55 protein-coding genes and 1 tRNA gene (2 of these 56 cut by a window edge) are annotated in these 57,671 nt (G+C 45.1%); 18 read left to right on the forward strand and 38 right to left on the reverse strand.

Annotated features, from left to right (window positions below; all coding sequences use genetic code 11):
* The 4 genes from aspS to OC23_RS06105 form a co-directional block, all read left to right on the forward strand.
* On the forward strand, positions 1-1,508 hold the 3' portion of the coding sequence (gene aspS, locus OC23_RS06090) for an aspartate--tRNA ligase (protein ID WP_038343568.1). It extends 274 nt beyond the left edge of the window; 1,508 of the gene's 1,782 nt are visible here — the last part of the coding sequence; its start codon lies beyond the left edge, outside the window; it ends in the stop codon at positions 1,506-1,508.
* A gap of 125 nt (positions 1,509-1,633) precedes the next feature.
* Positions 1,634-1,855 (forward strand): hypothetical protein, encoded by a 222-nt coding sequence (locus tag OC23_RS06095; protein WP_038343570.1) that lies wholly within the window; start codon positions 1,634-1,636, stop codon positions 1,853-1,855.
* A gap of 5 nt (positions 1,856-1,860) precedes the next feature.
* Positions 1,861-2,727: a lysophospholipid acyltransferase family protein gene (locus OC23_RS06100; RefSeq protein ID WP_038343571.1), complete on the forward strand. Its 867-nt coding sequence runs from the start codon at positions 1,861-1,863 to the stop codon at positions 2,725-2,727.
* 49 nt (positions 2,728-2,776) lie between these two features.
* A complete protein-coding gene (locus OC23_RS06105; protein WP_038343572.1) occupies positions 2,777-3,559 on the forward strand; it encodes a glycosyltransferase family 32 protein in 783 nt (260 codons plus the stop codon).
* 48 nt (positions 3,560-3,607) lie between these two features.
* On the opposite strand, the gene OC23_RS06110 is transcribed toward OC23_RS06105, so the two are convergent.
* Both OC23_RS06110 and OC23_RS06115 read right to left on the reverse strand, forming a co-directional pair.
* Complete coding sequence (locus tag OC23_RS06110; RefSeq protein WP_038343573.1) at positions 3,608-4,327, reverse strand: putative nucleotide-diphospho-sugar transferase; 720 nt, start codon at positions 4,325-4,327, stop codon at positions 3,608-3,610.
* 118 nt (positions 4,328-4,445) lie between these two features.
* Positions 4,446-5,240 carry a glycosyltransferase family 25 protein gene (locus OC23_RS06115; RefSeq protein ID WP_038343574.1) on the reverse strand — a complete coding sequence of 265 codons (795 nt, stop codon included), beginning with the start codon at positions 5,238-5,240 and terminating at the stop codon, positions 4,446-4,448.
* Between the two features lie 310 nt (positions 5,241-5,550).
* Here OC23_RS06115 and OC23_RS06120 point away from each other — a divergent pair, with 310 nt between their 5' ends.
* The 3 genes from OC23_RS06120 (at position 5,551) to OC23_RS06130 (ending at position 9,504) form a co-directional block, all read left to right on the forward strand.
* Positions 5,551-6,456: a glycosyl transferase gene (locus tag OC23_RS06120; RefSeq protein ID WP_038343688.1), complete on the forward strand. Its 906-nt coding sequence runs from the start codon at positions 5,551-5,553 to the stop codon at positions 6,454-6,456.
* Between the two features lie 100 nt (positions 6,457-6,556).
* On the forward strand, positions 6,557-7,450 hold the full coding sequence (locus OC23_RS06125; RefSeq protein ID WP_038343576.1) for an LPS biosynthesis protein: 894 nt from the start codon (positions 6,557-6,559) through the stop codon (positions 7,448-7,450).
* A 107-nt stretch (positions 7,451-7,557) separates the two neighbouring features.
* Positions 7,558-9,504 (forward strand): acyltransferase family protein, encoded by a 1,947-nt coding sequence (locus OC23_RS06130; RefSeq protein WP_038343578.1) that lies wholly within the window; start codon positions 7,558-7,560, stop codon positions 9,502-9,504.
* On the opposite strand, the gene OC23_RS06135 is transcribed toward OC23_RS06130, so the two are convergent.
* The 3 genes from OC23_RS06135 to OC23_RS06145 form a co-directional block, all read right to left on the reverse strand.
* Complete coding sequence (locus OC23_RS06135) at positions 9,501-10,412, reverse strand: glycosyltransferase family 32 protein (RefSeq protein WP_038343579.1); 912 nt, start codon at positions 10,410-10,412, stop codon at positions 9,501-9,503. The two genes, OC23_RS06130 and OC23_RS06135, sit on opposite strands and share 4 nt — an antisense overlap.
* 70 nt (positions 10,413-10,482) lie before the next feature.
* Positions 10,483-11,241: a glycosyltransferase family 25 protein gene (locus OC23_RS06140; RefSeq protein ID WP_038343580.1), complete on the reverse strand. Its 759-nt coding sequence runs from the start codon at positions 11,239-11,241 to the stop codon at positions 10,483-10,485.
* 3 nt (positions 11,242-11,244) lie between these two features.
* Entirely contained in the window at positions 11,245-12,243 is a 999-nt protein-coding gene (locus OC23_RS06145) for a Stealth CR1 domain-containing protein (RefSeq protein WP_038343582.1), read from the reverse strand.
* A gap of 375 nt (positions 12,244-12,618) precedes the next feature.
* On the opposite strand from OC23_RS06145, the gene OC23_RS06150 reads away from it, so the two are divergent.
* Genes OC23_RS06150 through OC23_RS06160 form a run of 3 tightly spaced genes read left to right on the forward strand, consistent with a single transcriptional unit; the run spans position 12,619 to position 15,730 of the window.
* Positions 12,619-13,503: an ATP-grasp fold amidoligase family protein gene (locus OC23_RS06150; RefSeq protein WP_038343583.1), complete on the forward strand. Its 885-nt coding sequence runs from the start codon at positions 12,619-12,621 to the stop codon at positions 13,501-13,503.
* A gap of 35 nt (positions 13,504-13,538) precedes the next feature.
* Positions 13,539-14,708 (forward strand): nucleotide sugar dehydrogenase, encoded by a 1,170-nt coding sequence (locus OC23_RS06155; RefSeq protein ID WP_038343584.1) that lies wholly within the window; start codon positions 13,539-13,541, stop codon positions 14,706-14,708.
* Positions 14,705-15,730 (forward strand): NAD-dependent epimerase, encoded by a 1,026-nt coding sequence (locus OC23_RS06160; RefSeq protein ID WP_038343586.1) that lies wholly within the window; start codon positions 14,705-14,707, stop codon positions 15,728-15,730. Before OC23_RS06155 ends, OC23_RS06160 begins: the two co-directional genes overlap by 4 nt.
* Positions 15,731-15,813: 83 nt before the next feature.
* On the opposite strand, the gene OC23_RS06165 is transcribed toward OC23_RS06160, so the two are convergent.
* The 7 genes from OC23_RS06165 to OC23_RS06195 form a co-directional block, all read right to left on the reverse strand.
* On the reverse strand, positions 15,814-16,569 hold the full coding sequence (locus tag OC23_RS06165) for a hypothetical protein (protein ID WP_038343587.1): 756 nt from the start codon (positions 16,567-16,569) through the stop codon (positions 15,814-15,816).
* Between the two features lie 174 nt (positions 16,570-16,743).
* Positions 16,744-17,670, reverse strand: coding sequence for a branched-chain amino acid transaminase (locus OC23_RS06170; protein WP_038343588.1), 927 nt, complete (start codon positions 17,668-17,670; stop codon positions 16,744-16,746).
* Between the two features lie 30 nt (positions 17,671-17,700).
* On the reverse strand, positions 17,701-20,472 hold the full coding sequence (gene glnE / locus OC23_RS06175) for a bifunctional [glutamate--ammonia ligase]-adenylyl-L-tyrosine phosphorylase/[glutamate--ammonia-ligase] adenylyltransferase (protein WP_081407299.1): 2,772 nt from the start codon (positions 20,470-20,472) through the stop codon (positions 17,701-17,703).
* A gap of 48 nt (positions 20,473-20,520) precedes the next feature.
* Positions 20,521-21,792 carry a sensor histidine kinase gene (locus OC23_RS06180; RefSeq protein ID WP_038343589.1) on the reverse strand — a complete coding sequence of 424 codons (1,272 nt, stop codon included), beginning with the start codon at positions 21,790-21,792 and terminating at the stop codon, positions 20,521-20,523.
* Positions 21,793-22,007: 215 nt separating this feature from the next.
* Positions 22,008-22,721: a hypothetical protein gene (locus tag OC23_RS06185; protein WP_038343590.1), complete on the reverse strand. Its 714-nt coding sequence runs from the start codon at positions 22,719-22,721 to the stop codon at positions 22,008-22,010.
* Positions 22,722-22,911: 190 nt separating this feature from the next.
* Positions 22,912-23,925 (reverse strand): hypothetical protein, encoded by a 1,014-nt coding sequence (locus OC23_RS19340; RefSeq protein WP_052209146.1) that lies wholly within the window; start codon positions 23,923-23,925, stop codon positions 22,912-22,914.
* Between the two features lie 324 nt (positions 23,926-24,249).
* Positions 24,250-24,336, reverse strand: a tRNA-Leu gene (locus OC23_RS06195).
* Between the two features lie 180 nt (positions 24,337-24,516).
* Here OC23_RS06195 and queA point away from each other — a divergent pair.
* The 8 genes from queA (at position 24,517) to secF (ending at position 33,243) form a co-directional block, all read left to right on the forward strand.
* Positions 24,517-25,554: a tRNA preQ1(34) S-adenosylmethionine ribosyltransferase-isomerase QueA gene (gene queA, locus OC23_RS06200; protein WP_038343593.1), complete on the forward strand. Its 1,038-nt coding sequence runs from the start codon at positions 24,517-24,519 to the stop codon at positions 25,552-25,554.
* 62 nt (positions 25,555-25,616) lie between these two features.
* Positions 25,617-26,603 (forward strand): hypothetical protein, encoded by a 987-nt coding sequence (locus OC23_RS06205; protein ID WP_038343594.1) that lies wholly within the window; start codon positions 25,617-25,619, stop codon positions 26,601-26,603.
* A gap of 104 nt (positions 26,604-26,707) precedes the next feature.
* The gene (locus tag OC23_RS06210; protein ID WP_038343595.1) at positions 26,708-27,736 is read left to right on the forward strand and encodes a membrane protein; all 1,029 of its coding nucleotides are present in this window, start codon (positions 26,708-26,710) and stop codon (positions 27,734-27,736) included.
* Positions 27,737-27,765: 29 nt separating this feature from the next.
* Positions 27,766-28,335 carry a LemA family protein gene (locus tag OC23_RS06215; protein WP_009513072.1) on the forward strand — a complete coding sequence of 190 codons (570 nt, stop codon included), beginning with the start codon at positions 27,766-27,768 and terminating at the stop codon, positions 28,333-28,335.
* 406 nt (positions 28,336-28,741) lie between these two features.
* Positions 28,742-29,872, forward strand: coding sequence for a tRNA guanosine(34) transglycosylase Tgt (tgt, locus tag OC23_RS06220; RefSeq protein WP_038343597.1), 1,131 nt, complete (start codon positions 28,742-28,744; stop codon positions 29,870-29,872).
* Between the two features lie 109 nt (positions 29,873-29,981).
* Positions 29,982-30,311: a preprotein translocase subunit YajC gene (yajC, locus tag OC23_RS06225; RefSeq protein ID WP_004775585.1), complete on the forward strand. Its 330-nt coding sequence runs from the start codon at positions 29,982-29,984 to the stop codon at positions 30,309-30,311.
* Between the two features lie 51 nt (positions 30,312-30,362).
* On the forward strand, positions 30,363-32,264 hold the full coding sequence (gene secD, locus OC23_RS06230; protein WP_038343599.1) for a protein translocase subunit SecD: 1,902 nt from the start codon (positions 30,363-30,365) through the stop codon (positions 32,262-32,264).
* A gap of 10 nt (positions 32,265-32,274) precedes the next feature.
* Entirely contained in the window at positions 32,275-33,243 is a 969-nt protein-coding gene (gene secF, locus OC23_RS06235; protein ID WP_038343600.1) for a protein translocase subunit SecF, read from the forward strand.
* Between the two features lie 86 nt (positions 33,244-33,329).
* Here secF and OC23_RS06240 read toward each other — a convergent pair whose 3' ends face one another.
* The 26 genes from OC23_RS06240 to OC23_RS06365 form a co-directional block, all read right to left on the reverse strand.
* Positions 33,330-33,983, reverse strand: coding sequence for a 4'-phosphopantetheinyl transferase family protein (locus OC23_RS06240; RefSeq protein WP_038343604.1), 654 nt, complete (start codon positions 33,981-33,983; stop codon positions 33,330-33,332).
* A gap of 22 nt (positions 33,984-34,005) precedes the next feature.
* Entirely contained in the window at positions 34,006-34,440 is a 435-nt protein-coding gene (locus OC23_RS06245; protein ID WP_038343606.1) for a hypothetical protein, read from the reverse strand.
* 14 nt (positions 34,441-34,454) lie between these two features.
* Entirely contained in the window at positions 34,455-35,678 is a 1,224-nt protein-coding gene (locus OC23_RS06250) for a beta-ketoacyl-ACP synthase (protein ID WP_038343608.1), read from the reverse strand.
* Complete coding sequence (locus OC23_RS06255) at positions 35,678-36,403, reverse strand: 3-ketoacyl-ACP reductase FabG2 (protein ID WP_038343609.1); 726 nt, start codon at positions 36,401-36,403, stop codon at positions 35,678-35,680. Before OC23_RS06255 ends, OC23_RS06250 begins: the two co-directional genes overlap by 1 nt.
* 8 nt (positions 36,404-36,411) lie before the next feature.
* Complete coding sequence (locus OC23_RS06260; protein WP_038343610.1) at positions 36,412-36,849, reverse strand: 3-hydroxylacyl-ACP dehydratase; 438 nt, start codon at positions 36,847-36,849, stop codon at positions 36,412-36,414.
* Complete coding sequence (locus OC23_RS06265; RefSeq protein ID WP_052209147.1) at positions 36,850-38,052, reverse strand: beta-ketoacyl-[acyl-carrier-protein] synthase family protein; 1,203 nt, start codon at positions 38,050-38,052, stop codon at positions 36,850-36,852. It lies immediately after the preceding gene.
* Entirely contained in the window at positions 38,049-38,603 is a 555-nt protein-coding gene (locus tag OC23_RS06270) for a DUF3261 domain-containing protein (protein ID WP_038343611.1), read from the reverse strand. The genes OC23_RS06265 and OC23_RS06270 overlap by 4 nt, the downstream gene beginning before the upstream one ends.
* A 1-nt stretch (position 38,604) precedes the next feature.
* Positions 38,605-39,900, reverse strand: coding sequence for an NAD(P)/FAD-dependent oxidoreductase (locus OC23_RS06275; protein ID WP_038343612.1), 1,296 nt, complete (start codon positions 39,898-39,900; stop codon positions 38,605-38,607).
* A 25-nt stretch (positions 39,901-39,925) separates the two neighbouring features.
* Entirely contained in the window at positions 39,926-42,238 is a 2,313-nt protein-coding gene (locus OC23_RS06280) for an MMPL family transporter (protein ID WP_038343614.1), read from the reverse strand.
* Positions 42,213-42,884 (reverse strand): outer membrane lipoprotein carrier protein LolA, encoded by a 672-nt coding sequence (locus tag OC23_RS06285; protein WP_038343615.1) that lies wholly within the window; start codon positions 42,882-42,884, stop codon positions 42,213-42,215. Before OC23_RS06285 ends, OC23_RS06280 begins: the two co-directional genes overlap by 26 nt.
* A complete protein-coding gene (locus OC23_RS06290; RefSeq protein ID WP_038343616.1) occupies positions 42,877-43,305 on the reverse strand; it encodes an acyl-CoA thioesterase in 429 nt (142 codons plus the stop codon). Before OC23_RS06290 ends, OC23_RS06285 begins: the two co-directional genes overlap by 8 nt.
* Positions 43,306-43,314: 9 nt before the next feature.
* Positions 43,315-44,880, reverse strand: coding sequence for an HAL/PAL/TAL family ammonia-lyase (locus OC23_RS06295; protein WP_038343617.1), 1,566 nt, complete (start codon positions 44,878-44,880; stop codon positions 43,315-43,317).
* 1 nt (position 44,881) lies between these two features.
* Entirely contained in the window at positions 44,882-45,814 is a 933-nt protein-coding gene (locus tag OC23_RS06300; RefSeq protein ID WP_038343618.1) for an acyltransferase, read from the reverse strand.
* The gene (locus OC23_RS06305; protein WP_038343619.1) at positions 45,814-46,554 is read right to left on the reverse strand and encodes a glycosyltransferase family 2 protein; all 741 of its coding nucleotides are present in this window, start codon (positions 46,552-46,554) and stop codon (positions 45,814-45,816) included. The genes OC23_RS06300 and OC23_RS06305 overlap by 1 nt, the downstream gene beginning before the upstream one ends.
* 8 nt (positions 46,555-46,562) lie before the next feature.
* Positions 46,563-48,230: an AMP-binding protein gene (locus OC23_RS06310; protein WP_038343620.1), complete on the reverse strand. Its 1,668-nt coding sequence runs from the start codon at positions 48,228-48,230 to the stop codon at positions 46,563-46,565.
* A 6-nt stretch (positions 48,231-48,236) separates the two neighbouring features.
* Positions 48,237-48,788 carry a septation protein IspZ gene (locus OC23_RS06315; protein WP_038343621.1) on the reverse strand — a complete coding sequence of 184 codons (552 nt, stop codon included), beginning with the start codon at positions 48,786-48,788 and terminating at the stop codon, positions 48,237-48,239.
* Positions 48,785-49,033 (reverse strand): acyl carrier protein, encoded by a 249-nt coding sequence (locus OC23_RS06320; RefSeq protein ID WP_038343622.1) that lies wholly within the window; start codon positions 49,031-49,033, stop codon positions 48,785-48,787. The genes OC23_RS06315 and OC23_RS06320 overlap by 4 nt, the downstream gene beginning before the upstream one ends.
* A gap of 10 nt (positions 49,034-49,043) precedes the next feature.
* Positions 49,044-49,304, reverse strand: a complete 261-nt coding sequence (locus tag OC23_RS06325) for a phosphopantetheine-binding protein (RefSeq protein WP_038343623.1) — start codon at positions 49,302-49,304, stop codon at positions 49,044-49,046.
* Positions 49,288-50,109 carry a lysophospholipid acyltransferase family protein gene (locus OC23_RS06330; protein WP_152607804.1) on the reverse strand — a complete coding sequence of 274 codons (822 nt, stop codon included), beginning with the start codon at positions 50,107-50,109 and terminating at the stop codon, positions 49,288-49,290. Before OC23_RS06330 ends, OC23_RS06325 begins: the two co-directional genes overlap by 17 nt.
* Entirely contained in the window at positions 50,094-50,708 is a 615-nt protein-coding gene (locus tag OC23_RS06335) for a beta-ketoacyl synthase chain length factor (RefSeq protein WP_038343624.1), read from the reverse strand. Before OC23_RS06335 ends, OC23_RS06330 begins: the two co-directional genes overlap by 16 nt.
* 250 nt (positions 50,709-50,958) lie before the next feature.
* Positions 50,959-52,368, reverse strand: coding sequence for a ribosome biogenesis GTPase Der (gene der / locus OC23_RS06340; protein WP_038343625.1), 1,410 nt, complete (start codon positions 52,366-52,368; stop codon positions 50,959-50,961).
* A gap of 414 nt (positions 52,369-52,782) precedes the next feature.
* Complete coding sequence (gene bamB / locus OC23_RS06345) at positions 52,783-53,925, reverse strand: outer membrane protein assembly factor BamB (protein ID WP_038343626.1); 1,143 nt, start codon at positions 53,923-53,925, stop codon at positions 52,783-52,785.
* Positions 53,925-54,623: a YfgM family protein gene (locus tag OC23_RS06350; protein WP_038343627.1), complete on the reverse strand. Its 699-nt coding sequence runs from the start codon at positions 54,621-54,623 to the stop codon at positions 53,925-53,927. The genes bamB and OC23_RS06350 overlap by 1 nt, the downstream gene beginning before the upstream one ends.
* A gap of 29 nt (positions 54,624-54,652) precedes the next feature.
* The gene (gene hisS, locus OC23_RS06355) at positions 54,653-55,945 is read right to left on the reverse strand and encodes a histidine--tRNA ligase (protein WP_038343628.1); all 1,293 of its coding nucleotides are present in this window, start codon (positions 55,943-55,945) and stop codon (positions 54,653-54,655) included.
* Positions 55,942-57,057 (reverse strand): flavodoxin-dependent (E)-4-hydroxy-3-methylbut-2-enyl-diphosphate synthase, encoded by a 1,116-nt coding sequence (gene ispG / locus OC23_RS06360; RefSeq protein WP_038343629.1) that lies wholly within the window; start codon positions 57,055-57,057, stop codon positions 55,942-55,944. The genes hisS and ispG overlap by 4 nt, the downstream gene beginning before the upstream one ends.
* 22 nt (positions 57,058-57,079) lie before the next feature.
* On the reverse strand, positions 57,080-57,671 hold the 3' portion of the coding sequence (locus OC23_RS06365; RefSeq protein ID WP_038343631.1) for a helix-turn-helix domain-containing protein. The gene runs 203 nt beyond the window's last position; only the last 592 of its 795 coding nucleotides appear in the window; its start codon lies beyond the right edge, outside the window — the gene reads right to left on this strand; its stop codon occupies positions 57,080-57,082.

The raw sequence follows: 57,671 nt of genomic DNA on the forward strand, positions 1-57,671 counted from the left end.
AGATTGAAGTTTTAGGTAAAGAAATCGAAGTTCTTGCAGCTTCCGATACTCCGCCATTCCCTTTGAATGACGAAAACACCAATATTTCAGAAGAAATTCGCTTGAAATACCGTTTCCTGGACATCCGTCGTCCGGAAATGCTGGAGCGCTTACGTTTCCGCTCTAAAGTCACCAACCTGATCCGTAACTATTTTGAAGATCATGGTTTTCTTGACGTTGAAACCCCGATCCTGACACGTGCTACACCAGAAGGCGCACGTGACTATCTGGTACCAAGCCGTGTTTCAAATGGTAGCTTCTACGCGCTTCCACAATCACCACAGCTGTTCAAACAGTTGTTGATGGTCGGTGGTATCGACCGTTATTACCAGATTGCCAAATGTTTCCGCGACGAAGACTTACGTGCAGACCGCCAGCCTGAATTTACCCAGATCGACGTTGAAACATCGTTCATGAGTGACGATGACATCATGGATCTTATGGAAGGCCTGACGGTTAAGATGTTCGATGAATTATTGAATGTAAAATTCGATAAGTTTGAACGCATGACGTATGCAGATGCAATGCGTGACTATGCATCTGACAAACCGGATATGCGTATTCCATTGAAACTGGTTGACGTTGCAGACTTGATGCAAGACGTTGAATTCAAGGTTTTTGCTGGTCCTGCCAAAGATCCTAAAGGTCGTATCGTAGCTTTACGTGTTCCTGGTGCTGGTTCATTGCCACGTAGTGCAATTGATGAATACACCAAATTCGTCGGTATCTATGGTGCAAAAGGTCTGGCTTACATCAAGGTCAACGAACTGGAAAAAGGCATTGAAGGTCTTCAGTCACCAATCGTGAAATTCATCGAGCCAATCGTACTTGATCTATTGAAACGTGTAGGTGCCGAGAATGGCGACATCGTGTTCTTTGGTGCAGATAAAGCCAAGATTGTAAACGATGCAATGGGCGCACTTCGTGTCAAGATCGGTCATGATCTGAATCTTGCAACGTGTGAGTGGGCACCGCTTTGGGTGGTTGATTTCCCGATGTTCGAAGAAACAGATGACGGCAAATGGACCTCTGTTCATCACCCATTCACACTGCCAAAATCAAGTGTTGAAGAAGTGAAGAACAATCCGGGTGAAGCACTTTCTGTTGCCTACGACATGGTATTGAACGGTACTGAAATCGGTGGCGGTTCACTGCGTATCTATACGCTGGAAATGCAAAAAGCCATTTTTGAAGCGTTAGGCATTGGCGAAGAAGAAGCCGAAGAGAAATTCAGCTTCTTATTGAATGCATTACGTTATGGTGCGCCTCCGCACGGTGGTTTGGCATTCGGTCTTGACCGCTTGATCATGCTCATGACAGGGGCCTCTTCGATTCGTGATGTAATTGCATTCCCGAAAACCAAGACTGCTGAATGTCCGTTAACTCAGGCGCCAGCACCGGTTGAAGCCAACCAGTTACGTGACTTGGGTATCCGTTTACGTGAAAAACCAAAAGCTGAAGAAAAATAAACCCTGAGTTTATGCTTCAACAAAAACCCTGCGCGCTGCAGGGTTTTTTTATAATACCGAGTTTTACTTTGAGATCATGTCCGCTAATGGCATAATAGACTGCTTTTTATTGAGAGGTCAGTCTTATGGCAATGCGTCCTGATGTACGTCGACACACGATTGTAATTATTGTGTTTTCGCTTGCTCAATGGTTCTTTATGCGTTACATCCTGGCAAATGAACTTTTCAATATGACCACCAACCAGCGTATTTTATATTTCTGTGTCAGCAGTCTGGTAGGTGCCTTACTGATTTTTGTTGCATTAATCTACATGGTGCTGAAAGGCAATTCGGATAAACAAGACTAAGTATCATGTCGTTTTACCCTACTCTGCTCCGTATTTTACCTTTGGCCGTTTTGCGAGGCATCGCAAAAGTGGCAGCCTACTTTATCAATCAGAAGCCTGAGAAAAGTATGCTGTGGAAAACCAGAGTCAACATTAAACTGGCTTATCCGGATTTAAGCCAGCCGCAGCAGGAGCAACTGGCACGGGAAAGTGTAACCAGGCAGTGCCTCAGCTATATTGAATCAGGTAAATGCTGGGCCATGCCGCCAGAGTGGAGCATTCGCCAGATTCATACCGTGCATCAGCTGGAAGTCCTGACCGAGGCACTCAGCGATCCGCGTGGCGCACTGATCATCACGCCACATCTGGGGACCTGGGAGATGATGAATGCCTGGGTACACCAATATGGTATCCCGACCATCATGTACAAGCCCATGAAAGATTCAGGCTTTGATCACTTTGCCTTACATGCACGTCAACGCCTCAATGCTACGCTGGTTCCAACCGATGCCTCCGGCGTAAAGGCTTTATTTAAAAATCTGAAGCAAGGTGGTTTCAGTGTGATTTTACCCGATCATGTGCCAGACCCGTCTGGCGGTGTCGTGGTGCCTTTTTTCGGGATTCCCTGCCTCACCAGTACGCTGGCCAGTAAAATGGCTCAAAAAACCCAATGTCGTTTAGTTGGGCTAAGCTGTTTCCGCCGTGCAGATGGTGAAGGTTTTGACGTATATTGCGATGACCTGAATGATCCGGCTCTTTATGACCGGGACATCGAGGTTGCAACCACGGCACTCAATCAGGCAGTTGAGCAGATGATTAACCGCTTTCCTGCTGAATATATGTGGGGCTATAAACGGTTTAGAGGAAATCTTGAAAAAGATTTTTATCAATAAAATGAGTGAGCGGCTCAATTCACTCGCCATCGCAAAAACTGAATAGCTTATGATTCCAAAGATTATCCATTACTGCTGGTTTGGAGGAAAACCTCTCCCTCCTCATCTGCATCAATATATTGATAGCTGGCACAGACATTGCCCTGACTGGGAATTCAAACTCTGGAATGAAGAAAGCTTTGATATTGAAAGCCATATTTTTCCAAAGACAGCCTATCAACACAAAAAATATGCTTTTGTTTCAGACTATGTACGGGCGTGGGCTTTAAACGAATTTGGTGGCGTCTATCTTGATACGGACGTAGAGTTAAAGTATCCGCTTGATGAGTTTTTGCAATATGAAGCATTTAGTGGTTTTGAAGCAGCCAACCTCCCCTTTACTGCAGTTTGGGGAGCTATTCCTCAACATAGTTTGACCCGGAGTGTTCTCAACTATTATGACAACAAAACCTATTCCGGACACGAACCGCCCAACACGGCCTTTATCTCGGATATAATTTCCAAACAGTTCAGGATTGATAAAACCCGAGATACCAATCAGACCGGTTCAGATGGGCAACATAGCTTGCATATTTTTGCTTCTCACTATTTTTGTCTGGATTTACCTGCGAACTATGCAACCCATCATTTTATCGGTTCCTGGCTAGAAGATCAGCGTGGCAAAAAACCTTATAAACAGCAACTGCACCACAAATACCATTATCGCCAGCTCGACGATGATTTTTTACTAGAGAAAAGACAACTCAAAAACCTGGCAAGCAAGCTTAGCTTGTCTCAACTCTTTATGATCATTCGCTATTTTATTCGTTCAAGGGTTAAAGCCAGGAAATAAAAAAAGCCCTAAACATATTTAGGGCGCTTGAGTAGTGATTGCGAAGAATTAGATCAGGTCATCAATCGTCAACCGAATATCAATGCCTAATCGCTCGGCACGACTATTCACGACATTATGCCGGCTCACAATCTTACGTGTGCTTTTTAGCAAGAATGGAATACGCATCAGCCATTGATGGATGGCATTTCGACGCTGATATTTATCAATCCAGCGCTTATCACGGCTTGCCTGTAACTGTTCAATGATCGGTTCAACACGATCACCATAAGTCCGTCTTGAAGTATCGAAGATAAACGTATAGTTTGGCGGCAGTTTATTCAGGGTAATCCGTTTTTGTTCGACCCACTCATCCACCAGCTCTTGCAACACCACCTGATCCCAACGGTCGGGCTGTTGTAATTGCCGGCGTTCCCATTCGTCCATTAACAAGCGGGCATTGGGTGTATCATTAATAAATACCGTACTGCTAATCAGACGGTTATCATTAATATAGTGAACTGCAATGTCCTCTTGAAGTGATTCAAAAAACGGACGGATATCTTTTAGAATAATGGCATCTGCATCAACAAATAAAATTGGTCCTTGCAGCTCTCTTCTCATACGTGCAATAAAAGTTGGCTTGAACGCGATGATTTTTTGCCAATCATCTTTTGAGAATTCACTAAAATGAACGTTGATGTCAAACTTTTCGGCCGAGCGTTGTAGAATTTGGGCATGCTTTCTATATAGCTTATCATCAGTATGAAAGCCAAAAATTGTTAGCATAAAAGGCCTATGCACCATGAGAAAATAAATCGAAGTTTATCTTAGTTTTTCAGTCCGCTTTAGTCAATAACAAAAGTATTTACCAAAAAAATAAAACATTAAAATTCAACAACTAACATCATTTAAAATTAATCTTAATGATAAATTCAGCCCGCATTAAGCGTCTAAACTGGGTCGTGATACGCATGAGCTCTTTCATCATTTTATCTTTGAACATCAATTTCTTGCTGATACGGCGTGTAGAGCCTTTTCTGAGTTTACGCTCATTTGACAACGAGCTGGGTAAACTTGTCTTCTCTCTCATCAGGATAAAATCCTGAACACACACTGCCGGAGACATCTGGTAAATTTTATATGCGCCATTTTCCAGATAATCTTTAAACATGATATGGTCGATCGGAATCAGCTTTTGATAACCCTGAATAAATGCCAGCAAGTCTTTGGCACCCTGTTTGGAAAGAATATAACCTCCAGTCCCCATATGCTTGGATTTAAGCGTAAACAGTCTTCTGTTCAGATTTTTGAGTAGTTTCAACTTCATTGAAGCGACTACCTCCGGATAGAACACCTCCACTTTGATAATGTGTCCATCCTCAGGAATCCAGCTATGATGAGAAAGGATCTTTCCGGCATCTTCTCCCAGGTGAATATCATCTTCAAAGATACCGATAAAATCCAGATCTAAATCGATAGCCCGTTTCCACAGCATGACATGACTCAGCAAACAGGCTATTTCTCCCGGTCTTAAATCGGTATGGCGAAGATCTATGGATAACGCTTCAGCAATCTGATGAATTTTATCGGGCGTTACCGCATCAAAAAAATCAAAGTTTATCCCAAACTTACCAAATTCTGATGAAATGTGTTCACGGCGCTCATTTGCTGAGACGAGGCTAATAACATAATTCTGCATAACGCTAACTGAATCGACCACATGATAAGAAAAAATACAATGGCAGAATACTGTTTTTTTATCCTACTGTATATATCGGATATGGCCCTACGGTAACGACAGATGCTTTAATAAACTAAATAAACCACTGATATTCATAAAATTAACTTAACAATCTACACACAAGAATCAGATAAAAACTTTACACACACTGGAAAAGTTAAAAGCGCTATAATAATTGGATGTGTTGAATCTTATTCTGCAGTCGCTCAAAGATAATTTAGATTTTCTTGCTGCATCGACTCTTAAAATTGATGAAAAGTGTGTAGATATGAAAAGCGAAGTCATTAAAATTTTTGTGGGTTGTGATCCAAACAACTGTGATCTGGAACAAATGATGGTACTGGATTATAGCGTTCGCAAGCATACTCAACACCCGGTTGAAATTGTGTGGATGCAACTCAGCCATAATCCGGACAGTCCATGGTATACCAACCAGGAAACTCACGAAGGCTGGCACACAGAAAAATGGGCGACTCCTTTTTCAGGCTTCCGCTGGGCGATTCCCGAGTCGTGTAACTTTCAGGGCCGCGCAATCTACATGGATGCCGATGTAGTAGTGCTATGTGATATTGCCGAACTGTGGGCACACCCTAAATCAGAAGAGGCAATCGTTATTGCAAAAGGTGGCAAAAATTCAGCACGCCTATGTACCTGTGTCTGGGATTGCGAAAAAGCCCGGCAATATCTCCCATCTTTAAAAGAGATTCAGGCAGACCCGGACAGCCATAAAAAGCTCATGCAGCTTTTAAAGGATAAACCGGAACTCGTGCAGCCTTATCAGGATTCATACAATAATATTGATGGGGAAGGTCTGGGAATCGAGCAAATTAAAATTTTGCATTATTCAGATATGGGCACCCAGTTCAGCCATAAATATTCATTGCCTCGCCTTGCAGCATCAGGTCAAAAACACTGGTTTGATGGAAAAATCATGCCTCATCCTCGCGAAGATTTAACCCAGCTTTTTGATCAGTATTATCAGGAAGCCCTCGCGGCAGGTTATCGTCCGGAAAACTATACCGTAGCACCTTTTGGCGCATTTTCTAAAGCAACTCAAGTGCATTATCATGGCAACAAGGTGACCCGTCCGCAAGATGAGAAGAGCTGGTTGACACGTTCTTTAGACAGCCTCAAATCCAAATTCAAGAAAAAAAGCTTTTCTCTAGATGACTAAACCAATGGGGGGAATGTCGCCCGATGCTGTTCCCCGCTTATATCCGGTTTCAATCTTTATGGCATTAATTCCAACCATTGAGTGATAGACGAGTTTTTAAATGCTTCCTTCCTTTCCAGATTCCTTGTTACGAAACATTTATAAATTCATCTATAAAATCTTTTACCCTAAAGCCTACAAACACAACCGCCGCTTCTGGCCACTTTATCGCGCCCAACGCGATCAACAGGCCCGTCTGGAAAAAATCTATTATAAAGAGCAGCTCATCTCGGACAACTTGCTCAGTATCCCGACCCCCAACCAAAAATGCATGCTGATTGCGACCGGCCCATCAATACAGCAATTACCAAAAGACATTTTTCAAAGAAGCGATATTGATTATATTGGCGTAAATGGCGCAATCGCTCTGGAAGGCCTGCATTTCAATACCTATATTATTATTGATCATAATTTTGTTGAATGCCGGTTTGATCTGGTACAAAAAGTTTTAAAATCAGACTGTACTTTTTACACCACGCCCCGCTGTCTGGACATGATTTTAAGACGCGTTAAATTTCAGGATATCTGCTGTAAATTCAAAACAATAGAAACCATTACCCGAGATATAGTGGAGGTTTTTCTCGATAGAGCAACACCGGTCGATAAAAATAATCCAAACTTTTATGTCCGCAATGACTTTGGTTTTTCCAGAGATGTGTTTAGCGGAACATTTGATTACTTTACTGTAGCCTATGTTGCATTACAGGTGATCTACTCACTGCATTATCAGGAAATCTACATTGCCGGTTTGGATATGAGTGATTTTTCCAAACCTCGGTTCTATGAAACGGCTGATAATAAGCAGCCGACGCTACTGGATACCCATATGGCAACCGTTCTGGAGGCCTTCGATCTGGCGGCGGCTTTGTTTCAAGAAGACCAGATCAAGGTTTTTAACTTATCGCCAAACAGTGCCATCCAGTCTTTCAATAAAGTGTCTGCAGAAACGATTTAAAGATATTGAAGACAATGTGAAGAAACGGCTTAATAAAATATACAATACAGTTAATCCCTATTTAATTAAACGCTCATACAATACCAATTTTTCATAGATATTATTGCATGAGCGTCACCAACTTTCGGTCTGACATTAATGGATTAAGAGCTTACGCTGTAATTTTTGTCGTACTTTTTCACTTCCAGATCACCGGTTTTGCAGCTGGTTTTTTAGGCGTCGACATTTTTTTCGTCATTTCCGGCTACCTGATGACGAAAATTATTCTTGAAAATCTGCAAAAACAACGCTTTTCATTAAGTGATTTTTATCTCGCCAGAATAACCCGTATCTTTCCAGCCCTGCTATTTCTGGTGCTGGTCTTGACCATAATTGGCTGGTTTATCTTTATTCCCGAAGACTATAAACGTTTTGCCAAAGATGCACGTTATAGCTTGATGTTTCTTTCCAATAATCTCTACTATGCGCAAGCTGGGGATTATTTCGCGATAGATGCCCATGAAAAAGCCCTGTTACATACCTGGTCTCTTTCTGTAGAGTGGCAGTTCTACCTGTTATTCCCTGTTTTGCTTGTGCTTTATTACAAGCTCAATAAGGGACTAAAGCATGTCGGAATATTTTTAGGAATTCTATGTGTTGCATCACTGGGCTACTGTATCTATCTCACCCCGAAAGATACGATGTATGCCTTTTTTAAGTTATTGACCCGTGCCTGGGAACTGATTGCAGGCGGACTGGTTTATTACTACTTTAAGGATGTGCAACTTTCGTCGACTTTAAAAAAGCTAAGTGAGCGAGCAGGTTTCCTGCTCATACTCGGCAGCTTGGCATTACTTAACCAGAATACCCCCTGGCCCGGGAGTGCTGCCTTGCTGCCTGTCGCCGGGACCATGCTCATTTTGATTGCAAACCGCCAGGATTCATGGTTTACCCGCTTAACCGTTATTCAAAATATCGGGAGTGCTTCTTATTCTATTTATTTATGGCACTGGCCCGTTGCCTTCCTGCTCAATTACTTTTTTATTCCTCATCAGTTTTTCAATCTAGGCCTCGCGCTCATTCTTTCATTTATATTGGGATGGCTGAGTTATAAATATATTGAAAGCAGTCGCCGTTTTGTCCAGCAATGGGATAAGAAAAAGCTGTATGTTTTATTTTTTGCAATCATTGCAGTGGCATACTTTTCTTATAAATATATCAGTCAGGACGGGGTTCAAACCCGCGCAAGCCACACTTATCTGGCTAGTGCCGAGCCTATACAGATGCCAAGCACATCAAATGGCTGGTGTTTCTATGACCTTAAAACCCATCCAGATCTTGCTGTTGGTACACAGGGGCTCTCCTGTTATGTCGGCTCCAAAGCCCCAGAAGCCCAAAAAGCCTTATTGTTTGGTGATTCATTTGCAGGACATAACAGCCCGTTTTGGGACACCATCGGGAAAAAGCTGGACTTAAAGGTGCAAACGGTTTCGACAAACTGGTGTTACCCAAGCTTAAATGACAAGTTTACAGGTGATCGATTATCAGCCTCCTACCAGCAATGTTTATTTAACCGTAATTTCTTAGCGCATCATATGGATCAGTATGATGTGCTGATATTTGCCGGACGCTGGTCGGATATTGTAGGCCAGAGCCAGCAACAAGGATTTGCCGAGCTGCTAGCAATAGCAGAACAACATCATAAAAAAGTCATCGTGATGTCCGAGCCGTACGCCTTTAATAAAAATATCAGTTTATTATTTAAGCGGGCACTTTGGCTTGACCGGGATTTTAATCTCAATAACTATCTGGACAATATAAAAGCCAGACAGCAAGTACAAGCCACGGCCATCATTAACGATATCGTGTATAAGCATAAAAATACGCTGCTATTAACCCGTAGCGATCTATTTACACCGGATCATATGGCTAACCGCAATACACCGTACTCTCTGGATGGCCGGCATTTGTCCATCATCGGTTCCTTAGAGTCTGCACGTTATTTTGAGCATCAACCCAAATATCAGCATCTAAGGCAGTTTGTTGCCCAGCCGGCTTTAGTCAAAAGTCCTTAAATATCAAGCAATGAGCCATTAAAGTACATGTTTTTAGTATGATAATGGCTCAATATTCCCCGCTCCTTGCCAGCAAGCTTGATCAACCGTGGCATTTGCGCAGGTGGATAATGAATTGCCATATCGATCAGCACTTTCTCTTTTACCCATTGATTTTTCACTTGAAAAAACAAGGCGTTTTTATCGCAGTTAATCAGGCACATACTAGGCAAATGCTGGCGCATGACTTTCTGGCAGGCCACATATGCCACCAGATATTCCAGACGGCCAATATGCTGGAACAAGTCCTGATAATGAGGTTCGGTTTGTTTTAATTGTTGCAGATAGGCTTTGGGAGTCAGTTCAATTGCCTTAGCCAGTTCATCAAACCAGTACTTGAAAAACGGATTTTTTTCCGTGCTTGCCAGTAACCAGTTTTCCAGTACAGGATAGGCTTTAAGCGTGGTATTTTTGGCACGATAATAGGCAAAACTGTCGGTATGGGTCTTTGTGACCAGTTCCTGTATCCAGTCCAAATGCTCATAGACAATAATACTGGCGTCCAGCCAGATACCGCCATATTGATAGATCAGCTGAAAACGGATGAGATCGGCTTTTTGCTGGGGTGTCGCCTGCGGAAATCGGGAAAAATCAATATCGCAGAAGTTCTTGACCGTATCAGGCGTAAGAAAATGAACCTCATAATCAGGATTTATCTTTTTCACCTGCTCTACACACTTTTCTACAAATCCGGCCACCGGGCCTTCCCAGTACATCCAGATTTTCTTGGGAATAACCGCATCAGGAGTGACCGGATTGAGTACAATCAAATCTGCTTCATTGTCGATGGCTGGATTTCCCCCTCTCTTCTTGTTCGAATACATCGTATAGAACTTCAAGAGATAGAATATTTTTTTAAATATTTTCATACAGGTTACTCAGCCATATCTTCAAACTACCTCAGCTTTTTACTCAGGTGATTTGCCCAGACAATATGAATTAAAAATAAAGATGCTTGAATGCATAAAAACGATCACGCCACATACGTTTCTGTTTTTTCAAGCCATGAGAGGCATCCCGTTTTTCCAGATCCTTACGCTGGATGCCCTGCGTTGCAACAGTCCCCAGAATATCGCTATCCAGACCGGCAGGTTTTACAAAAGGCTGCCAGACCCCAAGTCCTTTACCGTTTTTACTGAGCCAGCCCTGAAAGAAAATATCGACAGGTACATGAATGTTTTTTCCAAGCTTCACGAACTCTTCAGCACCTTTTCTCGACCAGACCAGACCAACGCCACGGATGGGGAAATAATAGGCATGCCATAAGTGATAGCCTTCCAGCTGGATAATATCCTTGGCAAGCTTTTTCTTTTTCGCTGCGAGATTCACCACATACCAGTCCAGCGCCGGATGTTGCTGCAAGTAGTTTAACAGAGCTTCCATTTTCTTTTTAAAATCAGGCAGAACCTGAATATCATCTTCCAGTACGACCAGATAATCGGCATCGGTTTCCAGAAATTTCTCTGCACAACCATAATGACTCAGATAACACCCCAGCTCCGAATTCAGCAGGCTCCGCCCTAAAATCTGCTTGGCTGCCGCATCATCATACTGTTTAAACTCGGATAAATCCTTGCCACGGCCATCAAAGGCTGCAAAGCGAATAAACGGCCAGTTCTGCTGCTGCAACTGTGCCGTTGCACTGGCCAGACGTTGATCGCTGCCATCCAGATTAATCAGATAGGTTACAACTTTCATTTTTTATCCTTTGGCCGTTTCAGCCAGTAAAACCTGCGGTATATAGCCAGCCAATTTCTGGTTCAATGCCAGATAAATCTGGTGGGCCGCGTCTTCGCTCAACTGATCCAGACTTTGCATACAGCCATATTTAATCTGCGCATTGCCCAGACTGTGCAAGAAGCTGTCCAGACTGCTTTCATTTTTCAGATAGGCAATTTCAAGATCGGGTTTTAACAGCGCTTCATCCTGCTGGATTTTCAAATGGTTCATCAGCGAGATCGGATTGACCTGCTCTACACTACGAAACTTGTACTGGATCTGCTTTTGCAAAAAAGCAGGATGGGCAAGTAAATAATCACGCAAGATCCTGCGATCCACCACATGCGGATAGTGATGAATTTCAAAAAAGCGTTTGAATCCAAGCCTATCTGCCCCAAGCATCTGTGCAATCATGTGCTTCGGCTGAACCGGCTTGGCAAAATACTGGTTTAACAATTTGCGGTACCAGAGCTTGGCCCTGAGCATGAAACTACTTTGCCAATGCCCGTATATCACCATTTTGTGATCAGACAGGATATCGTCTCTTTGGGCGGGGGCATTAAAAAAGAAATCATCATTCAAGTAGAAAAAATAATCTGACAGCCCATCAATATTCCAGAGCATGGTTTCAATTGAACGGGTATTGAAAGTCGGTAGGTATTGTTCATAACCTGAGAAAATTTCCCGATGATCAACAATCCTGATCTTGTCGGCCTCACAGATACCATCCGTGACAAAGTCCTCAATCCATTGCGGCTTCTGCCCATCGGTCACAATATAAATATGACGACAGAAAGGAACATATTTTAAAATGGATGCAACGTTATAGTAAATTTCATGGTTGCTTGCAAAACGTGTATCACTCACGGCATCAGAAGCCTGTGTTTTGCCCTGATACTGTAGACGTTTCTGCTTCAATTTCGGGTCATTGCCATCAACCCAGGCAATCACCACATCAACCGGTTGCATCATTTCACTCATCAATTCACTCTTAAACCATTAAAAAGCACGAAAATACGGCTAAAGATGTTTAATCTAATGGCCTATGATAACATTACTGCTTTGAGTACAGGCAGTCTCTTTTCGTAATGCTTGCAGTATTGCTGAGTCCATCATTTCATATAAATCAAACTATTATCTTTATCCAGGGTTTTATCCCCTTGATGGTTTGATTCAGCGTGCACATTTCTGTTTGTTACCGATTGCGTTAACATTCGCTTAAATCTCACAAACCTTAACAAAATCAAACCTTTTGGAATCAGTTAGTAAAAAAATATATTACTTTTTTATTAGACGATTTTCAGCGGTTTTACTATAATTGTCGACTAATTTACTCGGATTACACCTTTTTTAAAAATGATTAACTATGACTATTTTGAATACCAAGCAAAAGTAATCAGAACCAGATTTGTCTCGGATAAAAAATATCTCACCAAACGTTTTATGTGTAAGTTGGGCTATGCCCCTGACTTTTCAGCTCCAAAAAGTTTCAATGAAAAAGTAACAGCGCGCATGATTTATGAGCGGAGTCCGTTTTTTACCAAGTTAGCGGATAAATGCGCCGTCAGAGATTTAATTTCAGCAAAAGTGGGAAGTGAATATCTGGTTCCTCTGGTGGGAGTGTATGCCTGTGCAGATGAAATCGATTTTGAGCAATTACCCAACCAGTTTGTGTTGAAATGCACCCATGACAGCGGCAGTGCCAAGATTTGCCGTGATAAAAGCAAACTTGATGTCGCCACGGTCAAGGCCAAAATCAAGAATCACATGAAAAAGAACATGTATTTCAGGAAACGCGAGTGGCATTATAAGGACATCTGCCCCAAGATCCTGATTGAACAATATGTTGACTTATATGTTGATCCGGCGACCCGGGCCACCATCACCACCTGTCGGGTTCATTGTTTTGAAGGCCGTCCGGAATATCTGGAAATCGATGTACAGGACGCTCACGGCAACGACTATTCAAACATGTATGACACCGAATGGAACTTGCAGCCATTTCGCGTCGATCTCAAGGAAAACTCGCCAAATGCCTTGGCCAAGCCCGCACAATTGAAAAATATTGTTGAATTATCGGAAAAACTCTGTTTCACGTATGGTTATAGTCGGGTAGATTTCTTATTATCTCAGGATCACGTTTACTTTAGTGAAATTACACTTACACCAAATGCAGGACGAATGGTCATTACACCAGTAGAATGGGATTTAAAACTCGGTTCACTCTGGCTATCCTATTAATCGTCCGTCATGTATTTCGAATCTGTTAGGTACTTATGAAAATAGCGATTGCTGGAACTGGATATGTGGGATTGTCAAATGCAATGTTATTTGCACAACACCATGAAACCATTGCACTTGATATCCTGGAGAGCAAGGTAGATCTGTTAAACAATAAGATATCACCGATTCAAGATCATGATATTTCAGTTTTTTTAAAAGAAAAAAACCTGAATTTCAGCGCAACGACAGATAAGCATCTTGCTTATCAGGATGCTGATTTTATTATCATTGCAACCCCGACCGATTACGACCCTCAAAGCAATTACTTCAATACCCAGAGTGTTGAGAGTGTGATTCAGGATGTGCTCGCGATTAATCCTGCCGCGACCATGATTGTCAAATCAACGGTGCCTGTCGGTTTTACCGAACAAGTCAAAAACAAATACCAGACTGAAAACATTATCTTTTCGCCTGAATTTTTACGTGAAGGCAAAGCCCTGCATGACAATCTCTACCCGTCCCGGATCATCGTGGGAGAACAGTCTGAACGTGCCCGGCAATTTGCAGACTTACTGGTCGAAGGTGCGATCAAGCAGGATATTCCAGTCCTGTTGACCCATTCTACCGAGGCTGAAGCCATCAAGCTGTTTGCCAACACCTATCTGGCCATGCGGGTGGCATTCTTCAATGAACTGGATACCTATGCACAAAGTTTCGGTCTGGATACCAAACAAGTGATTGACGGGGTCTGTCTCGATCCGCGTATTGGCAGTCATTATAACAATCCGTCATTTGGCTACGGCGGCTATTGCCTGCCCAAAGACACCAAACAGTTATTGGCCAACTATAACAATGTGCCAAGCAACCTGATCAAGGCGATTGTTGATGCCAACCGTACCCGCAAAGATTTTATTGCCGATTCGATTATCGCAAGAAACCCGGGTACGGTCGGTATCTATCGTCTGGTGATGAAAAGCGGATCGGACAATTACCGTGCCTCTGCCATTCAAGGGGTGATGAAACGCCTGAAGGCCAAAGGCATTGAAATCATCATTTATGAACCCACCTTTCATGAGGTCAGTTTCTTTAAGTCCAAGGTTACCCAGGATCTGAATGAATTTAAACAGTCCAGTGATGTGATTATTGCCAATCGCCTCTCCAGCGATTTGTTAGATGTACAAGATAAAGTTTATACCCGAGATATTTTTGGAGGCGATGAATGAAAGTTCTAGTCACAGGTGCTGCTGGTTTCATCGGCTTTAGTGTAGCCCAGAAACTGCTTGAACGCGGCGATGAAGTGGTTGGTTTTGATAATTTTAATGATTATTATGACCCTGCACTCAAGGAAGCACGCGTCAAACAGTTACAACTAGTGGCAGAACGATCGGATACTGGCAGCTTTACCCTGATTCGTGACAATCTCGCCAATAAGGCGGTGGTAGATCAATGCTTCCAAACGCATCAGTTTGATCGTGTCATTCATTTGGCCGCACAGGCAGGCGTGCGTTATTCACTGGAAAATCCGCATAGCTATGTCGAAAGCAACCTGATTGCCTTTACCAATATTTTAGAAGCATGTCGCCATGCGCAAACACCACATCTGACCTATGCCAGCACCAGTAGTGTCTATGGCGCCAATACCACCATGCCTTTTAGCGAACAGCATGGCGTGGATCACCCGCTACAATTCTATGCGGCCACCAAACGTGCCAATGAGCTGATGGCGCATAGCTATAGCCATTTATTCAAGCTGCCCACCACAGGACTACGTTTCTTCACTGTATATGGTCCATGGACCCGTCCGGATATGGCACTGTTCAAGTTCACCAAAAACATCTTTGAAGGCAAACCGATTCCGGTGTTTAATCACGGTAACCATACCCGTGACTTTACCTATATTGATGATATTGTCGAAGGCATTATCCGTACCAGTGACAAGATTGCGACACCGGATGAGACCTGGGATAGTCATCACCCGAACCCGTCGACCAGTAATGCCCCGTTTAGAATCTTTAACATTGGCAATAACCGTACGGTCAAGCTGATTGAATATATTCAGGCGATTGAGAAGGCAGCAGGCAAAGAAGCCATTTTAGACCTTCTTCCCCTCCAGCCTGGTGATGTGCCTGATACCTTTGCAGATAGCACGGCACTGGAACACTATGTGGACTACAAGCCCGCCACTTCAGTGGTCGATGGGGTGAAAAACTTTGTGGACTGGTACCGCCAGTACCACAATATCTAAACCGCGAACAACAAAAAATCAGGCAGATCGCCTGATTTTTTTATGGTTGACGTCCCGGGCCTTAAAAATGAAGCCGCTGGGGCTTACTGCCAGGACTCCTTAATCCAGTCCGATGGCAACACATAACGGTACCACTTACCGCCCCCGCCGCTGATCGCATCCGGTGGATTGATCTCGCCATGAAAAATAATGATTTTTGCACCTTTCGGTTTAACAGGTGGCTGGAAGTAAGCAAAAGGGACTTTTCTCAAGCAATGGTATTTATAGCTCTTGCACCAGTCTTTATCCCAATAGCTGAGCTTGCCTTCTTTATGCACAAACCAGGACAAATATTCCTGTTCATTACGGAACTTGTGGCGAATTTCATCAAAATGCTCGCGGAAGTACGGCAAGATCTCAGGAAAGGCCCCCAGTTTGAAACGGTAGACTGAGCTGTTACCGGTGATACGCCATGGTCGTTTCCAGTCATGAATCACCAGAAACTCGCCTTCAGCCTGGAAGAAGCAGTCAATATTATCCACAATCACCACATCCAGATCGAGGAACAAGGCGTTGCCCTTCAAGCCATACAGGTCCGGTTCAAAAGTCGACAGTTTGTTCCAGCCACGTTCCGGACTGCCTGCGGGTAAATCCAGCGATGGAATCGGAAAACATTGAATGGCAGGATCAATGCCTTCGGTACGATCCGTCAGGCAGACCATTTTAAATGGCAAGGTCAGATGACGTTTGACCATGTTATAAAGACGGTTAACGTACTCGGCACCATATTTGGTTCCCCATTTCATACACAAAATGACATTGTCTTCTGGAGTTGCCGAATCTTGTTGAATATCTACCATCTGCTAACCTTAAATGCTTGAGATATGCGCGCTGGCTTTATCTTAAAAATCAAAAGCGTCGAAGCATATGCACTGAATATAATGCCATCTTAGCATAGAGCTGATTATTTTTTTTAGTATTAATTCGTCAATAAAAAAGCGAAGCCGAAGCTTCGCCTTTGTACGGGTTTGCCGTTATTTGATATAGGTTAACCAGTGCGCATATTTTTCGTTACGGCCTTGAACTGCATCAAAGAAAGTCTTCTGGATTTCAGTCGTAATCGGGCCACGTGAACCACATCCGATTTCACGGTCATCGTATTCACGGATTGGGGTGACTTCTGCCGCGGTACCGGTAAAGAATGCTTCATCTGCAATGTAGAACTCATCACGGGTAATCCGGCGCTCAACCACTTCATAACCCAGGTCTTTGGCAATGGTAATCACGGTTTGACGGGTAATCCCCTCCAGTGCACCACCGGCCAGGTCAGGGGTATGCAGCACGCCATCCTTGATCAGGAAGACGTTTTCGCCCGCCCCTTGGCAAACAAAACCTTGCGGGTCAAGCAACATGGCTTCGTCATAACCTGAACGCGCCACTTCCTGATGCGCCAGAATTGATACCGTATAGTTACCACATGCCTTTGCCTTACACATGGTCACGTTTGGATGATGATGCGTAAATGAAGAAGTTTTTACACGAATACCGCGTGCCATTGCTTCTTCACCTAAATATGCACCCCAGCCCCATGCCGCCACTGCCGCATGAATGGTGTTGTCTGTCGCTGCAATGCCAAGCTTTTCAGAGCCAATCCAGATCAATGGACGCAAATAGCAAGACGCCAGTTTATTTTCACGCACCACATCAATTTGTGCCTGTTCTAATGTCGCCTGATCAAATGGAACATTCATCTGATAAATTTTTGCTGAATTTAATAAGCGCTTAGTGTGATCTTGTAAACGGAAGATTGCGGTTCCATTTGGTGTCTCATAGGCTCTGACGCCTTCAAAGACACCCATACTGTAGTGTAATGTGTGAGTCAGGACGTGAATTTTTGCATCACGCCAGTCAACCAATTTTCCATCTTGCCAAATAAAACCATCACGATCAGCCAAACTCATCGCACATACTCCATTTTCTTTTTTACACAATTATTCACTTTCCAATGCTTGCGCAGTTGGATCAATTAATCTTTGCCATAACTTGCAAACGATCTCCCGGGTATCGCGCCAATCCGCAGCATTGACTTGCATAGATTGATTTGCAAGCGCTAGACGGTGGCTCTCAGTTCGTTCACGGAGATAAGCGTGTATTAATGCTGTGGCATCTTCACTGGATAAGCAGCCTGCTTTAGCAGCATCTTCTAGAATTCTTACATTATCGGAAAAATGGGCGAGATCTGTATTCGTCCCACTCCATGCAAGCACAACATACTGTGCCATAAATTCGATATCAACGATACCACCTGAGTCCTGTTTTAAATGAAAAATACCATGTTTTTTTTGCTCAGAAGATGATCCCAAATGATCTTTCATCTTCTGACGCATTTTTAACACTTCTGTCCGGACTTCATTCTCTTCACGTGGCTGTGTCAGGATCCGGCAACGGATCTGCTCAAACTGCTGGCATAAACTTTGATCACCGGCAATCGAACGGGCACGGACTAAGGCCTGATGCTCCCATAGCCAGGCATTTTTCAGCTGATACTGTTCATAGGCTTTTAAGCTGGTCACCAGCATACCGGCCTCCCCCGAAGGACGAAGGCGGGTATCAATTTCATAAACGCGCCCATCCAGCGTTTGCGTGGTCATCAGTGACATGAACTTCTGTGCCACCCGAATGGCAAACTCGGCTCCGCTAATACTTTTACGGCCATCGGTTTCGCCCTGCTCTTCGAGGGCATGAATAAACACCAGATCCAGATCTGAGCCATAACCCAGCTCGATCCCTCCCAACTTTCCATAGGCAATCACGGCAAAGCCTTTATGATCAAGACTACAGCGCTGCCCGTCATTGCCCAGAGGATAACCATGCCGTACTGCGACAGCTTCATAAGCCAAACGCAAGGTCGCCTGTACACTGACTTCGGCAATATCGGTCAGTGCATCTGACACTTTCATCAATGGACTTTCTGCCAGCACGTCACTGGCTGCCACAGCCAGCACATTGCTCTTTTTAAATAAACGCAACACCCGCATCTGGTCTTCAACCTGATCAATCTCGATCCGGAGTAATTGCTGGCGTAACGAATCTTCAAGGTCTTGTCGTTGCGGCAGGCCAAAATCCATGGACAGGAATTCATCCAGCAGGACGGGATATTGCGCCAGTTCTTCACAAATCCACGGACTGACCGTCGCCATTTTTACCAGTCGCTGCAAGGCGCCACGACTTTCCATCAGCATCACCAGATACACGGTACGCCGCAGCACCGACTCGACCAATGGCATCAAGCGTAATAGCGCCATTTGCGGCTGATCGGACTGTAAAATGGCTTCAATCAAATGCGGCCAGAATTTCTTCAGGCGAGCCAGCGCATTGGCCGGAATCTTGCGTAGGGCCTGGCCATGCCAGAAGTTCTGGATCAGGTTTCTGGCATCATCATCTAGTACCGCATTGAGTTTTTGTTCAAGCTGGACAAAATCATCCACCGGTTCAGCAAACTCTTTTTCCTGAATCAACTGTTTAAACTGTACCTTGACCTTGTCGCGCTTCTGGTTCAACACTTGCATGAATGCAGGCCAGTCGGCAAAGCCCAAGGTATCCAGCATGCGCTGTCTCAGTTCCGGTTCGGTAGGCAAGGATTGTGTCTGCTGATCATTCAAGGCCTGAATGGCATGTTCCACCCGTCTTAAAAACAGATAGGCATCTTCCAGATCAATCACAGCCTGCTGGTCCAGCAACACGGCTTCGCCTAAATGATGTAAATTGACCAGACATTGACGGTCTTGTAGCTCACGCTTCGACCCGCCATAGATCAGCTGGAACACCTGTACAATAAATTCAATTTCACGAATGCCGCCGGCGCCGAGCTTAATATCTTCTTCGATATTACGGCGCATGACTTCACGCTCGATCATGGCCTTCATTTCACGCATGGCAGCGAAAGCAGAGTAATCAACATAACGGCGGAATACGAATGGACGCGACATGTCCAGCAGCTCTGCACCCGCTTTGCCACCCGTAATTACGCGCGCCTTAATCCAGGCATAGCGCTCCCATTCACGCCCATGCTGGCTTAAATATTTTTCCAGCCCGCTATGACTGATGGCCAGAGCCGAACCATCCCCCCACGGACGCAAGCGCATATCGACGCGGAATACAAAACCATCGGCAGTAATGTGATCGAGCAGATAAATCAGTTTTTGTCCCCACAAAATACAGAACTGCTGCACATCAATACATTTACGCCCATTGGTTTCGCCCTGTTCATCAAAGGCAAAAATCAGGTCAATATCACTGGACAGGTTCAGCTCTTGCGCGCCCAGCTTGCCCATGCCGATGACAATCAGGTCTTGCAACTGGCCGGAATAACCGATCGGCTCGCCGTGCTTGGCCAATAGGGCAGGAAGTGCAAAATCTTTGGCCGCGCAGATACAGGCATCGGCAAAATCGGACAGTTCACGCGTCAGCGTGACTACATTGGTCAGTTGATTGGCATCTTGCCAGATCCAGCGGAACATCAGCTTGGCACGTAATACCCGTAAAGCCTTCATCCATGCCTGTTCATCTTTGAGCTCTGCTACGGCCTGTTGTACTTTTTGATAAATGCTATCGGTCGATAATCCGTCAAGAAACCGGTCTGAGTTATAGTCTTGTTCTAATTCGGCCGGGTATAAATTTAAAACCTGTTCAGCATACTGGCTGGCAACCAAAGTTTTTTGTAGCTGTTGCGCATTCATATCAAAAAGCTCGACTGATGTCATTTCATCTGCTTTAGTTATATCAGTTACAAGCTTGTCATTAAAATCTCTTTAGACTAATTTCGCTCTGGTTTTTTGTTGATCTGTACATAAATCGACCTGCTCACGCTCGGTCGGTAACAATACCGTAAATACAGTCCCCTCGCCCTCAGTAGAAGTGACATTGATTTCGCCCAGATTCATTTCCACAAAGCGCTTGCACAGGCTTAACCCCAGTCCTGCCCCTTTTTCTCCGGCAGTCCCTTTATAGCTCATGGTAATGCGCGGCTGGAATAAGTTTTTGATCTGCTCCGGCGTCATGCCCAGACCGGTATCCCTGACATAAATCTCGACATAGGTACCTTTGTGCTGCGCCTGTATATAAACTTTGCCTGAGCCATCCACATCGGTAAATTTCAGGGCATTGGACACCAGATTCTGAATCACCGAAGTGATCATGTTCATATCGGCATAGACTTTCAGGTTTTCATCGACTTCATTGATCAGTTGAATATTTTTCTTGATCGCCAGGGTTTTCAAGACATCCGTCACAATATTGGTGATCTGGCGCAACTTGAAATTAATCGGATGATAGACAAAGCGTCCACCCTCAGCCATTGACCAGTTTAGCAAGCTTTCCAGCAGGTTATAAGTCGACTGCGAAGTCTCATAAAGATAATCGGCAATATTCTGAATGCTCGATTCATCCAGCGTGTCACGCTCTTTGGCCAGTATTTCCGAGAAGCCAAGTAACCCGTGAAAAGGTGCCCGCAAGTCATGCGAAATAATGGAGAAAAATTTGGTTTTACTAAAATTCAGTGCGGCTTCTTGCTCGTATAGTTCTTTGAGTTCGTCGTGGTTGAATTTCAGTTCAAGCTGTTGCATGAAGTTGGCACAATGCTCTTGCAGCAATTGTTTTTGTAATTCGTTAAAGCCTTGTGCAGTTTCATCCAGCAGGATGATATAACCGAGTGAAGTCTGGTCTGGATGCCTGAGGTGTAAGGCAATGGCTGACTGGATTTTCTTTTTAATCGGATGGAGAAAAGCCAGCAGGGTCTGATATTGTGGATGATCACAATCAACCAGATCGCCATTGACGAAAAGTGTATTTAAACTTTTGCTAATTTTTGCAGTGTCAATTGCCCTTAATTTTTCAGGGCAACGATGCCACAGGTAAGGTTCCTGATGAAAAGCCAGCAAGGCCGTACTGGCTTGCAACAGTTTACGGTTAAACTGTAAAAATTGCTCAAGCAGGTTCTGCTCTGAGTTCAGTCCCAAAGAAAGAGAGATTTTACAAGCGCTTAGCTTCTCGGCTTGCTGTAGTTCTAATAATTGAATCGCCATTCCCGCCTCTCGAATATTATCGTTATACGGTTCTTTACGTTTTATAGAAAAAATGTGAAAACTATCACTTAGTATTAACAAACTTTAACAGAAAAGGCAATTGTTGATTTAATCAATTCGCAACAAAACGTGAAATTTCATTAAATTTTAACTTAGATAACTTGACACGTTTAATAGCCTTCTTCAATCCTTCTAAAAACTTAGGCACTCAATAACTAAAAGTCTAGGTCTAATTGTTCATTTGGTTTTATCTTTTCAAGCTCCAAAAATTTCTTAGCAAACTTTGGGGCAAGTAAAGACCGGACAATTAATATTGATAAGATAAAAGCAGGAAGGAAATACAACAAAGTTCTTTCTATGAAAGTCACTTTAGGAATTGTATAACCCAATATCTCATTGACTTTAAAAATTTCTACAATCAAGAAAGGACTCATCATACCAATGTTCAAAGTGAAATATACGAAAAAAGCAGCACGTTCCATCCATTTAATTTTTGAGTCCGAGTAGCCAGCTTTTATTCTAAATCTACCATTTTCTCTTGTTAAAAAAGAATTTCCTCTTTTATAAAGTCGGATCGCCCTCTCTTTCTCTTTACATGTCAAAATATATGACAGAACATCTAAATTGCTGTTCTTAAAGTTAAGAAATCTTCCTAGCTTTAATACATTGATATGGTGTTGAATCCCATCCTTATATTCACTAAGTGTTGAATCATTAAGGAAAGCAGTTTTCTCTGCTAATTCTCTATCAAATTTATTTTTATAATGCTCTGAATAATCTTTAATACTTGAAATAAACCCTGACTTTCCCGTAAAGTACAACCCTATAAATACGAGAATAAGAATAAGAACAATCCATATAAAAAATATGTTTGTTCCATCTTCAATTAATTTTGCTATAAGAGTATTAATATCAACATTTACAGCCATTATTTTTCACCTATAAATTTCATTATCTGATTGTTCAGCTTCATTCTTATCATTTCCCTTATCCCCCCAAAAATATTAAACATAAAATATATAGCCTTTAGGCATTACCTCTAAAAGAGTTGTATGACAAACAAGAAGTTCAATATAAGTTTATTCACACCTTTTCATAGAATCTCTTTTAATATTTAAATTACTGATCGGATTCACTTTTAGCTTTATCTACATTGCTACTAGATAAATCTTTTACAGATTTCAAAAACTCTGTATTAGCCTTAATATTCTCATGTATTAAGTTTTCACCGCCAGTATAACTATTATGATGTATACCATTACCAAAATATTTATAGGCAAGATCAAAGCGCAGTTTTTCTTTCATCTCATCTGGCATTCCTTCCATATAGCGTGGCAGTGCATCAAGTTCCTTTGCTGTTCGATAAGCCTCATCAGCCAAGCGACGATTCATAAATGAACGCTTCAATAGAAAGGCTGCTAAAGTAGTAGAAAGAATAAGTAGTGATATTTTCTGAATATAAAATGTCGGTGTATGATTGCCATGAAACTGTTCAGCAAATTTAAACTTAAAATTTGATGTATCAATTTCGACATACCACCCAAAGAAGTATAAAAATAAAAATGCTAACACCATATAAAATGAAATTTCATATCTTCGCGCTATTTTTTTAAAGCTCTCTGAATCATCTTCAAATATTTCATTTATTTTCTTATTCTTTAGATCATCACTTAAAATTTTGCTTTGGCTAATAGTCGCCTCTAAATCTTTCTTTTGCTCATTTAAATCATTTATTATACCCTTAGCACTTTCCTCATATTCTTTTAATTTTTTAATTTTATTTATATTACCTAAAATACTTTGTAGTGAATAAGCCAATTGTGTTATAGGTATTAAGTGTCCTATGAACTCCTTTTCATCTTCCCATTGAAAATTCCATTCAGTAATTTCCCTTTTAATTGATATAACTTGCGCCCAAGCTGCCAGATGTGATTCATCATCTAATTCATCTAAATTTTCTAATATTTTTTTGCTATTTTCTAAGTATCTACTGATCCTATCTAAATAATCTTTAGATCCAAAATTTTTTTCTATTTCTTTTTTTATATCTTTTCTATCTAAAAAAATATTAAAAACTTGAATAGCTTTATTATGATCATTTAATAATTCATTTTTATTATCAATACCACCCACCTCAACCCCCTTCAAAAAACAAATTATTATAAAATTTTAACGTCATTATAATATCGAAGCTACTCTTCTAAGTACAGAGTAAAGTTTACTCTCCCCACAGCAAAATCTGTGATCAGGCGTAGAAACCTGAAAATATTTTTCACATGACATGAAAAACCAATCTATATCTTGCACAAAATAAAATTTATAATTTATCCAAATAATACAAATATTTAATCAAATATCATTTTTCATAATTTTAATTTTTTTAGCAATCTATTTATAATAATATTTTTCCATTAAAAAACCCCAAGCCTTTAATACCAGCTTGGGGTCTTTGAATCTTGGTCCCGAGGGTCGGACTCGAACCGACACGTCATCTCTGACAGCGGATTTTGAGTCCGCCGCGTCTACCAATTTCACCACCTCGGGAAGAGTGCGATGCTTTGTGTTGCGTATAATAACCTGTTTGATTTTATTGTCAAACACTAACTTACGCTTATTGCTCACTTTTAAATCACTCAGATATTTTTCTCTCAATAAACACACGAACTCAGCGAGAAAATGCAAAAAAGACTATACTACGCCCAATTTTTGCAATGTTTTAGATGTATGCAACTCTCCGACTTTTCGTTTGATCTTCCCGATGAACTTATTGCTCGCTATCCCTTAGACAGTCGTAGTGCGTCTCGCTTGCTGCATATCGATGCCCAAGGTCAGTACCATGACCATGTATTTACCGATATTCTCGACCTGCTCGATGAAGGTGATTTGCTGGTGCTGAATGACACCAAGGTGATGAAAGCACGCTTAAAAGGCAAACGTGCCACAGGCGGTGCCATCGAAGTGCTGGTGGAACGCATGCTGGATACTCACACTGCCCATTGCCATATCAAATCAAGCAATTCACCCAAAGCAGGCGCAGAACTGTATATCGGTGAAGATGCGGTTCCTGTCACTGTACAAGGCCGTCATGAAAACCTGTTTGTGGTGAAATTTTCACAACCGATTTTGTCGGTACTGGATCAATACGGCCAGCTTCCGATTCCGCCTTATTTCAACCGTGAAGCCGAAGAGATTGATACCGAGCGTTATCAGACCGTGTTCCACGACCCTGCAAAAATTGCCAGTGTTGCTGCGCCAACAGCCAGTCTGCATTTCGATCAAGACCTGTTAGAAAAACTAGAAGCAAAAGGCGTACAGAAAGCCTTTGTGACCTTGCATGTCGGTGCAGGAACCTTTATGCCGGTACGGACTACAGACATTACCAATCACATCATGCACAGTGAATGGTGTGATGTGCCGCAAGCCACCATTGACCTGATTCTGGCAACCAAGGCACGCGGTAATAAGGTGATTGCGGTAGGCACTACGGCGACCCGTGCGCTGGAAAGCGCAGCACAGGCCAACCAAGGCCAAATTGCAGCGTGGACTGGAGATACCCAGATCTTTATCTATCCGGGTTATCAGTTCTGTATCGTGGACCGTTTGATTACTAACTTCCATTTACCAGAATCGACCTTATTGATGCTGGTTTCAGCATTGTCGAATCGTGACAATATTCTGACCGCTTATAAACATGCGGTGCAACAACGTTATCGTTTCTTTAGTTATGGCGATGCCATGCTGATTGATAAACTCGACGCTTAAAACAATCAATAGGCTAAATTCAGGTTTAGCCTATTTTTTTCAGAATAATGATTTAAAAAACCATGCCATTTATTTCTAAAAAAATTCAAAAAACCTTTCAAAATCAATTTATGCATAATCAGGTGACCTTAGAAAATATTGAGGCCATTCGCCAGTTGCTTGAAGAACGCCCCACACCCGACACGCTTATTCACCGCTTAAAACACTGGCACGGCGAGCAAAACCTGTATATCAAGAATTACCTGAACTGGGCGCTGACCACATTCAGCCTGATTTTTTTATTGGCTGGCCTTTTGTTCTCAGGCTACTACCTGATTGTTTCTGTGGTTCTGTTTGCTGTTGGCCTGCGTTACCGGATTCCGACCATTGAGCTGGAAAACTTAAAACAGGAACTCAGGCTTTATCTGCTGGAACAGACCTATCAGGTTCGGTTTGATCATGAAAATACGCCATTAACTCATGTATTACAGGATCAGCCCTTATTTCAACTCGGCGATAAAGATAATACCGTTACAACCTTGCTTACTGGGAAAATGGTCTTTAAACAGAAAACCTATGATTATTCAGTAATTAAATATCACTATACCTATTTAACCCGAACAACCGATGATCAGGGAAGAGAGGTTTGGGAAACCACGCATTGTGATTTGTGGGGGGTGCTGATGGAGAATTTTCCCTATAAAGGCGTGAGTATTTCAGCCGCACATAAAAGCCGTTGTCATCTTGGTATCGAATGGCAGTCCAGTGATATCCGTTTTAACCAGAATTACCAGCAAAGTGGTGTCAGTGAATTTGAGTTTGTGAAATTTTTAACCCCAGAGCGCTTACTGGCACTTGAGCAGATGATGCAGGCCTTTCATGGCGATTTTTATGTCGATCCGCACACTGGCCTGATGTGCTGGTTATTGAATGAATCGCCTTTGGCTGAAAATAATTATTTGTTTCAGGCCATGAGCATCAATGAACTGGCTGAAAAGCTGGAACAGTTGCAAATGCCAAAACTTCAGCGTTTACAAGATGCGTACTCCAGTCTACTCAAGACCCTCTAATTGCATTTATAACGGTGAAAATAACCGACAAGGTACTTCTGAGTTTCTGAAATTTAACGCATAATTCAGTTTATACCCAGCAATTATAATGACATAAAAGCGCCATGCCGATCGATACCGTACAACAGGCCCTCCATATCCGACGTAAAAAAAATGCGCAGGTATTTCGTAACATTGCCCGTTTGTGGGAGGCTGGACAAAAATCACACAGCGATCAGGACTTGTTAGATGCCCTGCATCCATGGCGTGAAGATCATAATCTGTGTTTTTTTAATGCCCTGCCCTATTTACTGGGCATCATCAGCATCGGCACGCTGGTGTTTGGCTATTTTCTGCATCCGCATATTCAATATATCTGGAGCCTGCTCGGGGCATTTCTAAGCGGTTTTCTGGCCTATCTGCTGTATGAACCGCGAGAACCGCTCACCCGTGTAATCGATTATCTTGAACAACGCATGACGGTTTTGCGTTATGACCTGCATTTTCAGCAATTGCCTGCTTATTTACCGATTCAGGCACAACCGCTATTGGTGATGAGTAAGTTAAAACAACATTTCCCCTTGTTTAACCGTGGCAGTGAATCCAACCAAATCACCCAATACGCCTCCACAACATGGAATGATGGTGATACCACGCATCAGGTGCTGCTTTTTCAATATCATTACGTCAATGAAATGCCTATCTTGCAAGATCAGGGCAACGATAAGAAAATCGTCAAAGAGATCCATAAAGATTTATGGGGCGCCTTTATTTTTCAGATGCCGGCTTTGGGGATTGCGGTCAGTAATCAGCGTTCCCGTTTTTTTGAACCCTATAGCAGTGCATGGCAAAGCAGTGATATTTTAATTAATCAGGAACTGAATATTTTTGGTCTGGATCAGCATCAGTTGGCCAAGCAGGTCAGTCCGAGCCTAACCTTAAAATTACATGATTTTTTTCAACATTTTAACGGTGATTTAATTTATCATCATCAAGAGCAAATCCTGTGTTATGTAGGCGAACAAAATCTTTTCCAAACCGCCAGTAAACGCAGTGAAATACATGATATTCCGGCATTACGCGGACACTTGCGCACCATGACCATGCCGCAGTATCAGAAGTTTCAGCAACTCATGCTGAATTTAATTAGCTAATCATTCGCAATAACAATAAGGGGCAAGCGATGACAGGTTTACTCATTTTCTTGGGGATTTTTGTGGTGCTGATAGTCTGGGGCGTGTCGATCCGCAACAACATCGTACGCTATTTTAATGCCACCAAACGGGCATGGTCAGAAGTGGCCAATTTTGAACGTCAGAAAGTCAAGACACTAGAAGCCCTGGAAGCAACGCTGGATCAATATACCCAGTTTGAAAAATCGACCTTGGAAAAAGTCACTGAATTGCGTCAGCAGATTCTGAATCTGAATGTCAATGACACGGATATTTCGCAGTTACAACAGATTGAGAAAATGAGCAAAGAGCTGATCCGTAGCTTGAATGTGGTGGTCGAAAATTATCCTGAACTGAAAGCGGATGCGCTGTATAGCAAGATGATGGATGATATTCAGGAGCAAAACGAAAACGTCGGTGCGGCGATTACCATTTTTAACCGTAACGTGGAACTGTTTAATAACCAGATCGAAGTATTTCCCAATAACCTGATCAATACCCTGACCTTATCCAAGAAAAGCATTCGTCCGTTTAAGGATAATCTGGCCACTGAAAATTTTGACTATAAACCGAATTTTTAGTGCGGTAGTTAAACATATTAGCGTCTTATAGTTATCTCACTCATTTCAGTAAAAACCTTCGGTTGGAGTTACTTTTGTTTTGGCAAAAGTAACCAAAACCCTTGCACAGCTTTAATCGCTGTTCATAGACTGACGGTACATCCCTGCTACCGCAGTCTAACGCGGCGGCATCCATGCCGCCATCTCGATAGCAAATTTCCTCACAAATGTCGCATTACAAAATGCAAAAACCTTATTCACGTAAATCAGTATTTGCTCATCAACATTCGAGCAAATATCACTAAAAACTTATCAAACTAAATCTATTTTATCTCTCGCTACATTTAGTAGTAGAACTGGACGCCATAATCAAGGAAAATAGCCGCTTTTGATCAGCGAACTGTTTTTTCGCCTTGATGGATAGTGTATGAAATTTGAAAAATTAGGCCAGTCGGGGCGCGCCCGTCGTGGTCGACTCACCCTAGAACATGGTGTGGTTGAAACACCTGTATTTATGCCGGTCGGTACTTACGGCACGGTCAAAGGCATGTTGCCGCGCGATATTGAAGACATTCAGGCACAAATTATCCTGGGTAATACCTTCCATCTTTATTTACGCCCGGGTCTGGAAGTGATTAAAGAGCACGGCGGTCTGCATGAGTTTATCAAATGGGATAAACCGATTTTGACAGATTCGGGCGGTTTCCAGGTCTTTAGTCTGGGTGCAATGCGCAAGATCAAGGAAGAAGGTGTCACCTTCCGTTCGCCGATCGATGGTTCAAAAGTGTTCCTGTCTCCAGAAATTTCGATGGAGATCCAGCATGTACTCAACTCAGACATCGTGATGATTTTTGATGAGTGTACCCCTTACCCTGCAACCCATGAAGAAGCACAAAAATCATTGCAGCTTTCTTTACGCTGGGCAAAACGTTGTAAAACCCATCACCATGATCAGCTCAAGAATAAAAATGCCTTATTCGGCATCATTCAGGGGGGCATGTACGAAGACCTGCGTGACGAGTCACTAAAAGGCTTGTTAGAGGTCGGTTTTGATGGTTATGCCATTGGTGGCTTGTCGGTCGGTGAACCGAAAGAGGAAATGATCAAGGTACTTGATTATTTACCAAACAAAATGCCACAGGACAAACCACGTTACCTGATGGGTGTGGGTAAACCGGAAGATATCGTGGAAGCGGTGCGCCGTGGTGTCGATATGTTTGACTGCGTGATGCCAACCCGTAACGCACGTAATGGTCATTATTTTGTGACTGATGGTCTGGTCAGAATCCGCAACAGCAAATATCGTCACGACAAAGGGCCGTTAGACCCGCATTGTGACTGTTACACTTGTAAAAACTTTACCCGTGCCTATCTCTATCATTTAGAGAAGTGCGGTGAGATGCTGGCTTCAATGCTGGGCACCATCCATAACTTGCGTTACTACCAGCGCCTGACCCAAGGCATGCGTGATGCGCTGGATAACGGCACATTTGACGAATACGTTCAGGACTTTTATGCACGTCGTGGACTAGAAGTTCCGCCTTGCCCAGAAGACTGATGTCCAGTCAGTGCATCAGGATTTGCGCCTGACCGCAAGACAAGGTACATTGCAAAACGAATTGGAATTTATTGTTAATTTTTTGGCTTTTTAATTTTAGGAAAACGAAATGAGTCTTTTCATCTCTACTGCTCACGCTGCCCCGGCTGCTACACAAGGTCCAAGCTTGATGGCTAACTTGTTGATGATCGCGGTATTTATCGCAATCTTCTATTTCTTGATCTGGAGACCACAGGCAAAACGTGCCAAAGAACACCGTTCTTTGATCGAAAGCCTGGGTGTCGGCAGTGAAATCGTGTTTGCTGGTGGTTTAATGGGGAAAATCATCAAACTCGAAGGTGACTTTGCAGTTGTTGAACTTACTCGCGGTGTTGAGGTAAAAATCCAGCGTGCGAGTGTCATTTCAGTATTACCTGAAGGCACATTAAATAACCTTTAATCATAAAATAGTCGTGCCTCAGCACGACTTTTTCATTTAAGAAGAAAGCGAATGCGTTACCCTGCATGGAAATATTTACTGATCCTGGTTGTCCTTGTGATCAGTACGTTATATGCACTTCCAAGTCTGTATCCAGATGAGCCTGCCGTCCAGATTTCTGGCGCGAAAGCCGGCACCAAGATCGATCAGACCATCGTGCAAAAAGCTGAGCAGATTTTAAAAACTGCCAATATTAGCAGTCACGACAATAGCTTCACCAACAATGCGGCATTATTACGTTTAAGCTCTTCTGAGGCGCAGTTAAAAGCCAAAGAAGTGCTTCGTCGTGATCTTGGTGATGACTATGTGGTTGCACTCAACCTGGCGCCAACGACACCAGAGTGGTTGCAAAAGATTGGTGCGAAACCGATGAAACTCGGTCTGGACTTACGTGGTGGTGTACACTTCTTGCTCGAAGTTGACATGGATAAGGCCATTAGTCAGCGTATGGAAACCTCTGCGACTGATCTACGCCGTCAATTCCGTGATAACAAAATCAAGTTTAACAACCTGGCGTTAAGTAATAACACCATTACGGTTCAGTTTGCCAATAATGCAGACCGTGATGCAGCCACTGATTTCTTGCGTCGTAATGGCAATGAGTTTACCCAGCAGGCAGTTGCAACCTCATCTGGTGCAACCTTAAAGCTGAATTATACCGATGCCCGTCGTCAGGAAATCCAGTCTTATGCGGTAAACCAGAACCTGACCACCTTACGTAACCGTATTAACGAACTGGGTGTGGCCGAAGCTTTGGTACAAACACAAGGTAGCAACCGTATTGTGGTTGAATTACCGGGTGTACAGGATACAGCGGAAGCAAAACGTGTCCTGGGCCGTACAGCCAATCTGGAGTTCCGTCTGGTTGCAGACAGCAATGATCAATATATCGATCCGTATACCGGTAAATATAACGGTCAGCCGCTTCCTCCTGGCACTGAAGTATTCGCTTACCAGTCACTGGATAGCGGTCGTCAGTTATTGTTACAGCGTAACCGTATCTTGACCGGTGAACGTGTTCAGAACGCAAGCTCCGGCTTTAGTCAGGACTCAGGCGGCGCTGAAGTCAACATCACGTTAGACACGGCGGGCGGTAAGCTCATGTCTGATGCTACCCGTGGTGCTGTTGGCAAACGTATGGCGGTACTGTTTATTGAAAATAAACAGAAAATCTCTTACGTTGCAGACCCGAATACTGGCGTTCAGACTGAAGTGCGTACCCCGTATACTGAATCTGTGGTGATCAATGCGGCCACCATTCAGGCAGTGCTGGGTTCACAATTCCGTATTACCGGTCTGGACTCACCACAAGAAGCGGCCGAGCTGGCCTTGATGCTGCGTGCAGGTGCACTTGCTGCGCCGATGTACTTCGTAGAAGAACGTGTGGTGGGTCCAAGCCTGGGTCAGGAAAACATTGACAAAGGTGTGTTATCAACACAAATCGGCTTCTTGCTGGTTGCCATCTGGATGATCGTGTTCTTCCGTTTATTCGGTCTGATCGCGAACTTTGCCTTGGTGTTTAACTTGGCCATGATCTTGACCGTGATGTCTTGGATTGGTGCTTCCCTCACCCTGCCGGGTATTGCCGGTATCGTCATTACCATTGGTATGGCGGTCGATGCCAACGTCCTGATCTGTGAACGGATACGGGAAGAAATGCTCTGGGGCGCCTCGCCCAAACAGGCGATTGTGGCGGGTTATGACCGGGCCTATAACACCATTCTTGACTCGAACCTCACCACCTTCCTGGTTGCGTTTATCCTGTTTGCGATTGGTACAGGCCCGATTAAAGGCTTCGCTGTAACCTTGATGATCGGTATTGTCTGTTCGATGTTTACGGCCATTACCGTTACTCGTGCCATCGTCCAGCTCATTTATGGCAAACGCCGTAATTTGAAAAAGTTGAGTATTTAAGGAGATTCACATGACTGATCTGACTCAACCAGACTCAAAACAATACGGTCGCCCGGATAACCTGAAAATTATCCCGTTCATGAAGATTGCCAAACCGGCGGCAATCTTCTCAATCCTGCTGACGATTGCCAGTATCTTCTTTATCGTGACCAAAGGTCTGAACCTCGGTCTGGACTTTACGGGCGGTATTTCTGCCGAACTGAACTACAAGCAAGGCGTTCAGCCAACGCAAGTGGTGCAGGCACTTGACCGTGCCGGCTTTAAAGATGCAGTGGTACAAACCCTGGGCAGTAATACTGACCTGATCGTGCGTATGCCTGTGCAAGAAGACCTGAATGTTGAAGACCTGAGCAATAGCATCACCAAAGCGGTTCAATTGCCGAATAACACCGTAGAAGTCCATAAAGTAGACTCTGTGGGTGGTGCCGTCGGGAATGAGCTGTATGTACGTTCTGCAGGTGCTGTTGCACTGGCCTTGATCCTGATGCTGATCTACGTGACCATCCGCTTCGAGTTTAAGCTTGCGATGGGTGCGGTCATGTCGTTATTCCACGACATCATCATTATTATTGGTGCATTCGCATTGTTCCAATGGCCTTTCGACTTAACCGTACTTGCAGCGGTACTTGCCGTGATCGGTTTCTCGCTCAACGATAACATCGTTGTATCGGACCGTATCCGTGAGAACTTCCGTAAGATTCGTGGCGCAACACCGCGTGAGATCGTTGATATTGCACTGACAGAAACCTTACGTCGTACCATCCACACCTCGATGACCTTGTTACTTGTGGTTCTTGCCATGATGTTCCTGGGCGGTGATGGCTTACACTGGTTCTCGGTTGCCATGTTTGTCGGGGTATTCGTGGGAACTTACTCATCGATCTATATCGGTACAGCATTCGCTTTATGGCGTGGTCTGAATCGTCAGGACTTTATTGTTCAAGTGAAACCTGAATTTGAAGAAGAAGAGATTCCTTAAATTCCTCTCCTTTTGGATTCAAATAAAATGCCAGCAATATGCTGGCATTTTTTATCGCGTTAAAATCTGCTCTATCTGACGCCGTTTTAATACTGAACAATCTGAATTTTTGGAAACTGAAAACCTCGGCAAGACTGCTCTGCCCGCCATGCCAGGGTGACTACGATTTTCTGGTTCAGGATAAAGTTCTGGTAGGCAAAAGTACCAATCAATGGATGCGAACACATGCCGCCCTGATTGGAGGGATGCACCTGTGTATTTAAACTATTCAGATCCAGACGAATCCCCAGTCCGGAAGCTTTTAAAATTGCTTCCTTGGTGGTCCAGACTCTAAACCAGTATTCAAGCTCCTGCTCTTGCTGTTGCCAGATCTGGTATTCCTCGGGATGAAAGGCATGCCGGGCCAAGGCATCATAACGGACTTTACGGTCCAGCTCTTCAATATCAATGCCGATATCTTGCACACGTTCGCTCATTGCCAGCGCATAATGGTGCTGGCTATGCGAATGATTAAAATGCAAGGCATGGGAACTTAAAAAGGGTTTGCCATGCTCATGTCTGGCAAATATCAGGTCATCGACAGCACAATCCAGCTGCTGAGCCAGAAGCTGATTACGCCGGGCCTGAATCTGCTGCTTTTTATAATGATTGAAGCTTGTTAAATCGGGAAAATCTGTTTTATGCTTTTCAAGCAGTTGAGCCAATGCCTGAACATGGATTTCAATTGCACGTGTCGTCATTGGCTTAACCTCATCGCATCATTTAGAACTTAACGATATCGCCTTTTAATGCAACACTCGCCACTGCCATGCCTTTATAGCATTGATAGGTAGTCGGGTTTTGGGATTCATTCTTTTTAAAATAGCTCACAATATTGGTCACGGCATTGGCACCACGCGCTTTTGCGGCTTTGTCTAATTGTATCAATGCAGAACGAAGTACCCAGTCACATGACTTTTCAGCTGACTTACCAAAACCATTGGTCTTCTGATTGGTCACGATATCTTGCTCTAACACCTTGCCACCGGTTTGGGTGCCTTTCAGATAGAACTTTACGGTTCCATCTAAAGTACCATCAGCAACTGCACGATCCACAGCCGCTTTAAAGTCAAAATTATGTACCGTATCTGCTGCTTGAGCAGATGCAGCGAAACCTGTACTTAGAATTGTTGCTAGAAATAATTGTTTCATTGACATTATTATGCCCCTCGTTATGTTACACGTTTAAAAATCAGTGACGTATTAATACCGCCAAAAGCAAAGTTATTGCTCATCATGATCTTGATATCACCCGTTCTTACCTGTCGAGCAATATAATCCAGATCGCCACATTGCGGGTCGACTTCATCCAGATTCAAGGTTGGAATCAATTGTCCGCGCTGCATCATTTCAATCCCTAACCAGGCCTCAATGGCACCACAAGCCCCTAACGTATGTCCAAAATAGCTTTTTAAGGAGCTGATCGGTTTACGTCCCAGTATCCGTGCAGTGGCCTGACTCTCTGCAATATCACCCTGATCGGTAGAAGTGCCATGCGCATTGACATAGTCAATCTGGCTGGCGTCCAGTTGGGCATCTTTCAGCGCCATTTGCATGCATTGTCCCATTCTTTCAGTATCAGGCCGGGTGACATGCTGTCCATCGGTATTGCTGGCATATCCCATAATCTCAGCATGGATCTTGGCTCCACGCTGCTTGGCATGTTCATATTCTTCAAGAATCAGACAGCCGGCACCTTCACCAATCACCAAGCCATCACGTTGCGTATCAAATGGGCGTGGTGATTTTTCAGGATGATCATTCATGCCACTAGTCGCCAACAGCACATCAAACACGGCGGCACCTGCGGCACTCAGTTCCTCTGCGCCTCCGGCAATCATAACGGTCTGTTTGCCATATTTGATCGCTTCATAAGCCTGACCAATCGCCATTGAGCCCGAGGTGCATGCACTTGAAGTCGGTAAGGTCAAGCCTTTTAAACCGAAGTAAACCGTCATGTTTACAGCACTGGTATGCGACATCATCCTGATATAAGTGGTGGCATTGATCTTACTCATATCCTGATCAATCAGCATATTGCCGAACTCGCGAACGGCATCAACACTCCCCGCAGAAGAACCGAAAGCCACACCGGCATCACCACTTTGCAAGATCTCGTGATCAATCAGTCCCGCATCGTGTAATGCATTTTCCGCACTGATCACAGACATGAGGGCCACACGTCCCATACCACGCGTAACCTTGCGGTTAAAATGCTTGGCAACCTGAAAGCTGGCGACAGGTCCCGCCAGTTTGGTTCTTAAATCTGGATATTGCTCCCACTCCGGCATATAGCAAATACCACTTTTACCCGCATGGAATTGTGCAAAAATTTCATCTGCAGTTTCACCTAATGAGGTGATACCTGCCATGCCTGTGACCACAACACGCTTCATCAGATCAGTCCTCCATTGACCGAAATCACCTGACGGGTAATATAAGATGCCTCATCTGAACATAAAAATTTCACCACGCCAGCCACTTCATCGACCTGTCCCATGCGTTGCATCGGAATCATTTTTAAGGCGTGCTCTTTAACTTCCTCTGTGACCATTTCCGTTTCAATCAGGCCGGGTGCAACACAGTTCACCGTAATTTTGCGCTTGGCCAACTCCAGAGCCAATGCCTTGGTCGCGCCGATCAACCCTGCTTTGGCTGCACTATAATTTACCTGTCCGCGATTGCCCATAATGCCCGATACCGAAGACAACGTGACAATACGTCCACCTTGACGTAAATGGATCATCGGCATAATCAAAGGCTTAAGCACATTATAAAACCCATCTAACGAGGTCGAAATGACTTCATCCCAGTCCTGATCGGTCAAGGCTGGAAAAGCCCCATCATGGGTAAGGCCGGCATTTAGCACCACGCCATAAAAAGCCCCATGCTGTTCCACATCCTGTTCTAATAAGCTTTTAACACGCTCACGTTCATTCACATCAAACAGTAAATAATGGCTGTTTTGTCCAAGACCTCGAATCTGCTCAACCACTTGTGCGGCTTCCGCTTCACGCGAACGCGCATGAATGGTGACATCAAAACCGGCCCGGGCCAGTTGCAATGCAATTGCCTTGCCAATCCCGCGACTTGAGCCTGTCACTAATATTCTTCTATGCATGGTTGTTCCTAAAACGATAAAGTCTGTGTCGATTGATCTGTCGGCTCATAAACACTTAACATGGCACTAATCACCTGCTCATCGCAGTGAATTTCGCATGAAAACTGCCCTAAACCTTCATGCAGATATTGCTGTTCAACCCGAATTGTCAGTGTTTTTCCTAAAGCATAATGGGAAAAAGGCAATTGCATTTTTCGTGTTCCCAACAGGAATCCGAGCTTGGGCGGCTGTTGTGATTGCTGCCCCATCCAGCCGGAATAGGCACTGATGGTCTGTGCCATAATTTCAATGCTTGTCCAGGTCGGCAAACCTTCTGCTTCGCAGAACATTAACCCGGGGCGAATGCTCAGTTCGGCAATGGCATAACCTTCATGGACTTCCACAAGATGATCAATGAAGATCATGGGTTGTTCATGCGGAATATATTGAATTGCATCCAGTTTCATTTATGTTCCCGCGCCAAATAACAAGCTGATATTACTGCCCCCGAAGGCAAAAGAGTTACTCAATACATAATTGATGTTCCCGGCCAGCAGAGGCTCAGAAACATAATTTTGATCTGCCAGATCAGGATCAATGTCTGTGTGTTGATGCACTGGCAACCAGTGCTGATCTTTTAATAGCTGAGTACAAATAAAAGCCTCTATTGCACCCGCAGCTCCCAGACAATGTCCGGTCTTGTGCTTGGTACTGCTGATCGCCACATGCTGGCCCGGGAAGACTTGCCGGATTGCCTTGATTTCCATGGCATCATTTTGCGGTGTCGCAGTGCCATGCAAATTGATATAGCCGACCTGTTCAGCTGTAATCGCGGCACTCTCCAGCGCACGCTGCATTGCAGTCGCGGCACCCAAACCTTCAGGATGAGGTGCCGAGATATGCCAGGCATCCATCGACTCGCCTACACCATAAAGCATGATCGGTGCAGAAGTTCTGGTCAGTAAAAACAAGGCAGCGGCTTCACCAATATTAATGCCGTCACGATTGATGCCACAGGGTTGGCAAATGTCCGCCGATAAACTTTCCAGACTATTAAAGCCGTTTAAGGTCAGCTGGCATAGGGTATCCACCCCACCGACCAGAACCGCATCGGCCAATCCTGCCTGAATCAAACGTTGTCCGGCAGCAAAGGCCTTGGCACTCGATGAACAAGCCGTCGAAATGGTATAGGCCGCACCTTGCCAGTCCAGATAGCGTTGCAGGGCTTTCGCCAGACAGCCCATTTCCTGTGGCTGATAAGAAATCTCAAGCGATGTATTGCCATTAAAATACTGTTTCAGCAACTGTTCACTATCAGAAATGCCCGAGGTTGAAGTTCCCATCACAATACTGAGACGTGTTGGATCAATGCCGGCAGTCTGCTGTTGCAGTTCAACCTCAATTTTTTGCAGCGCCGTCAGGGCAAAACGTAGATTCCGCGAAGCAAAGGTCTTTAACGATTCTGGCACCTTGTCAATTAACGCCTCTGCATAACGCCCGACCCAAACCGGACGATCGGCTAACAGTCCGCTTTCCAGTGTCAGGGGATTGGCGGGCGTCGTTAAATGTTCGCGAATATGCTGAATCTCCTGCCCCAGTGCCGACAGTCCGACACTGACCGGAATACCAACCGCTTGCAACGGTGCTTGCAGGGATAACGACTGGTTCATGGCTGCCTCCCTTGCTCAGGCTGATCGCTATTTAAGGTATTTTCAATCGGGCTTAAAGTCATGCGATAAGGCACTTGCACATTATCCAGCTCAATGGCATTGCCATTTTTCCGGATCTGCAAAATAACTTTCTGCTGAATCAATACCTGTTGTTGATCGGTATCATTTTCAACAGTGACGCCCTGTTGCCCCAAGGTTGCAAATTCAGGATAGGTTGCAAATAAAATATCCCGTACCACAAACTCAAAAGGCAGTAAGCGCATCTGGTCAATGCGTTGCTGTACCTTGACCTGCTGTCCATCAAACTGGAGCTGAAACAAGGCTTGTCCTGTCAGTCCTAGACCGACCAGACTCAGCTGTTGCCCCTGCTGTTGCTGATACAGTAAAAAACTAAAGCTTTTGTCTTTCCACTGTACTTCAACCTGATCCTGGCGTTGATAGTTCTGTGCAGGCCAGTGACTGCTTTGCAGCCCTTGCGCATGCGGTGTGAGCTGACAACCGGTAAATAACAATACACTACAGCACACTAGGCTGGCCCAAATCCGTTGCATATTAAACCTCTAAGGCTTTCTCTTGTGCCATACCTTCACGGCAGTACTCTGCCAAGGTACTTAAACGGCGTTTGGCATTTTTATGAATCGGATTGTGATCATCCCATGCATAACCCGCCAGCAGGGAAGCAATCATGCGGCGGATTCCCTCATTTTGCTGGGTTGCAAATACCACATCCTGAAACTCACCTTCATACCAGGATTCTACATAGGCACGGAACACCTGAATGCCCTTGCGTAAAGGCATTTCATATTCCTGCATCCAGTCAACCGCTTCCCCCTGCAACATACGATCCAGCAAAGGAATCGCCAGACTGGAAGATTTCAGGGCAATGGTTACCCCTGAAGAAAATACCGGATCAAGAAACTCCCCCGCATTGCCGAGCAAGGCATAATTACGTCCGGCCAAGTGTTTTACATTGGCAGAGTAACCGACCAAGCTACGTACCGGTGTATCAAATTTTGCTTGCTGCAATACAGCCGATAATGCAGGATCATCTGCCAGAATACGTTTCAATAACGCCTCTGGCTCATTTTGTGTCGCATCGTCACCATGATAACGGTCAAAGAAATCCTGCTCTGCCACCACACCAAACGAAGCGCGGCCATCGGCAAAAGGAATCAGCCAGTACCAGGCCCGGCGGTCTTTTTCATGTACCGTAATCAGGATTTTCTCACGATCGAAATCGGCACGCTCACCAATGCCATCTTCAATATGAGTAAATAAGGCACGGCGAACCGGGAAGTTTGACGGACTTTCCAATTCTAGAAACTTCGGCAAGATGCGCCCAAAACCGCTGGCATCCAGTAAAAATCTGGCCTGAATTTGATAGGGTTGCTGAGCTTCATCCTTCACCGTCAGCACCGGATGTTCAGCCTCGACATCGACTGCAATGACTTCATGTCCAAAACGGATATCCGCACCGTATTGCTGTGCCTGCTGCGCCAGTAAATGATCGAAATCGGCACGGCGGACTTGCCAGGTTGTACCAGGACCTTCACTAAATTTCTCAGTAAAATCATAGTAACTGCGTTTCTCACCACATAAAAATGCTGCACCATTTTTAAACTGGAATGCATGTTCTGCCACATGCGCACGCACCGTGTCCAGCAGTCCCGCTTCTTCCAGAAACACCATACACTGCGGCAACAGCGATTCACCAATTGAAAAGCGTGGAAAATATTGCTTTTCTATTACCGTCACGGCATAGCCTTTTTGACGCAGCAAAGCTGCTGCTGAGCTGCCCGAAGGCCCAGCCCCAATAATCACCACATCGGTATGTTGTACAGTATCCATCTCCCCCCCCTAAAACGTCACTATTCTAATGCTCTTGTAAATTTACAATATGATGTTGATCGGCCGGTGTCAGCAAGGTTGCATAAATAAATGAAAAGATGACGCCCAGTAATACAGTGAGACCGAAACAGTGAATTGCATAAGTATGACTCAAGGACAAAAGCCCAAAGCCCAATAAGGTCGACATCATACACAAAAACAATGCCATGCCAACCACTTGCGGGTGGTCATGTCCATGGCGATAAAAAATCGCATAGTCCACCCCGATCCCGATGATCAGGAAGGTCCCCATGATACTAAACAGGTTGATTTCCACACCTAGCCATGCCTGTACGGCAAAGGTACTGACGAGCGCCAGGGTCACAGGCAAGACCAGGGGCATGACCGAACGCCTGCCATAAACCAAACCTAACCCCAGCGCCAGTCCCAACACGGCATAGATCAACAAGTGCTGGGCTTGCTGGCGGTGTTGTGCAAATGCTGTGGAGAGTGTACTGACCGGTTGCTGGAAAGCAATCTGCTCTGATTCAAGCTGCTGCAATAATTTCGCCTGTTTCACCCCACTGACCATCACCAGACGTTCAGTTGGATTCGGCTGTAAAAATGCCAATGGATGCTGCTGAAAAACCTGCTCTGTTAATAAAGGCTGCTGCTGTAATTGTTGTTGCCACTGCTGTACATCTGCAAACTTTAATCCCATTTGCGCTGCATATTCTTTTAGTGCTGTCACTGGAATTTGCTGCAGCAATTTCACATTCTGCTGTTGCTCGGTCAATGGTGGAATCCATTGTCCCAAGGCCTGAAAGCTTTCAATCTGGCCTTGTGCCTGCAGGTGTTGCAATTGCTGGACTAATTTTGACTCCTGCTGTTCCAGCTCAGCGCCTGAATTTGCCCGCACCACAAAATAGTCGCTACTTTGCTGTTGCCCGAACAGGGAACGAATATACTGATCTTCCTGTTTCAGCTTGCTGTCCATGCTTTGCAAATTACGGATATCATCATTCGCTTGCAAAGTGAATAGACTGACTCCCCCGATCACCAGAATAGTTAAAATAAAGCCATAACGAAGGTTCTGATGTTGCTGGAACCATTGTCTTGCCTGCCCGATCCAGATCAGACGGCGAATGGCAGGCTGCGCATTTAACGGCGGCAAACGAGGCAATAGCAACACACTGGTGATCCACGCTGCAACCAGACCGACAATCGAAAACACGGCAATTTGTCTAAAAGCTGGAAATGGCGTGAAACTGAGAAAAATATAAGCCACCACCGTTGTCATTAAGCCCATAAACAAGCTGGGTAACAAAGGGGTTAGAATTTTAAAGCCATCCAGTTGACGGTGCTGCGATTGCATCGCCATAAAATAGAAAGAAAAATCGACACAGACCCCGATCAGGCTTGCCCCAAATACCAGTGTCATCAGGTGAATTTCCCCAAATAGCAGATGGGTCACAGCAAATGCCAGCAAGCTGCCCGTCGACACGGCGATAAATTCAGTGATAAGTGGACGAAATGAACGGAAACCGAACCAGACCAGGAGAATGAGACCAAAAGTCGAACCTAGGCCAATGGTTGAAATTTCCTGTTTTGCCGACTGGGTACCGAAATTAGAAAATAAAATGGTTCCGGTCCAATGTGACTTGACCTTGAGCTGTGCAAGCTGCGGTTTTAGCTGTTCAATCCAGCCTGTGACCTGTTCCTGATAATCGATGTTATAAGGACTCTGTTTTAATTCCAGTACCAACAAACGTGAAATTTTATGGTCATCGTGTATGGTCGCAAAACCATGCTCCAGTTCAATATTGCTCGAAACCTGATTTGCCACGCCGAACATATAGCGCGGAAAAAGCAGTAAGGGGTCCTGCTGTAACGAGCTCGCAGTAATCGGCATGCCGACACTCATGAGTTGCATTAGGCTCTGCTCAGTGAGTGCTTCATAATCCCCTTGCTGTAAGAACTGCCGGTCTTGCTGGTTCAGCAAGCCTGCCCGATGCTGATATAACTGTTTGGAAAATTGTTCTAAATCGAGTTGGGGTTTCAGAGGTTGCCATAAACCGCTCTGTTGTACCTTCTCTCCTAACAGTCTTGTGGCCTGCTCCAGTGCGGGCTGGTCTTGTGCCTCAACAACCACAAAGACTTTCTGGTTAAGCTGGTCACCCATGTATTGCTGGGTCTTAGCCAGTGCCGGATTGTGCTGGGTTTCAGGCAACAGCGCAAAGATATTGGTCTGGATATGAATATCTTTCTTCAACCATGCAATTGCAAGTGCCAGTCCAACAAGGGTTAAAACAATTAACCAGATGGCGGTAAATTTATTTTGCCAGTTGGAAAAGCGCATCTTCAGCAGCCGTGAGTTGGTTCGGTTGAGTCGTTTGCTGACGGAATAAAATCGTGGTGCTGTTATTGGCTTGTTCCTGAATCACAATTTTATTCACATATTGCTGCCCTTGCGCATCAATTCGCACAAACAGTTTTTTAAACAATCCTGATTTAGGCGTCAGGGCAATACTCCAGCCCGTTGGCCGGTAATCCGCCGATACGACATTAAAATTCTTCGCCAGTGCCTTTTCATCACCCGACATCAACTGTAAAAATAAAGTCGCAACCGAACTGTACGGTGACTGCTCAATCTGGATCTGGCTATAGGTTCTTTGCGTTTTCTGTACCAGTTTCTTTGGCGTAACGATCAGGTCTGCCTGCACAGGACGCTTAATTTGCCACAGCACACCACTGGATTTGGCAAAGGTTAATGCCCCATTGGATATAAAAGTTTTATTCAAGCTTGCCAGTTTCTTTTGCTGCTCAAAATCGGCACGCACGATCTCACTTTGAGACAGCTGCTTAAAAATCGATGAGACCTGTCCGGTATTGGCAGAAGCTGCCATACTAAAACCGAGCAACACGCTCCACACCACACTGTGCAGTGCTAACCAGTGACGTTTTTGCAGCAGGCGCTGTAAGAGTCTCGAGAACAGATTAATCATGCTGATACTCCTTAAATGCTTCCCAGCCGTTCAAACAGTCCAGTAAAATTTGCGGGGACTGGAAACACATTTCACGAGTGGCAATGTTCACCGCAACTTGTGTGGTATAACCCTTGGTTAAACGGCGTCCAGTTTCTGCATCCAGAATCAAATACTCGATTTTTAAACGATTTTCCCACTCTTTTAAAATGGCACGGACTTTGATTTTCTGCTCGAACTCAATGCCCTGTACATAACGTACATGACTTTCAATCACCGGCCATGCATAGCCTGAAGCTCGCATCTGGTTGTAGTTATAATTAAACTGTTCCAGCAACTTACAACGTGCGATTTCAAAATACTTTAAATAATGTCCATGCCAGACCACATTCATGGTATCGACATCATGAAAAGGGATTTCAATGATTACCTCTGCGTGCATCTGTCGCTCCTAGACCTGTTGCTGAAACTGATTCAACAATTCAAAGTTGTCGAAACGATCAATGATTTGTTGTAGTTCGGTTTGTAATGGACGGTCTTCTTCAAGTAATGCAAAACTTTGTAAGGTCCAGGCCACAAAGGCTTTCAACGTTGGACTCAGTTGTGAGACCCCGCCTTTTAAATGCACCGCCTGTACACTGGCACAACATAAGGCTGCCAGAACCTGCTGCGTCAGGGTAATCACACGCGTGGCATCCCGTGCCGCAATGGTGCCCATACTCACTTTGTCCTGATTATGACATTCGGTCGAACGAGAGAAGATAGAGGCGGCCAAGGTATGCTTCAAGGCTTCAGCCGTCCAGGCCGACACCCCGATTTGCACGGCTTTAAAGCCATGATTCAGCGGTAAGCGGTCTGCACCAGCTCCTGTCAGGTTACGCGGTAAACCATGATTCATTTTATGGTCGACCAGTTGGGCAATTTGCCGGTCCATCAGATCGGCAATATTGGCAATCATGATCTTCAAACTGTCCATGGCCTGTGCAATATGTCCGCCATAGAAGTGTCCACCATGCAGTACCCGTAAATTCACAGGATCGATCAACGGATTATCGTTACTCGAGTTTAATTCATTTTCAATAAACTGGCGTAACCATGTTTTGGAATCTTCAAACACTCCAATAATATGCGGTGCACAACGTAAGGAATAACGGTCCTGCAAACGTGGAGTTTGATGTGCCGTTTGTACTTCACTATTCAGCCATTCACGTAGTTGCTGTGCAATCAGTTGCTGCCCCTGATGCGGCTTTTGCGCAAACAGAACCTCATCAAAATGGCTTGGATTCCCTTCAAGTGCCAGTACATTTAAGGCTGTGATCAAGGTACTGGCCAATGCCACCTGTTCAGCTTTTTTATAGTTTAAGCAAGCAATCGCCGTCATCACTGCGGTGCCATTCATCAGTGCCAGACCTTCTTTCGGGCGCAAGATGAGTGGTGGAATGCCTTTGTCGGCATAGATCTGGGCAATCGGCACAATCTGGCCTTGGGCATAGACATCACGCTCCCCGACCAGAGCACCCGCAATATAGGACAATGGGGTCAGATCACCACTTGCACCGACAGAGCCTTCTGATGGAATCACAGGAATGATATTTTCATTGAGCATCCAGACCAGACGCTCCAGCAGGGCCAGAGAAACACCGGAATAACCGCGTGCCAGAGAACACAGACGCGTCACCACAACCGCTCGTGCCGTGATCAGGTCCAGATTTTCGCCCAAACCACAGCCATGAAAACGGGACAAATGCAAAGGCAGCTCATTGACCTGATGCATGGGAATTTCAACCAGACAGGAATCACCATAACCGGTGGTTACCCCATAGATTACCCCCTCATCCAGCAACAGCTGATCTAAAAAGTCAGCACCACGCTGGATCAGCTCACGCCATGCTGCCGATGCCGGTAATGCAACCAGACATTCCTGTCTGGCAACCGCCACGACATCTTCGATACTGAGCGCGGCTTCCCCAACGGTCAAAACAGGCTTGACCCTTGCTCCAATTTGACTTGCATTCACGTTATTTTGTCCAGAACTGATAAAAATTAAACCATTGATAGGGTGCCCGCAAGCAATGCTGCTCCAGTACCGCCACGTATGTCTGGGTAACCTGCTGCATACTGGCCAACCGGTCCTTACGGGGTAGCTGTACCCGGTCTGCAATGCGGTGAATATGTACCTGAAACCTGTGCCCGGCACGATAACAAAAGACAGCCAGTACCGGTACTTTCAGCAAGTTTGCCAGAATCCATGCTCCCTGCGGAAAGTCAGCGGCTTTGCCCAGAAATGGGATCGTTTGCACCCGATCAGATTGCACGGGAACACGGTCTGCGGCCACGATCACCCACTCTCCCTGCTCCATCTTGTCCTGCAACAGCATCGCGGTTTCAATCCCCAGTTCATCTACCGCAATTAGATTGACGTCGGCCTTTGCATTAATTTTTTTTAAAAACCGGTTAAATTGAGACGCGTGTCGTTGATAGACCAGTACATTAATTTTTTGTGGATGTTCAGATTTGACCGCACGCAATAACTCGATATTACCAAAGTGCGATACCACAATAAGGGTGCCTTTTTGATAATGCTGCTGAAAATGCTCATGTCCGGATAGCTGTAATTGCTGTTCCGGAATATGCCCTAGCCAGCCTTCAATTTTATCTAAAATACATTCACCGAATTGCATAAAATGCGTATAGCTATTGGTCCAGTTCGGCAAGGTGTCAAATGGCGATTGTGTTCCTGCAAACTGGTGCAGACGTTGTAGATATTGCAATGATGCCTTGCGTGCAGTTACGGCAAACAGCCAGTACCACATAATAATAAAGTACAGCACGACACGGCACAGCCAACGCCCGCCACACCGGTAAAACCCGAGCATCAGCAGCAGCGGCAGCATCCCTCCCCGCTCTTTAACCTGATACCAGCGATCCTGCGAAGTTTGCGGTGTCGTCATCAGTCCGCCTTGAACTTATGCCAGATCAGTTTCGGAAAGCGTAGCAACATTCCCCCAAACAGGCGGGCATGTGTCTGGCTTAAACCCAGATTATCACGCCACACATTAAAATGTGATACCCCATGTTCCGGATAGATAACCCGGGTCGGCACATTGACAAAGGGCGTATTTTCCCATTTTAACCGGACCAGAATTTCACTATCGAATCCCATTCTGGGCTGAAAGGCGACAGCTTCAAGTACGGCCAGGGTCTTTGCCAGAGGATAAATACGGAAGCCGCACATACTGTCTTTAATTTCAAACGACAAGCTGTTTAGCCAGACCCAGAAATGGGTGACATAACGTCCATAAAGCCGCTTTTTCGGTATCGAGGCATCAAAGACCGGTTGCCCGATCACCATCGCCTGAGGATGCTGCTGTGAGATTTCAATAAATTTTGCCACATCTTCCCAGCAGTGCTGTCCATCTGCATCTAATTGCAGTACATGCGTCATTCCCAGCCGCGAAGCATGTTGCAGGCCAGACATGACTGCCTGCCCCTTGCCCAGATTGACTGGATGCTCGACCAGTTCTACCTGCTCATACTGCTGTGCCAGCTGATGCAAAATTGCGGTACATTCGGCATTACTGCCATCATTTACCAGAATAACCGGATAGGGAAACCGTTGCAGGTACTGAACCAGCTCGACAAGATAATGAGGATGATTATAGACCGGGACAACAATGCAATATTTCAACATAAGTACTCCTAGGCACCCTCAAGCATAAACAGTAAACGCCCGGAGGCCAGAACCTGTTGTCCTGACGTCATTTCAAAGCTGACTTTATGTAGCTGACGGGTCAGTTTTAATTGCACCACGGCATAAGGGCGAATCAGGTTCTGAAACTTGAGCTGTTCAATCCCCTGACACCAATTTAAATCAGACCAGCTATTTCGGGCAAACTGCTGGATAAAACTGATCTGCCCGACCCCGGGATAAATCGGACGGGCTGGGAAATGGCCTTTAAAGCACGTCAGTTCAGCAGGAAACTGTAAACTGAAATATTGCTCGTCCTGCTGCTGCCACTGTGTTAAGACCACAGGTTGCAACATCGGCCCGAATAAGGTTTTGAGATAATTTTTATCCCGCTTAGACTGTGTATTCTGGGGAATCTGGCTCAAAAAACGCCACTGCCGGGGAATGGCAATGGCTTCAAGGCTAAACTGTAACTGCTGTTTCAACTGCTGTACAAATGCAGCTTTGCCCACTTCAAGCAACTGCTGCTGCGCCTTCGCACCCAGCACCACTATAGCAGCCAGAATTTGCCGGTTCTGGTGCTCCAGCAAGAGCGTGTGACTTTGCTCAATCTCAGGCAGGGCATTCAGACTGTGTTCAATCGCATCCAGGCTCAGACGTTTTTCTTCCAGTTTGACAATGCGGTCCAGTCTTCCCAGAAGCCTGAATTGCTGATGATCCGTATCAGCCCACTCCGCAGCATCACCAGTGATGATCCAGCCAGATTCTCCGGCATGGTCACTTCGTACCATCAGTTGGGTGCTTGGTGAAATCCGGATCTCGACATTGTCAAAAGCAGTCCACGCCGCCTCGTCCTGGTGACGATGTGCAATCCCCCCGGTCTCCGAACTTCCAAGCACTTCCACGATCGGTACATTCAGATAAGGCCGAATGCCTGCATCCAGTTTGCCACCCGAGCTAAACATAAAGTCACACTGCTGCAACTCCAGTTCCTGCGTCCAGCGTTTCAACAAAGCCGGACTGGAAACCACATAGTTAGACCAGCCCTGCTGGGCCAGACGCTGTTGAGCCTGAATAACATCTTCCGGGAAAGCCAGTTGCGCATTAAAAAAAGCCCGTCCCGTTGCCAATGGCAATAACAGCTTGAATAATAGCCCATAAATATGCTGGTGACTGACCGTAGCGATCGCGACACTAGAAGGCCTGATTTGAAAGCTTTTGGCCAGTCCGGCCACTTCATTGAACAGTTGCTTTAGCGTACGTTCGATCTTTTTCGGTTCGCCGGTTGAACCCGAGGTAAAGAAAACAACCTCAGCCCGACTCAAGAAATCTTCCTGTTGTATTTTACGGAGCAATCCCTGCTGGTCATGCCCAGTGCCAGCTACCGGCTGACGACCGAGAAAATAAATATCCTGTTGGGCAAACTGCTGTTCCAGATCACGGACACGATGAGGCGGTAAAATGATTTTTTTATTGGCCAGTAAACCTGCAAAAAATAACAGCAGGAACTGATAACTATCTTGTTCCCACAGTGCCCAGCTCTCCTGGCTGAATTGCCGGATGATGGCTGCCTGCTCAGCGACTTCTTGCCAAAACTCGGCATGCGTGATTATTTTTAAGTCAGAAGTAACGCAAAAGGCTTTTGCTGCATCAACAGTACGATAAAAAGAGATAGGCATAATATTTTAAGAGGGGGTTTGATTTAAACGTTGATGTCTTTTTCGCAGAATATATTCACCGAGCAATAATATTCCCATAAACAGGTAAGACAGCAATCCATTATAAATAATCCAATATTTCATCGGTGCAAATACGGTTGCCAGAGCAATCATGGCATTCAGTGCAAAAAAGCCACACCAGATCCGGGTCACTTTCCGTGTCCAGCGCACGCCGGATGCCGGCAAGTCTGGCTCGACCAGACGTGCAAACCGCTCGATCATGGACGGCGGCCGATAGAGTGTCAGGGTAAAAATCAGCAAGGCCCCCAGACTCATACCAACAGGATACAGCTTGAGCCAGGCATGATCCTTTAAGATCAGGCTCAGCCCGCCACAGATAACGGCCAGGCCTGTCAGCGGCAATAACAGGTCTTTTTTGGCACTCAGGAAACGGCCTATTCCCAAAATCACCAGTAAAATGCTGACCCAGAAAAACTGTCCATATGACAGGCTCCATCCGACAATAAAGGGATACAACACAAAAAATGTGATCAATCCCCCTCTGAACAGATGCTTCATTCAGCCGTCATGTTTTGAATCACGGTAACAACATCTTGTACTGTTCTGACCGCTTTAAAATCTTCCGGTTTAACCTGCTTGCCAGTCAGTTCCTTAATCTTGACCACCAGATCGACTGCATCGATACTGTCTACATCCAGATCTTCATATAAATTGGAATCAAGCTGGATATCGTCCGGTTCAATTTCAAACAAATCCTGCATCCATTCTCTTAATTTTGCCAGCACCTGTTCTTGAGTCAACATGTCCTACCCCTTAACCTGCTTGCTGTGCTTCAACCAAAGCCACCAGGCTTTGTACGGATTTAAAATGTTGTCTGGTTTCATCCGATTCTGCATTCAGATGAATGTTATAGCGTTTTTTCAATGCCAAACCCAGTTCCAGGGCATCGATTGAATCCAGCCCTAAACCCTCACCAAATAAAGGAGCTTCAGTTTCAATATCACTGATGCCAATATCCTCCAAAGCGAGAACATCAATAATCATTTGCTTTAATTCATCAGCAAGATTGCTCATTTTTCGATAACTCATTATTAAAAATTTGATAAAAATATTGATTCAGCTGACGTACCTGTTTAGGCGAAATTTCTGAATCTGCCAGAATATCGTGGACTTCAATGTGATCAAGTACCTTGATCTCGATATGAAAAGGCTGTGCCGGCACATGATACCATTTTTCATTTTTGGTTAAGGTAGACGGCGTGCACCGGATCAGGACAGGACGAACCGGAACATGAGCGCGGATTGCAATATTGGCCGCCCCACGTTGAAACTCATTCAGGCAAGAGCCTTTTTCAGTTCGGGTTCCTTCAGGAAAAATCAGTAATGAAGCGGCATTCGGCTCTTTCAGGCGGCTTACACAATCTTCGACAAACTGTTGCGAACCTGCATTTAAAATATAGCCGGCACTGCGCACCGGCCCACGCGTAAACGGATTTGACCAGAGTGACTGCTTGACCACGCAATTGGCCTGCTGCATGAGCCCGATCATGATCACCACATCAATCAGGGTCGGATGATTGGCAATAATCAGCTCCTGTCGGCTGTGGTAGAGCTTATCCAGCCCTTCCACCGAATAGGTCATGATGCCCAGCTTGACCATCATTTCAGTAAAACCTTTAAAGCTATACCGGATAATCTGTTGCGCGCGTTGCTGACGTATTTCAGGATTTTTACTGCTAAGCCGCACAACCGGAGCCACGACAGCCGCAATCGCCACGCCCCCCAGACCAAAACTGGCAAAGCTTAATCCTGTGGCCGCCACACGCCAGCAATAGTTTGCTTTTTGTTGAAGCTGCTTCAGCGCTAACATTTTTTCCATCTCTTTGCAGACTGATTCATTTCACTTGCTTGCCAGAACCGGTAAAACTCCAGACCTTCCATGCTGGCACTCCCCGATAGCTCGAGCACCTCGAGATTAGGCTGCTCCAAGCTTACAACCGAAGCAAGTACAAATGCCGGAAAGTCTTGTGCGTCATTGTATACAGATGGTAAAGCCTGGTCATAGGCCACCACCAGAACCTGAGCAGTACCGGCACGGGTCTTTAATACGGCATATGCCTCGATTAACGCTTCTGTCCATTCACAACTTAAGCTGGTTGAAGGCGTCGCATCCTGACATAAGATCGAATACAGCCCTGCGATGGCATTATGGACCGAAGTAGAGAATTGGGTCGGTGATGGAGGCTGTTGTTTTAACACATCCTGCAAAATATCCAGTGTTTTTTGCTCATCCCCATATCTGGAGGCCCATACGATATAATCGACATGCTGACCGTCCAGCGCCGTCAATGCACCATGTAATGCCAATTTTGCCAATGGCGACAGACGCCGGCGTTGCATCGCAGGAATCGCATCCAATGCAGCATAATTTGGCTGCATATAGCTCAGCTGAAGCTGCTTTAGATGTAACTTGAACATGCAATGCACAATCCTGAATAGGTTTTAAATAGAGAAAAAAATGATCTGTTTTTTGCGCTGGGCATTATAGCACTGGTACGAAATTTAACAAAAAAATAGGTTTTATTAAATTTCAACAACTTAGCTTTAAAAAGCGTAAAAACGGTGCAGAGTGCTGGCTGCTGCTACATCAAGCAACCATCACCACCGTGGTGACACAACCAATAAAAAAGCCCAAAGCAAAGTTTGGGCTGCTGGCATCAAGACCGGCTTAACGCTTGAATTTCTTTTCAGCTTTTTTGAATTTCTGGATATAACGGCGTTTACGTGCGGCAACACGCTCATCCACCTGCGATTTACGGCCTTCAAATGGATTTTCCGAAGTCTTAAAGTCGATTTTTACCGGGGTTCCTTCAAGCTTATAAACCTTACGGAAGACATTTTCCAGATAACGGCGGTAATCGGCTGGTGTCTTATCGACCTTGTTCCCATGAATCACGATTGTTGGTGGATTTTGTCCGCCCATATGCGCATAACGCATTTTAATACGGCGGCCACCAATCATTGGCGGCTGATGCGCTTCAGTGGCATCATTTAAAATCTGGGTAAGCTTGGCAGGAGAAACCTTCAGGTTGGCAGATTCATAAGCACGGTGAATCGACGGATATAAATCTCCCACTCCGGTTCCATGTAAAGCCGAAATCAAGTGAATTTTTGCCCAAGGAATAAAATCAAAGCGGCGCTCGACATCAAGCTTGCACTGCTTACGGTCGTACTCGCTCATGTTGTCCCATTTGTTGATTGCAATCACCATGGCACGACCGGCTTCAAGCGCATAGCCAATCAAATGCAAATCCTGCTCAACAATCCCTTCACGCGCATCAACCACCACCACAACAACATGCGCATCTTTCATGGCTTGCAAGGTTTTAACGATTGAGAACTTCTCAATCATCTCATCCACTTTACCTTTACGGCGTACCCCGGCTGTGTCAATCAGGGTATATTGACGACCATCACGCTCATAAGGAATGTAGATCGAGTCACGGGTAGTCCCCGGCTGGTCAAAGGCAACCACACGCTCTTCCCCGAGTAAACGGTTCACCAAAGTCGATTTACCCACGTTTGGACGACCGATAATCGCGAGACGCAAACCGGTATTTTTGTTGTGCTCGTCCGGATTTTCATCTTCCGGCACCTCGGCCAGCACTTCTTCAAGCATTTGCTGTACGCCACGGCCATGGCTGGCTGCAACCTGCATCGGTTCGCCCATACCCAGCTTGTAAAATTCAACCAGGGCTGCCTCGGCATGTACACCATCTACCTTGTTGGCAACCAGATGAACTTTCTTACCTAATGTACGCAGTTCACGGGCAATTTGTTCATCTGAGGCCAGTAAGCCGGCACGGGCATCTACCACAAAAACGATAATGTCTGCTTCATGGATAGCCGTTTTCGACTGCTCAGCCATGTAAGAGTCAATACCACCTTCACTCTCACCGATACCACCCGTATCGACAACAATGAACGATTTATTTTGATATACCGCATCACCATATTTGCGGTCACGAGTTAAACCAGCGAAGTCAGCAACCAAAGCATCACGACTTTTGGTGATTTGGTTAAATAGCGTTGATTTTCCGACATTTGGACGACCAATGAGCGCAATAACGGGTTTCATAGATTAACCTTGATATAGAGAATAACCTTGAGGTATGAATGATCATAATGGGATCTTGCCGAGTCTTCATCCTGTTCGGGAATAAGCCTTCAGCTCGACCTACCTTGCGAAACGTTATATTTTCATTCCGGAATAAGTAGGCAAAATCATTGTCATCCGCATGAGGAGCAACCAGGGCTGCACAAGCTTCACTATCAGCAAGTCACTGGACCCATAAACAAACCGCATCTCATCAATGCTGTCCTGCCTCAAACAGTTGCGGATGACGTTTTCGAGTATCATCTTTGATTAAAAATCTGATACCGAACTCAAGTAAATAAAATAAAAATTCGGGGTTTTGATCATCAAATACCCCGATATATGTTTTGTCTAGCAATTGCCAATCCGGTTATTTTACCACAAGCGCAGGTAAAATTATCGATTCTGCCAAATGCTTAATGCACCTTTTCGTGTGGCGACATACAGCTGATTGTCAATCACACGTAAGGAACGGACTTCTCCGCTGGTTTTGGCACGGCCAACCAGTTTACCAGAAGCCGGATTGATCAGGTGAAGTACCCCATCCAGATCACCCACCACCAGATTCTGTCCCAGCACAACAGGATTACTCAACTGACGGTTAAGCAATTCTTCATTTTGCCAGACCAGTTCACCTGTAGTCAGGTTATAGGCATTGAGCTTGCCATCAGTGGTCGTTACAAAAACCTTGTCTTCAGCAACTGCCGCACTGTTGGTACTGCTGGCATCCTCACTCCACACCACACGCTGTGAAGCAAGGTCTGTTACAGTGACCTGCCCCTGAAAGCTGGTAGTGACCAAGAATTGACCGGCAACAACCGGATCACCAACCACATCAATCAGACGCTGAATATCGGAACGGCCATCGCTAATTGCTACACGGCGCTGGAAGCGCGGAACACCGCTAATGATATCCAGACCATATACATAGGCATTGGCTGTACCAATCAGTACGGTGCGTTCATCCAGACGGACCGGTGCCGGCTGGCCACGTAAACTAAACTGGACATTTGGCAACTTATAAGCCCAGACTTGCTGGCCGGTAACGGTATCATGCGCAAATACGGTGCCATCATTGGCAATGGTAATCACACGACCCGACTGGATTAGGGAAGGCGACAAAATTGCGCCAGACAGTTTTGCAGTCCACTTTTGCTCGCCCGTGGCTTGATCCAGAGCAAACAGCTGTCCCTTACGATTACCAATGACCACAACCCCTTCACCCGCCTCGACACCAGCAGTCAGTTCTTGCTTGGTAATCTTGCTTTTCCAGAGACGTTGCTTGCCTTTGTAAGCAGACACCTGACCATCCGGATCAATGGCAAAAATCACGCCATTGTCGGTGTCTAGCTGTAAACGTAACGCTTCAGCAGCATTGGTAGATGAAACGCTTTGTGAAAAAACCAGGTTCAGGCTTTGTTCTTGTGTAATTTTCGGCAATGGATTAGGTTTAGCCTCTTTTACTTTATTGCTCGAACATCCAACAAGTAAAGCTGAAGCAATGGCAATTGCCAAAGGAAGTTTTAGTTTGTTCTGCATTAAGACTCATCCACTTTGGTATCTAAGATCGGGCGCTCAAACTCAGGATCATCTACTAAAACGCCAACACTTTCGAGTTTAATTTGTAAAAGCTGACGCTCCTGTTTGCGCTCAAGCAAATTGTCCCACGCGCTCTGATACGCCTTACGGGCAGATTCATTGTCTTTCTTCGCAACAAAAATATCACCACGAAGTTCGTCAGCAGTGGCCTTGAACGCCGGTTCTGTCACACCCGACAAGGTTTTGAGTGCTTCATCAAACTTGTTTTGTGCCAGCTGTGCATCAGCCAGACGCAATTTTACAATTTGTACCAAACCCGCATCTTTCAGCTTCGAGTTTTCAACTTTCTTCAGGGCTTTTTCAGCAGCAGCATAGTCCTGCTTGTCATAGGCAAGCTTGGCCATGATAAATTGTGTCTGGATCGCCTGTGCAGAATCCGGATCTTCCTTCACAATCTTATCTGCAGTTTCTGATAAAGCGGCCAAGGCATTGGGCTGACCTGCGGCTGCTTTGGCCTCATCCATCAACTTCTGTACCTTGGCAGTCTGGTTCTGGGACTCAGCAAGATTCTTTTTTTGCCAGTATTCCCATCCGAAAAAGGCAATCAGGGCAATGAGAATTCCGCTAATGATGGCAGAACCATATTTTTTGGCAAACGACTTTAACTGGTCGAGTTGTTCTTCATCACTTAAGCTCATGTGATTGTCCTTTTCCTAAACTTTACAATTTATTGTTTAAATTTTTCAATCAAAAACGGGGTCAGGTCAGCCAAGGCAACCTGTGACTGTTCAGCAGTGGCAAGTTCTTTGACCAGAAGCTGTTGTGACTCCCACTCGCGCTCACCCAGAATGACCGCAAGAACCGCACCTGACTGGTCGGCCTTTTTCATCTGGCTTTTCATGCTGCCTTGCGAACCGGTTTTTAAGCGAACCGGACTATTGGCCGCTTCCAGCTGGTCACGCACCTGTTCTGCCAGTACCAGGGCTTTGGCCTGATATGCCGGTTCGGCAACCAGAAACACTTCACAGTCACGTACAGTTTGTTCTTGCTGAACCTGCTCAAGTAACAGCAATAACCGTTCCATACCCATTGCAAAGCCAACCGCAGGCACAGACTGGTCTGCCTTACCTTTTAACTGTCCCACCAGTCCGTCATAGCGACCACCGGCACACACCGTACCTTGCGAACCCAGCATGGTGGTGGTCCACTCAAATACCGTCTTGTTGTAGTAATCCAGACCACGAACCAGCTTCTGGTTAATCACGAACTCAATACCCGCATCAGTCAGGTATTGTTGTAACTGATTGAAATGGTTGATTGAATCTTCTTTCAAGAAATCATGCAGCTTTGGCGCATTTTCCAGAATCTTTTGGGTCGATTCAATTTTAGAGTCCAGAATACGCAATGGATTGGTGCTTAAACGGCGTTGCGAATCCTCATCCAGGGCATCTTTATGCTGGGTCAGGAACTCAACCAGTGCCGCGCGGTATTCTGCACGCTCATCGGTTTCGCCCAAGGTATTCAATTCAAGTTGAACCTTGTCTGCAACGCCCATACGTTTCCATAAACGGGCCGTGAGAAGAATTAACTCTGCATCGATATCAGGCGTTGCCACACCAAAGGTTTCCACACCAAACTGGTGGAACTGGCGGTAACGGCCCTTTTGCGGCTTTTCATAACGGAACATCGGCCCCATATACCAGACACGCGGTGTTGCACCACGTAGCAGGTTATGCTCAAGCAAGGCACGCACACAACCTGCTGTTCCTTCCGGACGTAGCGTGAGTGACTCTGGCGGATTGCCCTTGTCAAAAAAGGTATACATTTCTTTTTCAACAATATCGGTGGCATCGCCAATAGCACGTTTGAATAAACCGGTTTGCTCAACCACCGGTAAACGGATCTGTTGATAACCATAGGCATCCATTAGGGATGCAAGTTGTTGTTCCAGACTTCTCCAAGCGGCAGTTTGCGTTGGAAGGATGTCATTAAAACCTTTGATAGCGACAATTGAACTCATGATGAACTACGGATAATTTCTTTAGATTTTGCTTCTTCAAGCTCTTGAACACGTTGACGAACCATTGTTTCAATTTCATCAACCAGCTGATTGGTGTCAATTAAATGGCTCTTTTCGCCATTACGATAGACCAGTGAACGAGGAGAAGCCCCCACAATCCCGATATCCGCTTCTTTTGCTTCACCCGGACCATTCACTTTACACCCGATGACAGACACGTCCATCGGGGTACGGATATCTTCCAAACGCTCTTCCAGCGCCTGCATCACCTGAATCACATTGAATTCCTGACGTGAGCAGCTTGGACAAGCAATAAAGTTAATCCCGTTTGAGCGCAGGCTCAACGATTTTAAAATGTCAAAACCGATTTTGATTTCATCTTCCGGCTCGGCCGCAAGTGAAATACGCATGGTATCGCCAATCCCTTCCATCAGCAATCCGCCCAGCGCAATCGCCGATTTTACCGTACCGGTGCGATAGATACCGGCCTCTGTCACGCCCAGATGCAACGGATTGTCAATCTGCTGGGACAACAGGCGATAAGCATCCATGGTCAGGAACACATTCGAGGCTTTCACACTGACCTTGAACTCATGAAAATCGAGCCGATCCAGAATATCGATATGACGCATCGCTGACTCAAGCAAGGCCTGCCCTGTCGGCTCGCCATATTTCACTTGCAAGTCTTTTTCCAGTGAGCCGGCATTTACACCAATCCGGATTGAAATGCCATGATGTTTGGCTGCAGCAACCACTTCACGGACCTTCTGATCCGAACCGATGTTGCCCGGGTTAATACGCAAACAGTCAGCACCGTAATCTGCAACAGCCAGAGCAATACGATGATCAAAATGGATATCGGCCACCAAAGGTACGGAAACACGCTTACGAATGGCACCAAAGGCTTCTGCTGCTTCCATTGACGGAACTGAAACACGCATGATGTCTGCACCAGCATCTACACAGCGCTGGATTTGCGCCACAGTGGCATCGACATCACATGTTTCAGTATTTGTCATACTTTGAACACTAATCGGGGCATCACCACCGACATACACCGAACCGACACGGATCTTACGTGTTGGACGGCGCTTAATGGGGTTCACAATCATCGTATAGCTCTACTCTTTGTCATTAACGAGACAAACGGAATTCTGCTTTTCCATTGACTGTATATGGAGACAATGAAATCTGTTCCTGATTCAGGGTCAGGGATACCGCAGTTGCATCATCTAAACGGATCTGAAATGGTGACTCACCACTTAAAGTCAATGTAGATGCCTGACGGCCTGTTGCCAATACTTTACCTGTTGCGTCAACAATATGCACAGAGGTCGGACGGTTAAAGTTCAGCACCAATTGGTCACCAGATGTTGCGGCACTGGTATTGCCCATTGGCAGAATCTGAACATCAGAATTCTTGATCTTTGGTACATCGTCATCATCTTTATGACTTGATGTCCAGTTCTGTACCGCCATCACGGCCAGCCATGCCAACAGTGCAACCACAGCCACAATGGCTGCGCGCTTTAACCAGATCCGGTTACGCACACTTTTTGAACCAGACAGCTTACCCATGATCTTGATTGGGGAGTTATTCAAGGCATGGCTGGCTTTCAGTCCGGTATCATTGACATAGATTTCATCAAAACGCTGGATAATCGCACTGGCGTCTGCATTTAAATGCTTGGCATAGGCACGGTAATAACCCTTGATGAAAGTCGCT

This window comes from Acinetobacter sp. A47 (assembly GCF_000805455.1).
Lineage (GTDB): Bacteria > Pseudomonadota > Gammaproteobacteria > Pseudomonadales > Moraxellaceae > Acinetobacter.

Excerpts from the sequence above, each read along its gene's own strand:
- OC23_RS06290 (WP_038343616.1), bottom strand. The coding sequence starts at position 43,305 with ATGCACGCAGAGGTAATCATTGAAATCCCTTTTCATGATGTCGATACC.
- yajC (WP_004775585.1), top strand. The coding sequence starts at position 29,982 with ATGAGTCTTTTCATCTCTACTGCTCACGCTGCCCCGGCTGCTACACAA.
- OC23_RS06100 (WP_038343571.1), top strand. The coding sequence starts at position 1,861 with ATGTCGTTTTACCCTACTCTGCTCCGTATTTTACCTTTGGCCGTTTTG.
- OC23_RS06165 (WP_038343587.1), bottom strand. The coding sequence starts at position 16,569 with ATGGTAGATATTCAACAAGATTCGGCAACTCCAGAAGACAATGTCATT.
- ispG (WP_038343629.1), bottom strand. The coding sequence starts at position 57,057 with ATGATTGTGAACCCCATTAAGCGCCGTCCAACACGTAAGATCCGTGTC.
- queA (WP_038343593.1), top strand. The coding sequence starts at position 24,517 with ATGCAACTCTCCGACTTTTCGTTTGATCTTCCCGATGAACTTATTGCT.
- OC23_RS06140 (WP_038343580.1), bottom strand. The coding sequence starts at position 11,241 with ATGAAAGTTGTAACCTATCTGATTAATCTGGATGGCAGCGATCAACGT.
- bamB (WP_038343626.1), bottom strand. The coding sequence starts at position 53,925 with ATGCAGAACAAACTAAAACTTCCTTTGGCAATTGCCATTGCTTCAGCT.
- der (WP_038343625.1), bottom strand. The coding sequence starts at position 52,368 with ATGAAACCCGTTATTGCGCTCATTGGTCGTCCAAATGTCGGAAAATCA.
- OC23_RS06245 (WP_038343606.1), bottom strand. The coding sequence starts at position 34,440 with ATGTCAATGAAACAATTATTTCTAGCAACAATTCTAAGTACAGGTTTC.
- OC23_RS06170 (WP_038343588.1), bottom strand. The coding sequence starts at position 17,670 with ATGAGTTTGGCTGATCGTGATGGTTTTATTTGGCAAGATGGAAAATTG.
- OC23_RS06180 (WP_038343589.1), bottom strand. The coding sequence starts at position 21,792 with ATGGCGATTCAATTATTAGAACTACAGCAAGCCGAGAAGCTAAGCGCT.
- OC23_RS06265 (WP_052209147.1), bottom strand. The coding sequence starts at position 38,052 with ATGAACCAGTCGTTATCCCTGCAAGCACCGTTGCAAGCGGTTGGTATT.
- OC23_RS06335 (WP_038343624.1), bottom strand. The coding sequence starts at position 50,708 with ATGTTCAAGTTACATCTAAAGCAGCTTCAGCTGAGCTATATGCAGCCA.
- OC23_RS06240 (WP_038343604.1), bottom strand. The coding sequence starts at position 33,983 with ATGACGACACGTGCAATTGAAATCCATGTTCAGGCATTGGCTCAACTG.
- OC23_RS06215 (WP_009513072.1), top strand. The coding sequence starts at position 27,766 with ATGACAGGTTTACTCATTTTCTTGGGGATTTTTGTGGTGCTGATAGTC.
- OC23_RS06120 (WP_038343688.1), top strand. The coding sequence starts at position 5,551 with ATGAAAAGCGAAGTCATTAAAATTTTTGTGGGTTGTGATCCAAACAAC.
- OC23_RS06350 (WP_038343627.1), bottom strand. The coding sequence starts at position 54,623 with ATGAGCTTAAGTGATGAAGAACAACTCGACCAGTTAAAGTCGTTTGCC.
- OC23_RS06115 (WP_038343574.1), bottom strand. The coding sequence starts at position 5,240 with ATGCAGAATTATGTTATTAGCCTCGTCTCAGCAAATGAGCGCCGTGAA.
- OC23_RS06285 (WP_038343615.1), bottom strand. The coding sequence starts at position 42,884 with ATGATTAATCTGTTCTCGAGACTCTTACAGCGCCTGCTGCAAAAACGT.
- OC23_RS06330 (WP_152607804.1), bottom strand. The coding sequence starts at position 50,109 with ATGGAAAAAATGTTAGCGCTGAAGCAGCTTCAACAAAAAGCAAACTAT.
- OC23_RS06210 (WP_038343595.1), top strand. The coding sequence starts at position 26,708 with ATGCCGATCGATACCGTACAACAGGCCCTCCATATCCGACGTAAAAAA.
- OC23_RS06305 (WP_038343619.1), bottom strand. The coding sequence starts at position 46,554 with ATGTTGAAATATTGCATTGTTGTCCCGGTCTATAATCATCCTCATTAT.
- OC23_RS06310 (WP_038343620.1), bottom strand. The coding sequence starts at position 48,230 with ATGCCTATCTCTTTTTATCGTACTGTTGATGCAGCAAAAGCCTTTTGC.
- OC23_RS06205 (WP_038343594.1), top strand. The coding sequence starts at position 25,617 with ATGCCATTTATTTCTAAAAAAATTCAAAAAACCTTTCAAAATCAATTT.
- OC23_RS06300 (WP_038343618.1), bottom strand. The coding sequence starts at position 45,814 with ATGACGACACCGCAAACTTCGCAGGATCGCTGGTATCAGGTTAAAGAG.
- OC23_RS06250 (WP_038343608.1), bottom strand. The coding sequence starts at position 35,678 with ATGAAGCGTGTTGTGGTCACAGGCATGGCAGGTATCACCTCATTAGGT.
- OC23_RS06275 (WP_038343612.1), bottom strand. The coding sequence starts at position 39,900 with ATGGATACTGTACAACATACCGATGTGGTGATTATTGGGGCTGGGCCT.
- secD (WP_038343599.1), top strand. The coding sequence starts at position 30,363 with ATGCGTTACCCTGCATGGAAATATTTACTGATCCTGGTTGTCCTTGTG.
- glnE (WP_081407299.1), bottom strand. The coding sequence starts at position 20,472 with ATGACATCAGTCGAGCTTTTTGATATGAATGCGCAACAGCTACAAAAA.
- OC23_RS06135 (WP_038343579.1), bottom strand. The coding sequence starts at position 10,412 with ATGAAAATATTTAAAAAAATATTCTATCTCTTGAAGTTCTATACGATG.
- OC23_RS06155 (WP_038343584.1), top strand. The coding sequence starts at position 13,539 with ATGAAAATAGCGATTGCTGGAACTGGATATGTGGGATTGTCAAATGCA.
- OC23_RS06105 (WP_038343572.1), top strand. The coding sequence starts at position 2,777 with ATGATTCCAAAGATTATCCATTACTGCTGGTTTGGAGGAAAACCTCTC.
- OC23_RS06320 (WP_038343622.1), bottom strand. The coding sequence starts at position 49,033 with ATGTTGACTCAAGAACAGGTGCTGGCAAAATTAAGAGAATGGATGCAG.
- secF (WP_038343600.1), top strand. The coding sequence starts at position 32,275 with ATGACTGATCTGACTCAACCAGACTCAAAACAATACGGTCGCCCGGAT.
- OC23_RS06255 (WP_038343609.1), bottom strand. The coding sequence starts at position 36,403 with ATGCATAGAAGAATATTAGTGACAGGCTCAAGTCGCGGGATTGGCAAG.
- OC23_RS06160 (WP_038343586.1), top strand. The coding sequence starts at position 14,705 with ATGAAAGTTCTAGTCACAGGTGCTGCTGGTTTCATCGGCTTTAGTGTA.
- OC23_RS06325 (WP_038343623.1), bottom strand. The coding sequence starts at position 49,304 with ATGAGCAATCTTGCTGATGAATTAAAGCAAATGATTATTGATGTTCTC.
- OC23_RS06130 (WP_038343578.1), top strand. The coding sequence starts at position 7,558 with ATGAGCGTCACCAACTTTCGGTCTGACATTAATGGATTAAGAGCTTAC.
- hisS (WP_038343628.1), bottom strand. The coding sequence starts at position 55,945 with ATGAGTTCAATTGTCGCTATCAAAGGTTTTAATGACATCCTTCCAACG.
- OC23_RS06260 (WP_038343610.1), bottom strand. The coding sequence starts at position 36,849 with ATGAAACTGGATGCAATTCAATATATTCCGCATGAACAACCCATGATC.
- OC23_RS06280 (WP_038343614.1), bottom strand. The coding sequence starts at position 42,238 with ATGCGCTTTTCCAACTGGCAAAATAAATTTACCGCCATCTGGTTAATT.
- OC23_RS06110 (WP_038343573.1), bottom strand. The coding sequence starts at position 4,327 with ATGCTAACAATTTTTGGCTTTCATACTGATGATAAGCTATATAGAAAG.
- OC23_RS06150 (WP_038343583.1), top strand. The coding sequence starts at position 12,619 with ATGATTAACTATGACTATTTTGAATACCAAGCAAAAGTAATCAGAACC.
- tgt (WP_038343597.1), top strand. The coding sequence starts at position 28,742 with ATGAAATTTGAAAAATTAGGCCAGTCGGGGCGCGCCCGTCGTGGTCGA.
- OC23_RS06315 (WP_038343621.1), bottom strand. The coding sequence starts at position 48,788 with ATGAAGCATCTGTTCAGAGGGGGATTGATCACATTTTTTGTGTTGTAT.
- OC23_RS06125 (WP_038343576.1), top strand. The coding sequence starts at position 6,557 with ATGCTTCCTTCCTTTCCAGATTCCTTGTTACGAAACATTTATAAATTC.
- OC23_RS06270 (WP_038343611.1), bottom strand. The coding sequence starts at position 38,603 with ATGCAACGGATTTGGGCCAGCCTAGTGTGCTGTAGTGTATTGTTATTT.
- OC23_RS06095 (WP_038343570.1), top strand. The coding sequence starts at position 1,634 with ATGGCAATGCGTCCTGATGTACGTCGACACACGATTGTAATTATTGTG.
- OC23_RS06145 (WP_038343582.1), bottom strand. The coding sequence starts at position 12,243 with ATGAGTGAAATGATGCAACCGGTTGATGTGGTGATTGCCTGGGTTGAT.
- OC23_RS06185 (WP_038343590.1), bottom strand. The coding sequence starts at position 22,721 with ATGGCTGTAAATGTTGATATTAATACTCTTATAGCAAAATTAATTGAA.